The organism is Streptomyces sp. NPDC001401, from assembly GCF_042895385.1.
Taxonomy (GTDB): Bacteria; Actinomycetota; Actinomycetes; order Streptomycetales; family Streptomycetaceae; genus Streptomyces.
This window is the reverse complement of sequence record NZ_JBIAWI010000019.1, coordinates 113,868-168,939: the sequence shown is the minus strand read 5'-3', so window position 1 is coordinate 168,939 and position 55,072 is coordinate 113,868. Positions and strand designations below refer to the sequence as shown.

The following is a 55,072-nucleotide window of genomic DNA, read 5'->3' as shown; positions in this document are numbered from 1 at the left end:
CGACCCCGCGATTGGTGGTGCGGGGAGTCTGTGAGGGGGTTACGCGACCTTGCCGACGTCGGCCGTCGCAGGCTCCTCGGGCTTGAGCAGGCGGAGCCTGGGCGCCGCGCCGGAGTGCCCGCCGCGCCGGTGCAGGGAGCGGGCCGCGTAGTCGCCGGCGAACTGGATGACCGAGATGACGACGGCCAGGATCGCCACGGTGATCCACATGAGCTCGGTCTCGAAGCGCTGGTAGCCGTAGCGGATGGCGATGTCGCCGAGGCCGCCGGCGCCGACCGTGCCGGCCATCGCGGAGTAGCCGATGAGGGCGACGATCGTGGTGGTGGTGCTGGAGATCAGCGAGGGCAGCGACTCGGGTACGAGGACCTTGCGCACGACGGTCCAGGTGTTGCCGCCCATCGACTGCACCGCCTCGACGAGCCCGCCGTCCACTTCGCGGACAGCCGTCTCGACAAGGCGCGCGAAGAACGGGATCGCCCCGATGGCGAGCGGCACGATGGCGGCCTCGCGGCCGATGGTCGTGCCGGTGATCCAGCGGGTGAAGGTCATCAGGGCGACCATGAGGATGATGAACGGCATCGAGCGGGCGACGTTCACGATCTGCCCGATGACCTTGTTGGCGAAGACGTTCTGCAGCAGTCCGCCCCGGTCCGTGAGGACGAGCAGGATGCCGAGCGGAAGCCCGCCGACGACGGCGATCAGCGTGGACCAGCCGACCATGTAGAGGGTGTCCCAACACGCCTGGGACAGCAGGGGCTGCATTTCGGACCAGGTCACAGCTCGGCGCCTTCCGTCAGCAGTACGGGCTCCTGGCCCAACACGTCGATCTGCAGGCCCTGTTCGCGCAGGAAGCCGATCGGCACGACGTTGTCCTCGTAGCGGCCGGGCAGTTCGAGGCGCATCCGGCCGACCTGGAGTCCGCCGACGGTGTCGATGGCGGCGCCCAGGATCGAGATGTCGATGTTGTAGGTGCGCGAGAGCTGCGAGATGACGGGCTGGGTGGCGGCCTCGCCCTGGAAGGTCACGTCGACGACGGTGCGGTCGGCGTCGGTGGCCTCGCCGGCCACCGGGAAGAGAGCGGAGGCCAGCTCGGAGCCCGGCGTCGCGAGCAGTTCGCTCACCGTCCCGGACTCGACGATGCGCCCCTTCTCCATCAGCGCCGCCGAGTCGCAGATCGACTTCACGACGTCCATCTCGTGGGTGATGAGCAGGACGGTCAGACCCAGCTGCCGGTTCAGGTCGCGCAGCAGCTGAAGGATGGAGCGGGTGGTCTCCGGGTCGAGGGCGCTGGTCGCCTCGTCGGACAGCAGGACCTTGGGGTCGCCGGCCAGGGCGCGGGCGATGCCGACGCGCTGCTTCTGGCCGCCTGAGAGCTGGGCGGGGTAGGCCTTGGCCTTGTCCGCAAGGCCCACCAGGTCCAGCAGCTCGAGTGCCTTGCGGGAGCGCTCCTTGCCGGACTTGCCGAGGATCTCGAGCGGCAGCTCGACGTTGTCCTGGACCGTCCGCGAGGACAGCAGGTTGAAGTGCTGGAAGACCATGCCGATACGGCTGCGGGCCTGGCGCAGCTCCCGGCCGGCGCGGGGGCCGCGCCCCGCCAGGGCGGTGAGGTCCTGACCGGCGACGGTCACCGTCCCGGCGGTGGGCCGTTCCAGCAGGTTGACGCAGCGGATGAGCGAGGACTTGCCGGCGCCGGACTGGCCGATGACGCCGTACACCTCGCCCTCGCGGACGTGCAGGTCGACGCCGTCCAGGGCGGTGACCTCACGGCCGCGCGAGCGGTCGGCCCCATATATTTTCGTCAGGCCTGAAGTCGTGATCACTGGGTTTCCGTCACTGTCGAGTACGCGGGCGTGGGTGTGCCCTGGTACGGAAGGGAAAGTCATGCGCGGGCAGCTCGGTCACGTACGGGATTCATGGCGTACGGACATGCCGCGGCAGCTCGCTTCGGGGCGCGAGGCTCAGGGGTGGTGCAGGGGCCCTCTAGAAGGCGCGCATTCGACACATACAACGAGCACCGGGCGTCATGGTCGCCTCGGTCGCAAGGGTGCGGCAGCTCGTCGTGGTCATGAGATCAGTAAAGCAGACGTATCGGAGCGGCCAAGAACCGCTGTCCACATGACGGACAGTGGTGGACAGGTGCCGGCCGCGCACCGGGATCTCCGCTCCTGGGTCGGTGACCAGTGCCGACAAGGCCGGGAGGTCCTTGACCACCAGGACGCCGGCCGGCTCATGAGCCTCGTACGTTGTGGTCAAGGCCACGGTGGCCATGGACTGCCCGGGCCGGGCGCAGCAGGTCTTTTGGTCCGTATTAAGGTCGCTGCATGCTTGATGCCCTGACGCTGGCGACCGGCGTCGCCGCGCTGCTGCTCGCCGCCTGGTGCGGGTGGGCCGCCTATCGCGACCAGCCGACGAAGGACTGGCACTTCATCGGCATGGGCGTGGTGTCGCTGCTGGCCGTGGTGCAGCTGGTGATCGGGATCGTGCAGCTGGCGCGGGGCGAGAAGCCGGAGCAGGGCACGACGATCTTCGTGGCGTATCTGCTGGGCGCGTTCGCGTGTGTGCCGGCGGCGGGCTTCATGTCACTGGCGGAGCGCACCCGTTGGGGTTCGGTGACGGTGGCCGCCGGCGGTATCGTCCTGGCCGTTCTCGAAGTGCGGCTCTACGACATCTGGGGAGGCTGAGGTGACCTCGGTGCAGGAGAAGCCCACGAGGACGCGGCTGATCAGCGGGCCGGGCATGCTGCTCGTGTGGTTCTACGGCGTCATGGTCGTCGGGGCCGTTTCACGCTCCGTGTTCCAGATCGCGACCGAGTTCGACCGGGCGCCGCTCGCCTACTCGCTGTCCGCCGTCGCGGGTGTCGTCTATGGCTTCATCACCTACTCGCTGGTCCGCGGCGGCGAGCGGGCCCGCAAGGCGGCACAGTGGTGCTGCGCCGCCGAACTCGCGGGTGTGCTGATCGTCGGTACGTGGACGCTGGTCGAGCCGTCCGCCTTCCCCGACGCGACGGTCTGGTCGGACTACGGCATGGGGTACGTCTTCATCCCCGTACTGCTGCCGCTGTCCGCGCTGTACTGGCTGCGCAGGAACCGCACCGTCACGCAGTAGCCACGTACGCCTCGGCCGGCTTCTCCAGGACGATCATCGGTACCCCGTCGTTGCCCTGCGACGTGCCCACGGCCTGGTAGCCCACCCGGCGGTACAGGCGCAGGTTGCCCTCGCTGCGGTGGCCGGTGTGGAGGCGGAACACCTTTGCGCCACGCTCCCCGGCCAGCGCCGACTCGGCCGCGCGCAGCAGCCGCGCGCCGATGCCGTGCCCCTGGAGGCGGGGGTGGACGCAGAGCTTGCCGATGGAGGCGGAGCCGTCCTCGGTGACGCGGCCGCGGACCGAGCCGACGACCTCCTCGCCGAGCCGCGCCACGAAGACGCAGTCGGCGGCCACCTCCTGGCGGACCGAGTCCAGGCTCTGGACGAGCGGGTCGATGCGGTAGTTGCCGTACAGCGCCGCCTCGCTCTGGAAGCACAGGTACTGGAGCCTGAAGATCTGCTCTGCATCCTGCTCGGTCGCCACCGAGATGGTCACGCTCATGCCCATGTGCGCACGCCTCCCGCTCACCTGATCGCCACGTTGTCCCTCACTCCTATCCCCGCGGTTCGCGGGCCGCAACCTCCGGCGAGAGCAAACGACGGAGACATCCCAGGCATCTGGAACGTTCCGGACCGAGACTCCCCTGTGAGATACCCAACTCCCCCGCGATTTCCCGGTATGTCAGGTCCTTCGGGGACAGCAGGGCCTCCATCAGGCTGGGGCAGCGGCCGGGCAGGCGGCGGACGGCGTCCCGCAGGGCCCGGCGGCGGGCCGCCGCGAGGGCCAGCTGTTCGGGGTCGCGGTCGATGTCGTCGGCCGGCTCGATGTCGTACGGCCGTTCGTGGCGGGTCGTACGGCGGGTGCGGCGCGCCTCGGAGCGGACGGCGCTGCGCAGCCAGCGCTGGGGGTCGGGGGGCGGGCCGTCCGCCTCGAGATGTTCCAGGAGGCGGAGCCAGACCGCCTGTTCCAGGTCACCCGGCTCGGTTCCGGAGGCATGGGCCTCCGCGGAGGCCTCGGCGGTGAGCAGCGGGCGCAGAGCGGCAACCAGGTCGTGCGTCATATGCGGTTCGACGCGGCCGTCCGGGCCCGAGTTGCCCGGACGGCCGACTGTTCACCCCAACCGGGGCCAGGGGCTCAGCCGTTGACGAAGTCCTCGCGGGCCAGCAGTCCGGTGTCGGCGTTGTCCGTGAAGACGCCGTCGATGCCGGTGGCGAAGTAGGTCTTGAAGGCACCGAAGGGGTCGCCGTACGCGTCCACGGCCGTGCCCTTGCGGTACTCCGCCGGCAGGAAGGGGTTCTCGTTGCGCATGGTGTACGGGTGCAGGATCAGGCCGACCTTGTGCGCGTCGGAGACGAGGGTGGTCGGCTTGTCGAGGCTGCCGTCCGCCTTCTTCGTGATGATCAGGTCGAGGGTCGGGCCGAGGCCCTGCGCGTAACCGGCTATCTCCCTGAGGCCCTTCGGGGTGATCAGGTCGGCAACGGTGCGCGGGTCGCCCGCCTCGACGAAGTCCCAGGGGCGGCTGGTCGCGGCGGACAGGAGCACCACCAGCGGGTTGTCGACCAGCTTGTTCAGGCGCTGGATGCTGCTCGGCTCGAAGGACTGCAGGATGACCGGCGAGTTCCGCTTGTCCTTGCCGTACTTGTGCAGCAGCTTGGCGACCCTCTCCTCCAGGCCCAGGCCCAGCTTGCGGAAGTAGGTGGGGTGCTTGGTCTCCGGGTAGATCCAGACCTGCTTGCCGCGCTTGCGGGTCTGCTCGTCCTGCCACTTCAGGACCTCTTCGAAGGTGGGGATCTCCCAGCGGCCGTTGTAGAGGGTGTTGTGCGGGCGGTTGGCCGGAATGCGCTCGATCGCGCGCAGCGTCTTCAGCTCCGCAAGGGTGAAGTCCTCGGTGAACCAGCCGGTGGTGGACACACCGTCCAGCACCTTGGTGGTCTTGCGGTCGGCGAACTCGGGATGGTCGGCGACGTTGGTCGTGCCGCCGATCTCCGGCTCGTGCCGGCAGACCAGATGGCCGTCCTTGGTGGGCACCAGGTCGCCGGCCTCGACGACGTCGGCGCCCAGGTCGAGGGCCAGGTTGTACGAGCCGAAGGTGTGCTCCGGCCGGTAGCCGCTGGCTCCGCGGTGGCCGATGATCGTCGGCTTGGGCAGGCTCTTCAGCCCGCCGTTCCCGTAGCCGGCGCCCGCGGCTCTCGCCGTACCGGACAGGCCGAGTACGGCTCCGCCCGCCCCCAGTACCGCCGCGCCGAGGAGCGCCCGTCGTCCGGTGCCGCCTGTCTGCTCGTTCTCCTGCGTTCCCATGAGCGCCTCCCCTGACGTCGGCTCGATCTGTTCTCTCAGCGGGCCGATCGTAGGTGCGTGGACATGACGCGAGGGAGGCGTTGGCCGGAACATGCGGGTGACTCGGGATGTCACATGAGGTCGTACGGGAAAGGAGGTCCGACGAGCCGTCCGGCGGCCCCTGCGGCTCGCCCGTTCGGCGGCGCGACCTCCGTCACATAGTTCCGGGCTGTTACCGGCAGGCAACGTCGCGTCACCGCAGGTAAACCCGCGTCAACACTGCGTAAGACCTCGGTGAACCCGATGTGCAAGACCCCGGGAACCGCGAGTATCGTCCTCACCTGCACAGACTCATACCGAATCCCTTGACACCGGAGGGCCCGTTGTCCCGCTTCGCGCTCATCAAGGCAGTGCTCGGACCGATCATGCGCCTGATGTTCCGCCCACAGGTGGAGGGCGCGGAGCACATCCCGGGTGACGGTCCGGTCATCCTGGCCGGCAACCACCTGACCTTCATCGACTCGATGATCCTGCCGCTCGTGTGCGACCGGCAGGTGTTCTTCATCGGCAAGGACGAGTACGTCACCGGCAAGAGCCTCAAGGGCCGGCTCATGGCCTGGTTCTTCACCGGCGTCGGCATGATCCCGGTGGACCGCGACGGCGGCCGGGGCGGCGTCGCCGCGCTGATGACCGGGCGGCGGGTGCTGGAGGAGGGGAAGGTCTTCGGGATCTACCCCGAGGGCACGCGGTCGCCCGACGGGCGGCTGTACCGGGGGCGTACCGGTATCGCGCGGCTGACGCTGATGACGGGGGCGCCTGTTGTTCCCTTCGCGATGATCGGGACGGACAAGTTGCAGCCGGGCGGTGCGGGTATCCCCCGTCCCGGGAAGGTCACTGTTCGGTTCGGTGAGGCCATGGAGTTCTCGCGATACGACGGTATGGACCGGGACCGGTATGTGCTGCGGGCCGTTACCGACTCCGTGATGGCTGAGGTCATGCGGCTGTCCGGGCAGGAGTACGTGGACATGTATGCGACCAAGGCCAAGGCTGCATAAGGGTTCGTTGTCGGGCGCGGGCTTGTGGGGGTTGCTCGCGCAGTTCCCCGCGCCCCTTAGGGGGCGGTGTCCAGCCGTTGGCCTCGCAGCATGAACCATGCCGCAACTGCCGTCGCAAGAAGTACGGCTGCCCCTGCCCCCGCCGCGATCCCGAGGCCGTCGACGAAAGCCCCTTGCGCCGACGACAGCAGCTCCCGCGCAGGTTCCGCCGGCATTCCACGCGCCGCCTCCACCGCGCCGCCCAGTGATTCGTGCGCCCCCTCCGGCGTACCGGACGGAGCGGCGAAGCCGCGGTATACGCCCGTCACGATCGAGCCGAGTACGGCGATTCCCAGGGCCGCGCCCAGTTCGTATGCCGTTTCCGATACGGCTGAGGCGGCGCCCGCCTGTTCCTTCGGTACGGAGGAGAGGATGACGTCGGCCGTCACCGTGAAGGAGAAGCCGGCGCCCACTCCGACGACCAGGAGCACGGTGCCGAGGAGCGGGTAGCCGGTCGACTGGTCGATCACGGTCAGGGCCGCCAGGGCGAGGCCCACCGCTGCCAGACCGCCCGCTACGACCGCCCGCACGGAGAAACGGCGGGCCGCGCGTCCGGCGACGAGGCCCGCGGCCACCGCGCCCACCGCGGCGGGCAGTTCGGCCAGGCCGGCCTCGAACGGGCGCCTGCCCTGCACGAGTTGCAGGTACTGGGAGAGGAAGAAGACCAGGCCGGACAGTCCGAGGATGGTCAGCAGGTCGGCCAGGACCGCGGCGCTGAAGCCGCGGTTGCGGAACAGACGCATGTCCAACAAGGGGCTGGGGAGCGTGAGTTGGCGGCGGATGAACCAGTACAGGGCCGCCGCGCCCAGTGCGCCCGTGGCGAGCGTGGGCCACTGGAAGCCGTGTGTCGCGGCCTCCTTGACCGCGTAGACGATGCCGATCACACCGACCAGGGACAGGGCGACGCTGGTCAGGTCCCACGGGCCCGGGTTCGGGTTGCGGGACTCGGGCAGCGTGCGGATGCCGACGAGGACCAGGACCACCATCACCGGCAGGTTGATCAGGAAGACCGAGCCCCACCAGAAGTGTTCGAGGAGGAAGCCTCCTGCGATCGGGCCTATTGCCGTGCCCGCGGACGCGGTTGCGCCCCAGATTCCGACGGCCAGGCTGCGTTCGCGCGGGTCGTGGAAGAGGTTGCGGATCAGGGCGAGGGTGGCGGGCATGAGGGTGGCGCCCGCGACGCCGAGCAGGGCGCGGGCGAGGATCATCAACTCCGGTGTCGTTGCGTAGGCGTTGAGGATCGATATCGCGCCGAACGCCGTGGCGCCGACCAGGAGGATCCGCTTGCGGCCGATGCGGTCGCCGAGGCTGCCCATCGACACCAGCAGGCCCGCGATGACGAAGGAGTAGACGTCTCCGATCCAGAGGAGCTGGGTGCCGGACGGCTTCAGGTCCTCGCTGATATAGGGGGTCGCGAGACCGAGGACGGTCGCGTCGACGGCCACCAGCAGCACGGCGAGCACCAGGACGGAGAGCGCGAGCCAGCGGCCCGGGCGCTTCACCGCCTCGGTCGTGGTCGCCGGCTGCAGGGTGCTGGTCATGGTTCCTCTCTCCGTAGCGCGCCGCCGAGCAGCAGCTCGGCGACCATGTGGGTGAAGTCCTTGGGGGCGACGCGGCCGTCCTGCATGGCCCAGGCGCACGAGGCGATCAGGCCGTAGAGCGCCTCCGTGAGCCAGACAGGGCTGAGATCGATACGGAACTCGCCTGCTTGCTGACCGCGCACGAACACCGCGCCGATGCGGGTGTCGAGCCGCAACCAGCCGGCGTGCTGGTCGGATTCCCAGAGCTGGTGCTCGCCGTACAGGAAGGCGAGCAGGCCGGCGGCGGGCTGGATCTCGCCCACCAGCCTGCGCACGGCCTCGCTCGCGGATCCCTCGTCCAGCCGGGCCGCGTCGAGGGCCGCCTCGCACTCCGCGATGCCGAGCGACTCGAGCGCCCGTACCAGCGCGTCACGGCCCGCGAAGTGGCGGTGCAGCGTGGCGCGGCTGATCCCGGCGGCCTTGGCGACCTCGTCCATCGTCGCAGTGGATTTGCGGGTCAGCAGGGCTGCGGCGGTGCGCAGTACGTGGTCACGATCAACGGCCATGAGACAACAGTAGCGCATGTGAGACATTGATGTCTCATTGTGGGCGCGTACGTCTCACAGGGGTGAGGGGTTCCTGCCGGTTGTTCAGTGCCAGGGCAGCTGTCCGCGCCGCGCCCAGTAGGCCTGCGGCTCCTCGACCAGTTCGGCCAGGCGGGCCAGCTGGTCCTCGTCCAGGTCCACGACCGCCGCGTGCAGGTTGGAGGCGAGCTGGGTGACGGTCGCCGCGCCGGAGAGGACGACTCCGGCCCAAGGCTGCCGCAGGATCAGGGCGAGGGCGACCGCGTCGCAGCCGAGAGACGTTTCTGCGGCTACGGCCTTCAGCGCGTCCGGTGCGTACGGGTCCGCGAGACGGCCGTTGGCCATGCCCTCCTTGACGATCACCGTGAGTCCGGCGTCGTGCGCCTCGGCGAGGGCGGGGGCGGCCGAGGTCTCCAGGGCGTTGTAGGTGGACTGGACGGTACGGAAGAGGGGCTCGCCGTCGACCGTCACGGCGAGGGCGGCGCGGATCGCGTCGGCCTGGGCCGGGCCGCTGGTGGAGAAGCCGATGCTGGTGCCCTGGGCGGCCGCCTCCGCCAGTTTGGCGTGGAGTTCCTTGTCGGTGAGGGCCGGGCTGTCCGGGGTCACCGAGTGGATCTGGTAGAGGTCGAGGCGGTCGCCGAGCAGTTCGGCGGTCTCGGCGCGCTGGCGCTCGTAGGTCCGGAGGCTGTGGTCCTTGACCTCGTGCGTCTCGGCGTCCGCCGACCAGCCGGCGGTGTAGGTGTAGCCCCACTTGCTGCCGATGACCACGTCGTCGATGTCCGGGCGGGCGTTCAGCCAGTCGGCGAGGAACTCCTCGGAGCGGCCGTAGGAGCGGGCCACGTCGAAGTAGCGGACGCCCTGGGCGTGGGCGGCGTCGAGGAGTTCGTGGGTACGGGTGCGCATCGCTTCGGCGCTGCGGTTCTCTCCGAGGTCGTGGTCCCGGCCGAGATTGATGTAGCCCGGACGGCCGACGGCGGCGAGACCCAGTCCGATGTGAGCGGTGGGCGTGGTCGCGTGGGCCAGGCGGCTGAAGGGCATCGAGGCTCCCTGCACGATCGGCGGAGGAGATCCCGCACCACAAGGAGGGGATCTCGCACCAATCTACCCAGCCTCGTGCGCTTCAGCCCGCCCTAAATGCAGCGCGGTACGAAGGCGGGGTCGGCCGGCCCGTCGTGCTCCAGGGCGTTGAACACCCACTGCTCGACCAGGGGCGACTTGGGCGCCTGGTCGTGCTCGGTGGTGTCGAGCGGGCAGCGGTCCTGGAGGAGGACGTTGGTCACGTACGAGTCCGGTCCCTTGAGGAAGGCGCTGGTGTACGGCACCACGACCTCGTCGTACTTGGTGGCGATCGCCGTGTAGTCGGGGCCCACCGGGGTCTCCGGGGCGGAGTTGAGCTTCTGCAGGAAGTCCGAACCGGCGGTCTGGTCGACGCAGGACGGGCAGACGGTGGCGCCGGCCGCGAGGGCGAGCGGGTTGGTGGTGCCGTGGTTGGAGGGCACGATGCCGACGAGGTCGTCGACCTTGGTCGCGCCGCCGAGGAACTTCACGTAGTAGCGGGGCATCATGCCGCCCTGGCTGTGCCCGACGATGTCGACCTTCTTGGCGCCGGTCGCGCCGAGCACGGCGTTCACGAAGTCCCGCAGCTCGGCCGCCGAGTCGGGGATCGGAGCGGTCTCCAGGCCGCCGTACTCGAAGGAGAAGACGCAGTAACCGGCCTGCGCCAGCGCAGGCGAGAGGGTCAGCCAGTTCTCGTACGAGGTCTTGAAGGTGCCGTTCACCAGGACCACCGGCTGCGGATGGGCCGAGTCCGGCTTGCAGGACCAGTCGTTCGCGCCGGGCGGCGGAGTGTCGGCGGCGCCTGCGGGGGCCGTGAGCCCGAAGGCGCACAGCGCCGCTATGGCGGTGACGGCGAGAAGGCGGATTGTTCGTCTTGTACGTCGTGCGCGCATGACGTCCCTTTCATGCTCGGCTCCGGTCGACCGGTGTTCGGCATTGTCGACCGAGTAACCGGAATGCTTACCTCCAAGCAAGGGCGAGTCAAGGTTTCGGCCACTGGCCGAATCTCATCTGTTACCAAGCGGTCCGGACAGCGCGAAGGGCCCGGACGGGATGTCCGGGCCCTGCTGCTCGCTGCGGTGCGGCCGTCAGGCCTGCTTGGCCGTGGCCCACGCGTGCTGTGCCGCCACGTCCGTCTTGACCTCGGCGAGCTGGACGGCGACCGCGCTGGGCGCCGTGCCGCCGCGGCCGTTGCGGGAGGCCAGGGCGCCCGGCACGTTCAGGACCGTCCGTACCTCGGGGGTCAGGTGGGCGGAGATCTTGGCGAACTGGTCGTCCGTCAGCTCGTCCAGTTCCTTGCCCTCGGCCTCGGCCGCCTTCACGCACTCGCCGGCTACCTCGTGCGCCACCCGGAAGGGGACGCCCTGCTTGACCAGCCACTCGGCGATGTCGGTGGCGAGGGAGAAGCCGGCCGGGGCCAGTTCCTCCATGCGCTCCCGGTGCACGGTGAGCGTCGCCATCATGCCGGTGAAGGCCGGGAGCAGGAGCTCCAGCTGGTCGATGGAGTCGAACACCGGCTCCTTGTCCTCCTGGAGGTCGCGGTTGTACGCGAGCGGGAGGGCCTTGAGCGTGGCCATCAGGCCGGTCAGGTTGCCGATCAGGCGGCCGGACTTGCCTCGCGCAAGCTCCGCGATGTCCGGGTTCTTCTTCTGCGGCATGATCGACGAGCCCGTGGAGAACGCGTCGTGCAGGGTCACGAAGGAGAACTCCTTCGTGTTCCAGATGATGATCTCCTCGGCGATCCGGGAGATGTTGACCCCGATCATCGCCGTGATGAAGACGAACTCCGCCACGAAGTCGCGGGACGCCGTGCCGTCGATGGAGTTGCCGACGCTGCCGTGCTCGAAGCCGAGGTCCTTCGCCACCGCCTCGGGGTCCAGACCGAGGCTGCTGCCCGCGAGGGCGCCCGAGCCGTACGGCGAGACCGCCGTCCGCTCGTCCCACTGGCGCAGGCGCTCCGCGTCCCGGGACAGGGACTGGACGTGCGCGAGGACATGGTGGGCGAACAGGACCGGCTGGGCGTGCTGGAGGTGGGTACGGCCGGGCATCGCCACGTCCGGGTGCGCCTCCGCCAGGCCGATCAGGGCGTCCTGGAGGTCGGCGATCAGGCCGCCGATGGTGCGGGCGTGGTCGCGCAGACACATGCGAAAGAGGGTCGCGACCTGGTCGTTGCGGGAGCGGCCGGCGCGGAGCTTGCCGCCGAGGTCCGGGCCGAGGCGCTCCAGGAGGCCGCGCTCCAGGGCGGTGTGGACGTCCTCGTCGGCGATCGTGCCGACGAACTCGCCCGACGCCACGTCCGCCTCGAGCTGGTCCAGGCCCTCGATCATCCGGGTCAGCTCGTCGTCCGTGAGCAGGCCCGCCTTGTTCAGCACGCGCGCGTGGGCACGCGATCCCGCGATGTCGTACGGCGCCAGCCGCCAGTCGAAGTGGACGGACGCGGACAGCTTCGCCAGGGCCTCGGAGGGGCCGTCGGCGAACCGGGCGCCCCAGAGCCGGACGTCACCGCTGTTGCTGCTCACTTGCGTTGCTCCTAGGGAGGTCGGTCGGTGTTATGCCAGGTCCCGCTTGGCAGCGATCTTCGACGACAGACTGTAGATGTCGATGAAGCCCTTGGCCGCGGCCTGGTCGAAGGTGTCACCAGTGTCGTACGTCGCGAGGTTGAAGTCGTAGAGCGACGTGTCGGAGCGGCGGCCCGTCACGACCGCGCGGCCGCCGTGCAGGGTCATCCGGATGTCGCCGTTGACGTGCTGGTTCGCCTCGTCGATGAAGCCGTCCAGGGCGCGCTTGAGCGGGGAGAACCACTGGCCGTCGTAGACGAGTTCGCCCCAGCGCTGCTCCACCTGCCGCTTGTAGCGGGCGAGTTCGCGCTCGACGGTGACGTTCTCCAGCTCCTGGTGGGCCGTGATGAGGGCGATCGCGCCCGGGGCCTCGTACACCTCGCGGGACTTGATGCCGACGAGGCGGTCCTCGACCATGTCGATGCGGCCGATGCCCTGGGCGCCGGCGCGCTCGTTGAGCTGCTGGATGGCCTGCAGGACGGTGACGGGCCTGCCGTCGACGGCGACCGGGACGCCCTGTTCGAAGGTGATGATCACCTCGTCGGCGTCGCGCGGGGCCGCCGGGTTCGAGGTGTACTCGTAGATGTCCTCGATCGGGGCGTTCCAGATGTCCTCCAGGAAGCCCGTCTCGACCGCGCGCCCGAAGACGTTCTGGTCGATGGAGTACGGGGACTTCTTGGTGGTCGCGATCGGGAGCTGCTTCTCCTCGCAGAAGGCGATCGCCTTGTCGCGGGTCATCGCGTAGTCGCGGACCGGGGCGATGCACTTGAGGCCGGGGGCGAGGGCGACGATGCCGGCCTCGAAGCGGACCTGGTCGTTGCCCTTGCCGGTGCAGCCGTGGGCGACCGTGGTGGCGCCGTGCTTCTGGGCGGCGGCGACGAGGTGCTTGACGATCGTCGGCCGGGAGAGGGCGGAGACCAGCGGGTAGCGGTCCATGTAGAGGGCGTTGGCCTTGATCGCCGGGAGGCAGTACTCCTCGGCGAACTCGTCCTTGGCGTCGGCCACTTCGGCTTCCACGGCGCCGCAGGCGAGGGCGCGCTTGCGGATGACGTCCAGGTCCTCGCCGCCCTGGCCGACGTCGACCGCGACGGCGATGACCTCTGCGCCCGTCTCCTCGGCGATCCAGCCGATGGCGACGGAGGTGTCCAGACCGCCTGAGTAGGCGAGTACGACGCGCTCGGTCACGGGGTTCTCCTCACACCGCATTCACTGACATGCATGAGTATGCAGCCCTTTGCATGATTCGTCAATCAGGGTCGGGCGTGGAGAAGTTTTGAAGGGCGCTTGAACGGATGAAACCGCTTACCCGTACTTCCCCCCGAACGCCGGCGCCGCGTTTGTAAACCCACTCCTGACCCAAGTGAGGCATCCGCATGTCCAGGGCTCTTCCGAAGTACAACAAGCGTCGCGTCGCGATCATCGGCGGCGCTGCCGCCGTGGCGCTGTCCGGCGCGGTGATCGCCGGTTCCGCCCTCGCCGGTACGCCGTCCAAGAGCAGCGGGAACAACGCCCGGACCCTGGCCGCGTCCCCCGGCACCATCACCTGCGCGGACGTCGCCTCGAAGCTCCCGGCGATCCCGGCCTCCGCCCAGGCCGAGGTCACCCGCAACCTGACCCTCCTGCAGACCCAGATCGACGAGGCCAACAAGCGGCTGGTCGACATGGTGGGCCAGGGCGGACCGAACTTCGTGAACAACGCCATCCTGGGCCCGCTCAAGGACAAGCGCGTGGCCACGATCAACCGCATCGCGACCGCCATCGGCCGTACGGCGGCCAAGCCGACCGGCCTGGATACCCTGGCACCGTGCACGCTGAACGCCGGCGGCGCGGGCTCTGGCAGTGCGAACACGGGCAACGCGAACACGGGCGGCAACGCCGCGAGCTCCGCCACGCCCGGCGCGGCCGCCTCCGCCGCGGCGAGCGGGCAGTCCGGCACGGGCTCCGGCTCCTCCGCCGCCGCCGCCGGCACCATCACCTGCCCGGACGTCGCCTCGAAGCTCCCCGCGATCCCCGCCTCCGCCCAGGCCGAGGTCACCCGCAACCTGACCCTCCTGCAGACCCAGATCGACGAGGCCAACAAGCGGCTGCAGTCGACGGTCGGCCAGGGCGGCCCGAACTTCGTGCAGAACGCGATCCTCGGCCCGCTGGCCGACAAGCGGAAGTCGACCGTCGACCGCATCGCGATCGCCATCGGCCGCACCTCGGCCAAGCCGACCGGCCTGGACTCCCTGGCCGCCTGCACGCTCACCAAGTAAGGGGCGTGACAGGCGCTGTGGCCGCCCCGATTCAGCGCCGGCCGGGGCGGCCACGGCCGGAGTCCGACGAGACGAACGGAGGCCGGCAAGCGGAGGTCGCAATTCCTTAGACAGGCGAAAGGTTTGCGTCCATAATCGTCTGACGTGGGAAAGACTCATGAACGCATAGACGGCAGGCTGCGCACCTTCATCGAGGCGCAGCCGATCTTCTTCACCGCGACCGCGCCCCTCTCCGGCGACGGCACGGTCAACCTCTCCCCCAAGGGCCTCAAGGGCTCCTTCGCGGTGCTCGACGAACTCACCGTGGCCTACCTGGACTTCGCCGGATCCAACGCGGAGACGATCGCGCATCTGCGGGAGAACGGGCGGATCACGCTGATGTGGTGCGCCTTCCAGGGCCCGCCGAACATCGTGCGGGTGCACGGGCGCGGGGAGGCCGTCTTCCGGGACGACCCCCGCTTCAAGGAGCTGCTCACCCGTTTCCCGGACATCGATCCCACCCCTCACGGCCTGCGCGCGATCATCGTGGTGACGGCCGAACTCGTCCGCGACTCCTGTGGATACGCGGTTCCCTTCATGACGTACGACGAGGACCGCGACCTGCACGGCAAGCGGTTCACGCGCGAGGACGACGCGTCGCTCAGCGAGTACTTCGCCAAGAAGGAGCACATCGCCACGAGCCTGGATGGCCTACCCGGGCTGCCGTTGCCGCTGCCCCCGTCTACGGTCTGAGCCATGCGATCAGCTCTCGCCGCCGGCGCCCTGGTGTCCGCTTCACTACTGGTCCTCGGTGCCGTGCCGGCCGCGTCGGCCGCCGGGGCGCCCCTTCCCGCCCGGATGGCCGACACGGGTGGCGGTACGCAGCTGATCACCGCCGTGGCCTCGAGGGCGAGCGCGACGACCGGCACGGTCACCTGGTGGGACCTGCGCGGCGGCCATTGGGTGAAGGCCGGTTCGGCGTCCGCGCGGTTCGGGGCGAAGGGGCTCGTGGAGGGTGCGTCCCGCAAGCAGAACACGAACACGACTCCGACCGGGCTGTACGACCTGCCGTACGCCTTCGGCATCAAGGCCGCGCCGAGCGGGACCCGGTACAAGTACCGTGCCGTGAAGCAGAGTTCGTGGTGGTGCGAGGACAACGCGTCGAGTTCCTACAACCGTTGGACCGATCCGCGTCCGGCCGACTGCCGTGCCTCCGAGTCCGAGCATCTTGCCTCCTACGGCACGCAGTACGCGTATGCGCTCGTCATCGGGTTCAACTACCACCGGCGCGTGCGCGGGCGCGGCGCCGGCATTTTCCTGCATGTCAACGGGCGTGGGGCCACTGCGGGTTGTGTGTCCGTGCCCAGGGACGCGATGCGGGCGATTCTCAAGTGGGCGGTTCCCGGGAAGGAGCCGCACATCGCCGTCGGGACGACGAGCGGGAGTACGGCGATCACGCGGTACTGAGCCGTACGGAGAAGGTGGTCGACCCCGCTCTGCTCTCCAGGCTCACGCTCCCCCCGTGTGCCTCGGCGACCGCCGCCACGATCGACAGACCCAGGCCCGCGCCCCCGCCGGGGGCGTCCTTGCGGCGGCGGTGTTCGGCCCGGGTGAAGCGTTCGAATACGCCCGGCTGGATGTCCTCGGGGACGCCCGGGCCGTCGTCGTGGACCTTGAGGACGGCCGAGGGGCCGTCGGTCTCCAACGACACCGTCACCTTGGTGCCGACGGGCGTGTGCAGACGCGCGTTGGCCAGCAGGTTGGCCAGTACCTGGTGGAGGCGGTGCTCGTCGCCGGTGACCGTGACGGGTTCCTCGGGCAGCTCCAGGGTCCAGCGGTGGTCGGGGCCGGCGGCGCGGGCGTCGGTGACGGCGTCCAGGACCAGGCGGGTCAGGTCGACGGGGAGGCGTTCGAGGGGGCGGCCCGCGTCCAGGCGGGCCAGGAGCAGGAGGTCGTCCACCATCGCGCCCATGCGGCCCGATTCTGCGGCGATGCGTTCCAGGGCGCGGGTGACCTCCGGCGGCACCGGCCCGGGGTGGAGCAGGGCCAGTTCCGCGTGGCCGCGGACCGAGGCGACCGGGGTGCGCAGTTCGTGGCTGGCGTCGGCGGCGAAGCTGCGCAGCCGTTCCTCGCTGGCGTGCCGTTTGGTGAGGGCGTCCTCGACATGGCCCAGCATGCGGTTGAAGGCGCCGGCGACCCGGCCCACCTCGCTGCGCGGGTCGGTCTCGGGGGCGCGCGGCGGCAGGGCCACTTCGCCGCTCGCAAGGGAGAGTTCGCTGACCCGGGTGGCGGTGGCGGCGACCCGGCTCAGCGGCCTGAGCGACCAGCGCACCCAGAGGGCGCCGGCGACGCCGGTGAGGGTGAGGGCGGCGCCGAAGACGATCCCGGCGACCAGTTCGAGACGGTGGACGGTGGCTTCCACGGGCTCCAGCGGCAGGCCGGTGATCAGGACGTCGCCGTCGAGGCCTTTGGACGCCGTCACCCGGTAGCCGTCCAGGGCGGAGAGCCGGACGCTGTGGCCCTTGCCGTCTACCTGGACCGCGGCGAGCTGCCTGTTGTCCCTGGCCGTGAGCGTGACGTCGACGACTCCGGCGGTCCGGACGACCGCTGCGTTGGTGACCGAGCCGTCGACCAGGCGGGCGCCGAAGGTGCCGGCGGCCTGTCTGCGGTCGTCGCCGTGTTCGTCGCCGTCGTGGTCGTCGGGGAGCCTGCCGCCGTGTTCCAGGCTGGCGGCGAACCGGGGGCCGACCTGGCCGAGCTGCTCGTCGAGGCGGCTCGTGAGGAAGCCGTTCAGCTCGATGACCGCGGCGATGCCGACCGCGGCACAGCTGACGGCCAGGAGCACCACCAGGCCGACGGTGAGGCGGGCCCGGAGCGTCCGCGGCCGGGGCAGCCGCCTCCACTGCACCCTCATGACGCCACCGGCTTGAGGACGTACCCGGCCCCCCGCACGGTGTGGATCATCGGCTCGCGGCCCGCGTCCACCTTCTTACGCAGGTAGGAGATGTACAGCTCGACGACGTGGGCGCGGCCGCCGAAGTCGTAGGACCAGACCCGGTCGAGGATCTGCGTCTTGCTGAGCACGCGGCGCGGGTTGCGCATCAGGAAGCGGAGCAGCTCGAACTCGGTCGGGGACAGCTCGATCAGCTCGCCTGCCCGGGTGACCTCGCGTGCTTCCTCGTCCATGACCAGGTCGCCGACGGTCAGCCGCGGGCCCTCGTCCAGCTGGCGTGCCATGCCGGCGCGGCGCAGCAGTCCGCGGACCCGGGCGACGACCTCCTCCAGGCTGAAGGGCTTGGTGACGTAGTCGTCGCCGCCGGCCGTGATCCCGGCGATGCGGTCCTCCACCGCGTCCCGTGCCGTGAGGAAGAGGACGCACACGTCGGGCTTCACGGTGTGCAGGGAGCGCAGCACGGCGAAGCCGTCGGTGTCGGGCAGCATCACGTCCAGCACGACCGCGTCCGGCATCAGCTCCCGTGCCTCGGCCAGCGCGGAGGCGCCGTCCCCGGCCGAGCGGACCTGCCAGCCCTCGTAGCGCAGGGCACCGGAGAGCACCTCGGCGAGGTCGGGGTCGTCGTCGACGACCAGGACGCGCAGCGGGGTGCCGTCGGGTCGGGTGAGGGCGGGGCGGCCGGAGCGGGTCGTGTTCATCGCCCTACCAGGATCACCCCTCACGGGGCCGGCGGGCGCCGTCCGATGCTCTGAGTTTCCTCTGAGCGGGCTCGGAGCGGGCCCGTTCAGAGCGTGCTGAGAGGTTGCGGCGGCACAGTTGCGTCCGGAACAGGCGAAAGGACGCACACATGACCACCGTGTACGAGCGGCGGACGGCACCGGCCGTGGCGCCGGCCGCGCGGCGCTCCCCCGCGGGCCCCGTGCTCACCCTGCTGTGGGCCGGGGCGGCGGCCGTGGTCGCCCTGTGGTGGACGGACACCGGTTCGGTGGTCGGCACCGCCGGCTGGCTGACCGGGGCCGGGCGGATCGCCGGGCTGCTGTGCGGGTACGCCTGCGCGGTGCTCGTCGGCCTGATGGCGCGGGTGCCGCTGCTGGAGCGGCGGATCGGCTCGGACCGGGTGGCCCGCTGGCATGCGATGGCCGGCCGCTACACGGTGTGCCTCCTGGTCGCGCACATCGTGCTGATCCTCCTCGGGTACGCCGCCCAGGACCGTGCCACGATCTGGCACGAGACGCTCACCGTGGTCCTGGACTACCCGGACATGCTCAAGGCCACCTTCGGCACGGTCATCCTGTTCGCGGTCGGCATCACCTCGGCGCGTGCGGTGCGCCGCCGTACCAGCTACGAGTTCTGGTACTACGTCCATCTGCTCACCTACGTCGCCGTCTTCCTCGCCTTCTTCCACCAGCTGACCCTGGGCAACGAGTTCAACGGCCACACCGCGGCCACGGCCGCCTGGTACGTGCTGTACCTCGGTGTCGCGGCCCTGGTGCTGTGGTTCCGGGTCCTGGTCCCGGTGCGGCTCAATCTGCGGCATCGGCTGCGGGTGGAGTCGGTGCACAAGGAGGCGCCGGGCGTGTACTCCGTCGTCGTACGGGGCGAGCGGCTGGGCGAACTGGGCGCGCGGGCCGGGCAGTTCTTCCGCTGGCGGTTCCTCGGCGAGGGCATGGGCTGGACGTCGACGCCGTACTCCCTGTCGGCGACGCCACGCCAGGACCTGATGCGGATCACGGTCAAGGCGCTCGGCGACCACAGCGCGGCGGTCTCCCTGCTGCGACCGGGCACCCGGGTGTGGGCGGAGGGCCCCTACGGGTCGCTGACGCAGGACCGGCAGACCGCGCAGAAGTCCCTGCTGATCGCGGGCGGTGTCGGCATCACACCGCTGCGGGCGCTGTTCGAGACGCTGCCCGGCGACGTCACCCTTCTCTACCGGGCGCGCACCGCCGAAGACCTCGCCCTGGGCGGGGAGTTGGAGGCCGTCGCACGCTGGCGCGGGGCCAAGGTGCTGTACGCGCTCAACGGGCCGGACGGGCGGCGGCCCAGCCTCACCGCCCAGTCCCTGCGCGCGACCTTCCCCGACCTGGCCGGCCACGACGTATACATATGCGGCCCGCACGGCTTCGCCCGCGACCTGTACGAGGCGCTGGGCACCGCCGGTGTGCCGGACCGCCGTATCCACCACGAGTCGTTCGAGCTGTGAGGCGGTAGAAGTGCACGCGTTGAAGAAGAACCGCCCGCTGCGCCGGATCGTGCTGGCGAGCGCCGCGACCGTCTCCGGGATGGTGCTGCTGCTCTCCCTGAAGCCGCACTCGACACCGGACGTGGCGCTGGCCGTGCCCGCGCCGTCCGGCAGTGCGAGTGCCGGCGTGTCCACCGGTACCAAGACCGTCACCGGCGACACGGTCCAGACCCGCTGGGGTCCCGTCCAGGTCCGTATCACCGTCAAGAGCGGCAAGCTCACCGACGTGACGGCCGTCACCTACCCCACGGACAACCCGCGGGACCAGGAGATCAACAGTTACGCCCTCCCCCGCCTGCGCAGCGAGGCCCTCCAGGCCCAGAGCGCCAACATCGACACGGTTTCCGGGGCCACGTACACAAGTGACGGTTACCGCCAGTCACTCCAGTCCGCACTGGACTCGGCACGCGGCTGAACACACCGGCGTCGCGGCACGTACCTCTGGGCCAAGGGACCACGCCCACCCCCCTTGCCCCCGCCCCGGAGGAACAGTGACCACCACGCTCGCAGGCGGCCGCGCCGCCCGCCGCCAGACGATGCGCCGCATCCGCCCGCGCCGCTCCCCGGCGACCGTCCTGCTGCTCGCCGTATGGGCGGGCGCGGTCGGCGTGCTGTGGCTGTGGTGGCACAACACGCCGTCCATCGCCGACCAGAACGGCAAGATCCTCAACGCGGGCCGGATCACCGGCCTGTTGGCCGGATATCTGATGGCGCTGGTCGTGCTGCAGATGGCCCGCGTGCCCGCACTCGAACGGCGCGTCGGCTCCGACCGGGTGGCGCGCTGGCACGCGATGAGCGGCCGCTACACGCTCTGTCTGGTCTTCGCGCACATCTTCCTCATCATGTGGGGCTATGCGCTGCAGGCGGGCAAGTCGCTCGGCGACATCGTCCAGCAGACGATCGACTCCATCAACCAGCTGCCGGACATGGGCAAGGCGGCGATCGGCGCCGGTCTGTTCGTGCTGATCGGGCTGACGTCGATCGGCCCGGTCCGCCGCCGGATCCCGTACGACACCTGGTACCACGTCCACCTGCTGACGTACGGGGCCGTGTTCCTGACGTTCTGGCACCAGATCACCACCGGCAACGACTTCGCCGTCGAGCCGGCCGCCAAGACCTTCTGGTACGTGCTGTACGGGTCGGTCACCGCGCTGGTCGTCTGGTACCGCATCCTCACCCCGATCCGGCTGAACATGCGGCACCGCATGCGCGTCGAGGCCGTGATCGAGGAGACCCCGGGCATCGTGTCGGTGCTCATCGGCGGGCGGAAGCTGCACCGGATGGGCGCGGAGGCCGGGCAGTTCTTCCGGTGGCGGTTCCTCGCGCCGGGCATGCGGTTCTCCTCGCACCCGTACTCGCTGTCGGCGGCGCCCCGCCCCGACATGCTGCGGATCACCGTCAAGGCGATCGGCGACCACAGCGCCCGGCTGCGCGAGCTGACGCCCGGCACCAAGGTGTGGGCCGAGGGTCCGTACGGTGCGATGACCGCTCAGCGGCGCAGCCGCGGCAAGGTGCTGCTGGTGGCGGGAGGCGTCGGCATCACGCCGATGCGGGCGCTGTTCGAGACGCTGCCCGGCGCCTCCGGCGACATCACGCTCCTGTACCGGGCCAACACCACGCAGGACCTGGCCCTTTGGGACGAGCTCGCGGCCATCGCCGACGACCGCGGCGCCCGGCTGATGTACGCGGTCAACAGCCCGGACGGGGAGCGCCCGGACATCTCGGCGGACCGGCTGCGGCAGAAGCTGCCGGACATCGAACAGCACGACGTCTTCATGTGCGGCCCGGCCGGGTTCGCGCAGGGCGTGTACGAAGCACTGCGCGGCGCGGGAGTGCCCGCCCGCCGCATCCATCACGAGTCGTTCGAGATGTGAGCGACGGGACTTCAGGAGTCTGGGAAAGCGATGAAGAAGAGTCACCCCATCCGGCGTGTCGTGCTGGCCACCGCCGCCACCGTGTCGGGCGTCGTACTGCTGCTGTCGCTGAAACCGGCGTCCGACCCGAACGCCCAGGCGGCCGGCGCGGCCCCGCAGCAGACCGCGGGCGCGCAGGAATCGCCGCAGGGCGGTGCCTCGGCGACCGGTGCCGGGAACGGCACGGTCGACGGCAACGTCGCCCAGACCCAGTACGGCAACGTCCAGGTACGGCTGACTGTCGCCAACGGCAAAATCACCAAGGCCGAGGCGATCCAGGCGCCCAAGGGCGGCACCAGCGACCAGAAGACCGCACTGTCCGTCCCCAAGCTCACCCAGGAGACGGTCGCCGCACAGAGCGCGAAGATCGACTCGGTGTCCGGGGCGACGTACACGAGCAACGGCTACAAGCAGTCGCTGCAGTCGGCGATCGACAAGATGAAGGCGAGCGCCGGCTCTTCGCAGGGCACCACCAGTCCCTCCCAGGGCAGCAGCGCGGGCTCGGGCTCCGGTGCTGCCCAGACCAAGACAGTGACGGGCAGTGTGGCCCAGACCCAGTACGGGCCCGTCCAGGTCCGTATCACCGTCGCCAACGGCAAGATCACCAAGGCCGATGCGGTGCAGGCGCCCAAGGGCGGGCTCAGCGACCAGAAGACCGCGATGGCGGTCCCGAAGCTCAACCAGGAGGCCGTGGCGGCCGGCAGCGCGAAGATCGACTCGGTGTCGGGTGCCACGTACACCAGCAGCGGCTACAAGCAGTCGCTGCAGTCGGCGCTGGACCAGGCCGGTGGCTGAGTCGGTGGCGGAATCGGCAGAAGCTCCCGCCGCGGTGCGTCATGCGGAGGAGGTCATGGGGACCGTCTTCTCCTTCGACGTCCGCGGCGGGGAGCCCGGTGCGGTGCAGGCGGCGCTGGAGGAGGCTGTCGCCGGACTGCACCGGGTGAACGAGGTGTTCAGCACATACCGCGACGACAGCCAGGTCTCCCGGCTCGCGCGGGGTGAACTGACCGTGGAGCAGTGCGCTCCCGAGGTCGCCGAGGTGCTCGCACTGGGCGCCGAGGCGGAGCGGGTGAGCGACGGCTGGTTCAGCATGCGCTACGAGGGACCGCTGGATCCGACCGGGATCGTCAAGGGCTGGGCCGCCGAGCGCGCGGCACGGCTCCTGATGGCCACCCCCGGAGTGAGCGGCGTGAGCATGAACGGCGGCGGTGACGTCCAGCTGCTCGGGGCGCCCGAACCGCACCGGCCCTGGCGGGTCGGGGTGGCGGACCCGCTGCGTCCGGGCGGGCTCGCGGCGGTCGTCTCCGCGGCGGGCGCGGACGAGCTGGCGGTGGCCACGTCCGGCACCGCCGAGCGCGGCGCGCACATCGTCGACCCGCGCACGGGCCGCTCCGCGGTGACCGACCTGGTAGCGGTCACGGTCGTGGCGCCCAAGCTGACCTGGGCGGACTGCTGGGCCACGGCGGCCTTCGCGATGGGGTCGAACCAGGGGCTGCGCTGGCTGGAGTCCCTGCCGGACGTGGAGGCGCTGCTGATCACGGCGGGCGACGAGGTGAGATGCACAGGGGGCCTCGCATCTCGCCTCGGGTAACCGGAGCGCCCTGAAGGGGCGCGGGGAACTGCGCGACCAGCCACGACGAAGTCGCAGTCGGCGGACAACAGCAAGCCCCCCGCTCAGTGCCCGTTCTGAGCCAACCTCAGCAAATGCTCGGCCAGCGCATTCCCCCCACTGGGATCCCGACTGATCAGCAACAACGTGTCGTCACCGGCAATCGTGCCGAGGATGTCGTGCAGTTCGGCCTGGTCGATCGCCGAGGCCAGGAACTGCGCGGCCCCCGGAGGCGTCCGCAGAACAACGAGATTCGCCGACGCCTCCGCGGAGATCAGCAGCTCCTGCGACAACCGCCGCATCCGCTCTTCCTTCGCCGACTCCCCCAGCGGCGCCCGAGGCGTCCGGAAACCCCCCTCGCTCGGCACCGCATAGATCAGGTCGCCGTCGTTGTTGCGGATCTTCACCGCGTTCAGCTCGTCGAGATCCCGGCTCAGCGTCGCCTGCGTGACGTTCAGCCCGTCGTCGGCCAGCAACTTCGCCAACTGGCTCTGCGACCGCACCGGTTGCCGGTTGAGGATGTCCACGATCCGGCGGTGGCGTGCGGTGCGGGTCTGCGGCACGGCAGGCCCGGCGTGCTGTGCGTCGTCCTGCGCGTGACTCATCGTCGTCTCATTCTCCGGATCCGTCCCCGTTGGCCTGGTCCAGGATGCCGGGGAGCGCCTGGACAAGCGCATCCACCTCGTCGTCGCCGAGCGTCAGCGGCGGCATCAGCCGTACGACGTCGGGGGCGGGTGCGTTCACCAGGAATCCGGCCTCCTGAGCCGCCTGGCGCGCCTGGGGCGCGAGCGGCTCGGTGAGCACGATACCCAGGAGGAGGCCCGCGCCCCGGACATGGGCGATCAACGGATGGCCCAGTGACTCGATTCCGTCCCGCAGCTTCTCGCTCTGCTGCTTGACGTTCTCCAGCAACCCCTCGTTCGCGATCGTGTCCAGGACGGCGAGTCCGGCGGCGCAGGCGACCGGGTTGCCGCCGAAGGTCGTGCCGTGGTGCCCGGGCTGCAGCAGCTCGGCGGCCCGGCCGAAGGCGACGGTCGCGCCGAGCGGCAGTCCCCCGCCGAGCCCCTTGGCAAGAGTGACGACGTCCGGCAGGACGCCCTCGTGGGCCTGGTACTCGAACCAGTGACCGGTACGGCCGATTCCGGTCTGCACCTCGTCCAGGACCAGCAGCGCACCGGTCGCGGCGGTGATCGCGCGGGCGGCCTTGAGATAGCCGGCGGGCGGCACGACGACGCCGATCTCGCCCTGGATCGGCTCCAGGACGACCAGCGCGGTCTCCTCGGTGACCGCGGCCGCCAGGGCCTGCGCGTCGCCGAACGGCACATGCGTGACCTCGCCGGGCAACGGCAGGAACGGCTCCCGCTTGCCCTGCTGGCCCGTCATCGCGAGGGCGCCCATCGTACGGCCGTGGAAGGCACCTTCGGTGGCGACGACGTGGGTCCGCCCGGTCAGCCGGCCGATCTTGAACGCGGCCTCGTTGGCCTCGGCGCCCGAGTTGCAGAAGAAGACCCTGCCGTCCCGCCCGAACAGCTGCAGCAGCCGTTCGGCGAGCGTCACGGTGGGCTCGGACATGAAGAAGTTGGAGATGTGGCCGAGGGAACCGATCTGCCTGCTGACGGCCTCGACGACCGCCGGGTGGGCGTGGCCGAGCGCGTTGACCGCGATACCGCCGACGAAGTCCAGGTACTCCTTGCCGTCGGCGTCCCACACCTTGGCGCCCTCGCCGCGCACGAGGGGCAGCAGCGGGGTGCCGTAGTTGTTCATGAGCGCGCCCTGCCACCGCGCGGTCAGTTCCTGGTTGCTCACGACTCCCCCTGTACGTGCGGATTCTCGTCCGGCACGACCATCGTGCCGATTCCCTCGTCGGTGAAGATCTCCAGCAGGATCGAGTGCTGGACCCGGCCGTCGATGACGCGGGCAGTGGTCACGCCGTTGCGCACGGCGTGCAGACAGCCCTCCATCTTCGGCACCATGCCGGAGCTCAACTCCGGCAGCAGCTTCTCCAGTTGGGCAGCGGTCAGGCGGCTGATCACCTCGTCGCTGTTCGGCCAGTCCTCATAGAGACCCTCGACGTCCGTGAGGACCATGAGAGTCTCCGCTCCAAGAGCAGCAGCGAGTGCCGCAGCCGCCGTATCAGCATTGACGTTGTAGACATGTCCGTCGTCCTGGCTACGGGCGATCGACGAGACGACCGGGATGCGGCCGTCGGCGAGCAGTGCCTCGATCGCGCCCGTGTCGATCGCGGTGATCTCGCCCACCCGCCCGATGTCGACCAACTCGCCGTCGATCTCGGGCTGGTGCTTGGTGGCGGTGATGGTGTGCGCGTCCTCGCCGGTGAGGCCTACGGCCAGGGGGCCGTGCTGGTTGAGCAGCCCGACCAGCTCGCGCTGGACCTGCCCGGCGAGAACCATCCGTACGACGTCCATGGCGTCCTCGGTGGTGACGCGCAGGCCGGCCTTGAACTCGCTGACGATGCCGTGCTGGTCGAGGGCGGCGCTGATCTGCGGGCCGCCGCCGTGCACGACGACCGGCTTGAGGCCGGCGTGGTGCAGGAAGACGACGTCCTGGGCGAAAGCGGCCTTCAGGTCCTCGTCGATCATGGCGTTGCCGCCGAACTTGATGACGACCGTCTTGCCGTTGTGCTTGACCAGCCAGGGCAGCGCCTCGATGAGGATCTGGGCCTTGGGCAGTGCGGTGTGTTTGCGAGTAGTGCTCATGAGGAGTACGCGCTGTTCTCGTGGACGTAGTCGGCGGTGAGGTCGTTGGTCCAGATCGTGGCGGTCTCGGACCCGGCGGCGAGGTCGGCGACGATGTGCACCTCGCGGTAGCGCATGTCGACCTTCTCGCGGTCCTCGCCGACGCCGCCGTTCTTGCAGACCCAGACGCCGTTGATGGCGACATTGAGCTGGTCGGGCTCGAAGGCGGCCTTGGTGGTGCCGATCGCGGAGAGCACGCGGCCCCAGTTGGGGTCCTCGCCGTGGATGGCGCACTTGAGGAGGTTGTTGCGGGCGATGGAGCGGCCCACCTCGACGGCGTCGTCCTCGGTGGCCGCGTTGACCACCTCGACCTTGATGTCCTTGCTGGCGCCCTCGGCGTCCCGGATCAGCTGCTGGCCGAGGTCGTCGCAGACCTGCCGTACGGCCTCCGCGAACTCCTCGTATTCCGGGGTGACTTCGGAGGCGCCGGATGCGAGCAGCAGAACCGTGTCGTTGGTCGACATGCAGCCGTCGGAGTCCACGCGGTCGAAGGTCGTGCGCGTCGCCGCCCGGAGCGCCTTGTCCAGTGCGTCGTTGTCGAGCGCGGCGTCGGTGGTGAGGACGACCAGCATGGTGGCGAGGCCGGGGGCGAGCATGCCCGCGCCCTTCGCCATGCCGCCCACGGTCCAGCCGTCCTTGGTGACGACGGACGTCTTGTGGACGGTGTCGGTGGTCTTGATGGCGATGGCGGCCTTCTCGCCGCCGTGCTCGGAGAGTTGGGCGGCGGCGGTCTCAACGCCCGGGAGCAGTTTGTCCATCGGGAGCAGGACGCCGATGAGGCCGGTGGAGCACACGGCCACCTCGATGGCACCGCGACCCAGCACCTCGGCGACCTTCTCGGCGGTCGCGTGCGTGTCCTGGAAGCCCTTGGGGCCCGTACAGGCGTTCGCGCCACCGGAGTTGAGAACAACGGCCGACACCTGGCCGCCCTTGAGCACCTGCTCGGACCACAGCACCGGCGCGGCCTTCACACGGTTGGACGTGAAGACACCGGCGGCGGCGCGGCGCGGACCGTCGTTGACCACGAGGGCCAGGTCCGGGTTGCCGTTCTGCTTGATCCCGGCGGCGATGCCGGCCGCCGTGAATCCCTTGGCTGCCGTGACGCTCACGGTGCGACTCCGATCGTGGAAAGCCCCGTGGACTCGTCGAGTCCGAGGGCGAGGTTCATGCTCTGGACGGCACCGCCCGCGGTGCCCTTGGTCAGGTTGTCGATGGCGCTGATCGCGATGATGCGGCCCGCGGCCTCGTCGTACGCGACCTGCACCTGAACGGCGTTGGAACCGTAGACGGACGCCGTGGCGGGCCACTGGCCCTCGGGCAGCAGGTGGACGAAGGGCTCGTCGGCGAAGGCCTTCTCGTAGGCGGCGCGCACGGACTCGGCGGTGACGCCGTCCTTCGCCTTCGCACTGCAGGTGGCGAGGATGCCGCGGGGCATCGGCGCGAGCGTCGGCGTGAAGGAGACGCTCACGGTCTCACCGGCGGCCGCGCTGAGGTTCTGGATCATCTCGGGGGTGTGCCGGTGGCCGCCGCCGACGCCGTAAGGGGTCATGGACCCCATGACCTCGGAGCCGAGCAGGTGCGGCTTGGGCGCCTTGCCCGCACCGGACGTCCCGGACGCGGCGACGATCACGGCCTCGTTCTCGGCGAGCCCTGCGGCGTAGGCCGGGAAGAGCGCCAGCGAGGCGGCGGTCGGGTAGCAACCGGGCACCGCGATGCGCTTGGACCCCTCCAGCGCGGCGCGGGCACCCGGCAGTTCGGGGAGGCCGTACGGCCAGGTCCCGGCGTGTGCGGAGCCGTAGAACTTCTCCCAGTCGGCCGCGTCCTTCAGCCGGAAGTCGGCGCCCATGTCGACGACCAGGACGTCCGGGCCGAGCTGCTCGGCGACGGCGGCCGACTGGCCGTGGGGCAGGGCGAGGAAGACGACGTCATGGCCGGCGAGGACCTCGGGGGTGGTCTCCTGGAGTATCCGGTCGGCCAGCGGCAGCAGGTGCGGCTGGAGCGCGCCGAGCCTCTGGCCCGCGTTGGAGTTGCCGGTCAGGGCCCCGATCTCGATCTCGGGGTGCGCCAGGAGCAGACGCAGGAGCTCTCCGCCCGCGTATCCGCTCGCTCCGGCCACTGCCGCACGTACCGCCATGTCATCCTCCTCCTGGATGGCATGACTATACGTATCGATGCACGTTTATGCAATCGGAGCGGGGTCCGCCTTCGGGAGCATGATCCGGCGGGAGACCACGAAGGTCACCGGGATGGCCGCCAGGGACGCGAGCAGCGGGGCGAACCGGCTGCTGAAGTGCAGGAGGTCGACGAGCACATAGACGCCCGCTGTCGTGCTGAGGAAATTCGCGGCGTTCGTCAGGGGGAACAACAGGAATTTCCGCAGGGTGGGACGTGTCCGGTAGGTGAAGCGCGCATTGAGGAAAAAGGATCCGGTCATGCTGATGGCGGTCGCGAGAATATGGGCTACGAGATAGGGGAAACGGGTGAGGAACACCAGGTACGGACCGTAGTACGTGCCCGTGTTGACGACCCCGATCACGGCGAAGGTGAGCATCTGCCTCGGCACCAGGGAACTGCGCATCAGGGAATGAGGTCCTTCGCCCGGTCCACATTGCTCGCCTTCACCAGGAAGTGCGGGCGCCGTTTGACCTCGTAGTAGATGCGGCCGGTGTACTCCCCGATGACCCCGAGCATGACCATCTGCACTCCGGCGACGCCGGTGACGGCGGTGATGATCGTGACATAGCCGGGCGTCTGCACGCCGTTGACGAGGGCGGCGGCCACGATCCACGCGGTGTACAGGCCGGCGCACAACAGCAGGCCCATGCCCAGGTAGAGGGCGAGGCGCAGTGGCCTGTTGTTGAAGGAGAGGAGCCCGTCGATCCCGTAGTTGAGCAGGCTGCGCAGGCTCCAGGAGCTGCGGCCGGCCTCGCGTACGGCGTTCTCGTACTCGAAAGTGGTGCTCGGGAACCCCACCCATGCGAACAGGCCCTTGGAGAAGCGGTTGTACTCGGTGAGGTCCAGGACCGCGTCCACCACGCGGCGGGACATCAGCCGGAAGTCGCCGACGCCGTCGACGAGTTCGACGTCCACGAGACGGTTGATGAGCCGGTAGTAGAGGCGGGCGGTGACGGTGCGGGTCATCCGGTCGCCGGTCCTGGTGCGTTTGGCGATGACCTGGTCGTAGCCCTCCTTGCGCAGGTCCACCATGCGTTTGATCAGTTCCGGTGGATGCTGGAGGTCCGCGTCCATGACGATCACGGAGTCTCCCGAGGCGTGGCGCAGGCCGGCCAGCAGCGCCGCCTCCTTGCCGAAGTTGCGGCTGAAGGAGACGTAGCGCACGCGCGCGTCGCGGTCGGCCAGCCGCTCCAGCGCAGCGAGCGTACGGTCGCGGCTGCCGTCGTCGACGTACACGAACTCCATGTCGTGACCGAGCGGAAGGAGCTCCTCCGCGACCTTCTGGACCTGGTCGTGGAAGCGCTCGATGACGTCTTCTTCGTTGTAGCAGGGTGCGACGATCGATATCAGCACGGGATCCTCCCCCTGGGCGGGGTCAGTGAGCGCTGGGCACGCGCTCGAGCGGTCGAGTGGTCGTGGGTGCGGGCGGTTCGGTGACCCGCCGTCGGCGTACGGCGGTGAGGGCGCCGAGCAGGGTCAGGGTCAGCAGCGAGACGGCGCCGACGGTCGTGCCGAGCCGCAGCCCGGGCGGGTGGAAGGTGCAGGTGACGGTGGTCGCGGAGCCGTCGAGGGGGACGGCGATCAGGCCGTGGTAGTCCTTGGCGGGTACGGGGGTGGCGTCGCCCGCGGCGCAGCGCCAGCCCGCGATGCGGGGAGCGGCCACGACGGCGGTTCCCTTGCTGCCCGCGGGGAGTTCGGCCCGGACGGTGGCGTCGGAGACGGTGACGTGGGTGGCGCCGGTGGCCTTGAGGTGCTCGACGGCGGTGTGCAGCCGGGCGGTGTCCAGGCAGCCGACCGCGCCTTGCGGGACATGGCCGGGGCGGTCGGGGGTCAGTGCGATGCGCAGCCGCCCGGATGCCGGGGCCGGGCCCAGCGGCTCCATGGCGGCGCGGTTGCGCGGGTGGCCGAACCGGAAGTATGCGGAGGTCTTTCCCAGGTGTGCGGTGCCGGAGAAGTGCGGGGCCCACAGGTAGACCTGGCTTCCGGCCGGGCAGCCGGTCGTGATCGTCGGGCGGGCCAGGGCGTTCCCGGTGCCGACCCGGCCGCCTCGGGCCGGGTTGCCGATGTCGTCGTGCACGGCGATGTGCGGCACGGTGTAGACGCGGCTGCCGAGCAGCAGTTCCTGATTGCGGTACGGCGACGGACCGAAGGACGCCCGGTCGGGCGTGGTCCGCACGGTCACCAGGGGCGGCACGCCCTGCCGGGTGACGGTCAACGGGCCGCCGATCTGCGGCAGTTGCGCCTGGTGCGGGTCCGTCGGCGAGTGCGCCCGGGCTCCGACGGAGAAGATCGCGTCGGTGACGGGGTTGTCGAGGCTCTGCACGCTGCGTCCGCGCGAGGTCCAGCCGTCCCCCAGGGCCGTGAGCGTTCGGCTGAGAACGTCCGAGGTGAGGCTGCTGTAGTACTGGGCACCCTGACCGCCGACCAGCAGCGGATCGTTGCCGACGGTCTGCTCGCGGCCCGGGTCGGTGCGGTACCGGGGCCAGTCGTCGGCCCGCGCGATCGCCTCCGACTGCTCCCGCTGGCGGTCTCCCCAGGGGGCGTAGTCGTCCATGTGGCCGAGCCGCCACCGGGTGGCCACGGCGGAGGTGGCCATGGCCTCGCCGAACTGCCCGCCGAACAGCAGGAACACGGCGAGCGCGGCAATGGCGGTACGCCTGCGGCCGTTCGTGTACCGCAGCAGGGCAAGCCCGCCCAGCGCCCCGACGAGGGCGAGGACCAGCACCGGCCAGGCGACGGGGTGCACGAGGTGGCTCCGGCTCGCCACGGTGGTGATCAGTGCGAGCAGCGCGCCCGCCGCGCCCAGGGCGCGCAGGTCGGGCACGCCGTACGACAGGGCGTGCCAGGCGGCGATCACCAGCAGGGCGCACAGGACGAAGGCCTGGCGGTAGGCGCTGCCCTGCGGGGTGGCGAAGGCATGCCAGACCAGATGGGTCGGCCCCCACTGCAACGACAGGGCCACCCCGGCGACCAGCAGCGTCCACCCGGCACGCACCCGCCGCGGCACCGCCCGGTGGAACGGCAGGGCGAGCGCGAGCAGCAGCGCCGTGGTGCCCACGTAGAGGGCCGGGCTGGAGAAGCTGTACGTCGTCGGCAGCAGCCGGGCCAGCAGGTCCCGCGTCGGCACGGGCTGGAACTGCACGACTCGGCCCGGGTAGGCGTGCTTGGTGCCGAAGTACACGACGGTCAGCAGCGGGGCGGCCAGGCCCACACCCAGCACGACGGTGCCGGCGGCCCGCCCCGCCACCTTCAGCCGCTCCCGATTGGCGAGACCGGCCAGCCACAGGCGCAACAGCAGCACCAGACCAGCACCGATGGTGGCCATGTACGCGGTGTAGAAGTTGGCGATCCAGGCGAGCGCCACGATCAGCACGCCGAGCAGCGGGCGCCGTTTGTGCAGCGTCCACTCCCCCACCAGGCACAGCAGCGGCAGGGCGATCAGGCCGTCGAGCCACATGGGGTTGTAGGAGGCGACCGCGACGCTCCACCCGCACAGCGCGTACGAGGCGCCGAGCAGTCCGGCCGTCCACCAGCGGCCGGGGCGCAGGCACAGCAGCAGCCAGGCCATGGCGGCGCCCGCGGACGCCGTCTTCAGCACGGTGATCACATACACCGCGAGGTCGATCTCGTCCCGCGGGAACACCCCGACGAGCAGGGCGAACGGGCTGCTGAGGTAGGTGCCGAGGTCGGGCAGGAAGCTCGAGCCGTAGCCGGACTGCCAGTTGACGAAGAGGCCACCATCGGCCCTGCCGTGCAGCAGGTCCCACAGGTGGGCGTGGAACGGCACGTACTGGTTTCCCAGGTCGTTGACGTTGCGCGTGCGGGGCCCGAAGGGATAGCTGCGGGCGAGGGCATCGGCGGCGCAGAACACGGTGACGGTGATGACGGCGGCAAGCAGCGCCGCGGCCTTCTTCGGTGAGAAATGGCCACTCGAAACGGCTGTGGACAAGGTCGAGCGATCCATTCCCTCTTACTCCCCGCGGGTAATTGATTCGCCGACTAAGACGGCCCGAGTTTCGGATCGGTTGTGCCGTCCGCGGAAAGTGGCAAAGCCTGCTCCGAATGCAGCCGCAGACTTATACGAATGGGATGATGAACTCCCGGGAAACAGAAATTTCCCGGCACGTAATCAATTGGTGAACTCGACATCCTTTGCGCGCCACATACGCCGGCGCCGCCCGCGCACTGGAGTCGCTCCGGGGGATCCCTCTGATGGAGGGCGTTCGGGCAGCTCAGGAGTACTTCGGGGGCTGATCGGAAGCGGGCTTGCCTTAGAGCACACTCCAGCTCCTACGGTTCTAGTCACCAACGGGTCGGTCCGCGTCCCTTAGGGGCGCGGGGCTGTGACATGAGCGGCTCCGCCGCGGGGCGCGACCAGCCACAACGGACCCGCAGCCGAAGTCGTCCCACCGGCAGAGCACGTCGCTGCGGCTGCGCGAGACCGGCATGTCGATCGCCGACATGCAGCGGTTCGCACAGCTGCGGGCGGAGGGGAACGTCTCGGTCGCCGACCGGCTGGCGATGTTGCGCGAGCACCGCGCCGAACTGGCGGACCGGATCCGGGCGTTGCGACGCAACGCCCGTGCGCTGGACGACAAGATCGACCTCCCCCACGCCAAAAGGGCGCGGGGGGACCCCCATCGAACGGCTGCTGAGCGAATCGCCCGAGCAGCCGGGATCGGAAGACCCGAAATGAGCGAGAGCACCACCCGTGAAGAGCGTTTCGCCCGCGGCCTGAAGGTCCTGCAGAGGGTCGACGGCGAGGCCGGCCGGCGGGTCGTCGACTCCCTCGCCGACATCAACCCCGAACTCGGCCACCAGGTCGTGGCCTGGGCCTTCGGCGAGATCTACGACCGTCCCGGACTCGCCCCGCGCGACCGCCAGCTGGTGACGCTGGGCATGCTCACCGCGCTCGGCGGCTGCGAGGCCCAGCTCGACGTGCATGTCAACGCGGCCCTGAACGTGGGCCTCACGCCCGAGCAGATCATCGAGGCCCTGACCCACTCGGCGGTGTACTGCGGTATGCCGAAGGCGCTGAACGCGACCTTCGCCGCGAAGAAGGTCTTCGCCGAGCGCGGGCTGCTGCCGCTCGGACAGCAGCCCGCGGACCCTGCGCCCTCGGCTACCTCTGCCTGATCCGCAGGAAGGTGATCGAGTTCGCCGGGAAGGTGTACGAGAACTTGTCGGCGACCCCCTCGAAGGTGGACGTCACGGGCGCGACCGCCGTGGACGTCTCGGTGTTCACCGCGTCCGGCGCGGCGGCCAGCGTGGTCACCCGCGCCTTGGACGCGACCTTCGCGCCACCCAGGTCGATCGCCGTACGGGCTGCCGAGGACTGGGCGTTGACGACCTTCACGATCAGGTCGCCGGTCTTCTTGTCCTTGGTGACGACCTGACGGAACGGCTCGGCCGGCTTGTCGTCGGTGAAGCTGCCCCACTCCTGGCCGTCGAGGTACAGGGTCACCTGACGGCCGCGCACCTTGACGTCGATGCCGTAGGTACGGCCGGTCTCGACCGACCCCGCCTTGGCGATCAGCGTCGACTTACCACCGTCCACGGCCTGTTCGACGGCGGACTGGGTGTTGCCCCAGCCGCCCAGGTTCCACCAGTAGTAGTTGCCGGTGTCCTTGACGCCGAAGGCGACGAGGAAGCCCTCCTTGCCGGACTTCTTGGTTGCCTTCACCTGCAGGTCGTAGTCGTGCCAGGACGTGTCACCGGCCTGGACCATGGTGTTCTCGGCGGTGTCGGAGCTCTGGACGTACTGCCCGTCCTGCACCGACCAGCTTCCGCTGCCCGTGTGCGTCCACTTCGCGGCGTCACCGGAGAAGTCGTCGCTGAGCAGCGTCTTCCCGTCGGCGTCGGTCACCTTCACATCGTCGTACGCGGCACTGGTGGCCCACGTCGACAGGCCGACGGCGCCGGAGATCGGGGCGAGCAGCGAGGGCGTGCCGGTGGCGGTCGAGGGCACCACCCGGTCGCCGACGTTGGTCATGAACAGCTTCTGGACCTCGTAGTCGGCCGAGCCCCAGGAGGCGTGGTTGTTGAACCACACCATGTCCGGGCGCCACTGGACGTAGTCCTCGTTCGCGAACAGCGGGGCGTACGAGGCGAGTTCGACGATGTCCGCGTTGCGCTCCAGGCCCGTCATGTACGCCGCCTCGGCGAGCCCGTTCTTGAAGGCGTTGCCCCCGGAGGCGTACTCACCCAGGAAGACCTTGGGCCCGCTGCGGTCGTAGGAGTCGTAGCGATCGTTGTTCTGCAGGAACCACTGCGGGCTGTTGTAGTAGTGCTCGTCGACCATGTCGACCTTGGCGTCCTTGTTGAGCTGCCAGGCCGTGTCGAAGGTCGAACCGGAGTCGTCCGGACCGGAGTTGGAGATCACCTGCACATACGGGTACTCGGCCTGGATGGCGGCGCGGAACTGCTTGAAGCGGGCGAAGAACTCGTTCGGGAGGTTCTCCTCGTTGCCGACCTCGATGTGCGTGAGGTGGAAGGGCTCGGGGTGCCCCATCCGGGCCCGCTTCTTGCCCCACTCGCTGGTCACCGGCCCGTTGGCGAACTCGATCAGATCGAGGGTGTCCTGGATGTGCCGCCTGAGCAGCGCGTCGTCGTCGACGGCCTTGTTCTGGCCGCAGCCGGTCACCAGGGCCGGGACCACGGGAAGGGGCATGGCGCCGATGTCCTCGGCGAAGCGGAAGTATTCGTAGTAGCCGAGGCCGTAACTCTGGTTGTAGCCCCAGAAGTTGGAGTTGGTGGCCCGCGTCTCGACCGGGCCGATGGTGTCCTTCCACTGGTACGAGCGCTTGCGCTGGTAGCCGGAGGCCTCGCTGTAGTCCTGCATGGAACCGGTGTTGACCAGGCAGCCGCCGGGAAAGCGCACGAAGCCCGGGTGCAGGGCGGCGATCTTGTCGGCGAGGTCCTTGCGCAGGCCGTTCGGCTCGTGCTTGTAGGTGTCGCGCGGGAAGAGGGAGACCATGTCGAGCGCGGCCGCGGCCGAAGAGGCCACGGTGAGACGGCCGTTGGAGCTCGTACGGGTGGCGGTGAAGGTCGCCCTGTACTGGGCCCAGCCGTTCTTCTTCACGGCGACCTGGCGCGCGGTCGCGAGCGCGCCGCCGGAGTCCCGCAGGCTTACGGTGAGGTTGGTGGCGCCCTCCACCCGGGCCCAGACCGAGAAGTCGTACTTCTTGCCGTCCTCGACCCGGATGCCGGTGTTGTAGCCGGCGTTCGTGACGGACGAACCGGCGCCCAGGGAGAGGTAGTTGCGGTTACGGGCGTCGAGGCGGCCGTCGTCGTTCACGACCTGCGCCGTGCCGTCGACCGTCCAGGCGGTCAGCGGCGTGTACGACTTGTTGTCGTCGGTGGAGTACTCGAAGGACCGATTCTGCACGAGCTCGGCGTACAGGCCGCCGTCGGCGGCGCGGTTGATGTCCTCGAAGAAGACGCCGTACATCGTGTCGTCGATCTTCGCGCCCTTGGCGGCGGGGTCGACGCTGATCGAGTAGTCGGTGACGTCATCGGCGTGGGCGGGGGCCGGGACAAGGCCGGCAGCCAGGAGGAAAGCGCTTGCTCCTAGGCCAAGTCTCAGCCGGTTGCGGGTGGTGCGTGACATGGATACTCCGCGGCTCTGGGAATTGTTGCGACGGCTCGCATTGTTCGAAATATCAGACAGCGGTCAGCACTTCGAACGGCAAGATAGGGAAGGGGTGTGGGCACGTCAATGGGGCAGGCGTGGGCGACGTAGGGTCGAGGGCATGGATGCACGGCCGGAGAGGGCGACGACGGGCGAGTTGTGGCCCGTGCCCGACGCGCTGGCCCATCTGGCCGGGCGCTGGCGCGTGGAGCGCACGGTGCGCGATCTGGTGAGCGGCGACCAGGGGCACTTCGAGGGCACCACGGCCTTCAGTCCACTGCCGGAAGGCGGCCTGCTGCACCAGGAGTCCGGCACGTTCACATGGCTGGGCGTCGCCCGCCCCGCCGAGCGGACGCTGCGCTTCCTGCCGGGGAGTTCACCGGGAACGGCGGACGTCCGCTTCGCCGACGGACGCCCCTTTCACACCCTCGACCTGACCACCGGGCACCATGTCGCCGACCACCCCTGCGCGGCGGACCTCTACCGCGGCGAGTTCACCGTCCGGGACGCGGACCACTGGCGGACTGTCTGGCGTGTCGGCGGCCCCGCCAAGGACCTGGTCCTGACCACCGACTACGCCCGCGAGGGCTGAGCGGGAGCCCCGTCGAAACGCAGGTTCCAGCGCCCCGCGCGGCCCGTGACGGTGGTCGTCGACAGGGGGCGCACGTCGATGTTCCAGTACGTCGACGGCGGCGCCTTCAGCGCGTACACCAGCGCCGCGCGGATGACGGACGGCTCGGCGACGGCGACGATGCGGCCGCCGTCCTCGAACGGCCGGGTGTCGAGCCAGCCCCCGACCCGGGAGATGAAGGTGAGCAGCGACTCACCGCCGTGCGGGGTGGCCCTCGGATCGGCGAGCCAGGCGTCCACCGCCTCCGGCTCGCGTGCCATCGCCTCGCCGAGCGTCAGCCCGCGCCAGCGGCCCATGTCGCAGTCTCGCAGGGCGAGTTGAACCAGCGGTGCATAGCCGAGGGCGTCGCCCGTGGCGCGGCTGCGCGGCGTGGGCGAGCAGTAGCGCAGCTCCGCCGCCGCAAGCGGCACCAGATCGCGGGCGACGCGCTGCACCTCGTCCCAGCCGGCCTGATCCAGCGGACGGTCGTCCTCGAAGCGTTCGGCGAGCAGCGGGGAGCTGCGCGCGGCGGCGACGAATGTGACCCGAAGTTGCATGCGGCGATGGTGTGTCGCGAAAGTGCGCAGGTCAAGGGGTGTTGGTGAGGAGTCACCGACGGTGGCCAAAACCTTACTTCAGGGTCAGGACCTGCCGGACAAGTCACTCGAAAACGAGGGCCATCCAGATGTCCGGCGGGTCCAGCGGCGCGAAGCCGAGCTTCGCGTAGACACCGTGCGCATCGGCGGTGGCGAGCAGGATGCGCCGCAGTCCGTACGGCTCCAGGTGGTCGCGTACGGCGCCCACCATGGCCGTACCGATGTTCTTGCCGCGCACGGACCGGTCGACGTAGACGTCGCACAACCAGGCGAAGGTCGCCCGATCGGTGATGACCCGCGCATACGCTACCTGCTCCCCCGAAACCGTCTCATATACCCCGAAGTTGAGCGACCCGGCGATCGCCCGCTCCTGCTTCTCGCGCGGCCGGCCCTTTGCCCAGTAGGCGTCGGTGGACAGCCAGCGGTGGACGCGTTCGACGTCGATGCGGGCCGGGTCGGTCGAGATCTCGTAGCCCTCGGGGAGGCTCGGGGTGTCGTTCATGGCGGGAGACTCGCAAGCGGGGACGAAGACGTCGAGCGGTTTTTAACGGGACCGGGCGCTGTCGGTGCCCCTGCCAATGGTGCGGCAACGGCCTTTGGGGGCGCGGGGCTGTATCGATGTGCGGCTCCGCCGCGTGGGCGCGACCAGCCACGACGGAGCCGCAGACGATCAACGGCGCACCCCGCGGAGCGCCTCGTCGCAGGCCGCACGCAGCCGCCGCACCCCCTCCGCGATCTCCCCCGTCCCCGCGACCGCAGCAAAGCTCAACCGGGCGTGCGGGGCCGGGGACTCCGCGCTGAAGTACGGGCGGCCGGGGGTGATGGCAACGCCCGCGCGCAGAGCCGCTGCCGTCAGGGCGGCTTCGTCCGCGCCGTCGGGCAGGCGCAGCCACAGGTGGTAGCCGCCCGACGGGATGTGCGGGAGGGAGAGTTCGGGGAGTTCCAGCCGCAGTGCCGCGGTCATGGTGTCGCGGCGCGTCTTCAACTCCGCCGAGATCGCGCGCAGATGGCGCGGCCAGGCGGGCGAGCCGACGAGTTCGAGGGCAGCTTCCTGGAGCGGGCGGGGGACGAAGAAGGTGTCGACGACCTGGATGGCGCGCAGCCGTTCCAGGACCGGGCCGTGGGCGGCCAGGGCACTCACCCGGAAGCTCGGCGAGGTTGCCTTGGTGAGCGAGCAGACGTGGACGACGACTCCGTCGGGGTCGTCGGCGGCGAGGGGGCTCGGCAGCGGTCCGGCGTCCTCGTGCACGAGCCGTCGTACGAAGTCGTCCTCGACGACGAACGCGCCGGCCTCGCGGGCGATCCGTAGCACCTCCCCGCGCCGTTCCGGGGCGAGCACGGCGCCGGTCGGGTTCTGGAACAGCGGCTGGCAGACGAACACCCGCGCGCCGGTCGCCCGGAACGCATCGGCGAGGAGAGACGGTTTGACGCCGTCCGCGTCCACCGGGACCGGCACCGGCCGCAGGCCCGCCGCCCGCGCGATCGCCAGCATGCCCGGATACGTGGGCGATTCGACGAGCACCGGCGCTCCGGGCGGGGCGAGCGCGCGCAGGGCGGTGGTCAGCGCGGACTGGCCGCCCGCCGCGATCAGCACCCCGGCGGCGGTGACCCCGCCGCCGATGCTGCGCGCGAACCACTCGCGCAGCTCCGCCAGCCCCTCCATCGGCGGCCGCCCCCAGGCGCCGGGGCGACGGCCCGCCCGGGACAGGGCCGCCGCCATCGCCCGCTCGGGCTGCAACGACGGGTGCAGATAGCCGCCGTTGAACTCGACGACTCCGGGCGGCGGGGCGGCGAGGGAGACCGTGACCCCGGAGGCGTCCACGGAGCGCGGTACGAGGTCGGCGGCGCCGTCCGCACTGAGGGCGACCTCCTGCCAGGAGGTGTCACCTGCGGGAGCGGTCGCGCCGCGCGGCTCGGCACGGAAGGCACCGGCTCCCGGCCGGGTCACCACCAGGCCCTCGGCGGCCAGCTGCCCCAGGGCACGCGAGACGGTCACCGGACTGACCCGGAACCGCTCGACGAGGGACCGGCTCGAGGGGAGCTTTCCACCCGGGGAGTAGCGGTTGAGTTCCCGCCGCAGCTGATTCGCCAGTTCACCGACACTGCTACTCTCGTACATGAGAGAACAGAGTAGCGCTACTGCTTCCAGCCGGATAGCGGTCGACACCGAGGCCGGGTCGGCAGACACCGGCGTCCACCGACCGGAGGTCCCGGGAGCCGCGGCTCCGGCGAGCGCGCCGGATGCCGCCCGACAGCCGACCGCGGCCGACGGCAGCGGGCATCCGGGCGCCCGCACCACCCCGGACGGCGCCGCGCGTCCACCCGCCCCGATGACCCCCGCGGGCCGCCGCACCGGCACCCTCCTGGCCGCCCTCGGCGTAGTCGCCTTCTCCCTCACCTTCCCCGCCACCGCCTGGGGACTGGAGGGCTTCGGGCCCTGGTCCCTGGTGGCCGTGCGCAGCGTTCTCGCGGCCCTGATCGCGGGGACCTGTCTGCTGGCACTGCGCGTGCCGCTGCCCGGCCGCCGCCACTGGGCCGGTCTCGCGGTCGTCGCCGCCGGAGTGGTCCTCGGCTTCCCCCTGCTCACCACACTCGCCCTGCAGACGTCGACCACCGCGCACGCCGCCGTCGTGGTGGGCCTGCTCCCGCTCACGACCGCCCTGTTCTCCGCCCTGCGCATGGGCACCCGCCCGTCCCGCACCTTCTGGACGGCGGCCCTCGCGGGCGCGGCCGCGGTCGTCGCCTTCACGGTGCAGCAGAGCGGCGGTGCGCTGACCACCGCGGACCTGTATCTGTTCGGCGCGCTGCTGGTGTGCGCGGCCGGCTACACCGAGGGCGGCCGGCTGGCCCGGGTCATGCCGGGCTGGCAGGTCATCGGCTGGGCGCTGGTGCTGTGCCTGCCGCTGAGCGGGCCGGCCGCCGCACTGGCGCTGTCGTACGAGCCCGTGCGGCTGACCGCGCACAGTGTGGCGGGGCTGCTGTGGGTCGCGGCGGGCTCGCAGTTCCTCGGCCTGGTCGTCTGGTACCGCGGGATGGCGGCGATCGGCATCCCCAAGGCCAGCCAGTTGCAGTTGGCCCAACCCCTGCTCACACTGGTGTGGTCGGTGCTGCTGCTGGGCGAGCACCTGACGGTGGCCGCCCCGCTGACGGCCGCGGCGGTGCTGGTCTGCATCGCCGTCACGCAGCGGACGCGGAGCTGAGCGGCGCGTACGCGCCGGTTCCAACCGTGGCCCTGCGCCGTAGACTCAAGGCCACGGACCGCTGCTCCCGCACCTGGTGAGGAGGCCCTACAGATGCGTGCAACCGTGGGCGACCAGCTTGTCCAGCACGGCAGGGTGGTCGGCCAACACGACAAGGTCGGCGAGATCGTCGAAATACTGGGCCAGGAGGGCACCCCCCCGTACCGCGTCCGCTTCGAGGACGGGCACACGGGCATCTGCTCCCCCGGCCCCGACACCGAGATCCGGCACAAGGAACCGCAACGCTAGCGCGCTCCGGTCAGCGCGGGGGTTTCGCCGGCCGCTGGTAGTGGTCGGCGACCACCCGCGCCATCGCGCCGATCCGGTCGGTCGCCACGTCCTTGGCGGCGAAGAAGATGTGCCCGCGCACCTGCGGGTGGTCCTTGGCCAGGGTGAGATGGCGGGAGAGTTCGGCGACGTCCTGCCAGGCCGCGGACTGCGCCGGGTCGCCGGCCTTGTACAGCGCCTCCCCCACGTACACCTGCGTCCCGGTGCCGCGCGCGACCTCCGACCACCACGGCAGCAGCTTGGCGTAGTCGGCGGCGGCGAAGCCGATGTTCCAGTAGACCTGCGGGGCGATGTAGTCGATCCAGTTCTCCCGCACCCATTTGCGGGTGTCCGCGTGCAGATCGTCGTACGTCTGCACGCCCGCCCGGGTGTCCGAGCCGCGCGAGTCGGTGGCGGCGTTGCGCCACACCGCGAACGGGCTGATCCCGAAGCGCGTGCCCGGCCGGGTCTGCTTGATCCGCGCGGCCATTTCGGACACCAGCTTGTCGATGTTGTTGCGGCGCCAGGCATCCCGGTCCGGGAAGGCCTTGCCGTGGCGGGCGTAGGCCGCGTCGTCGTCGAAGGTCTGGCCGGTCACGGGGTACGGGTAGAAGTAGTCGTCGAAGTGGACGGCGTCCACGGGGTACTTCCGCACCGCGTCGAGCATCGCGTTCTGCACGAAGGCACGGACCTTCGGCAGCCCCGGGTTGTAGTAGAGCTTCCCGCCGTAGGTCACCACCCAGTCCGGGTGCCTGCGCGCGGGGTGGGAGGCGACCAGTTTCGTCACGTCGGTGTGGTTGGCGATGCGGTACGGGTTGAACCAGGCGTGCAGTTCCAGACCGCGGGCGTGGGCCTCCTTCACCGCCGTGCCCAGCGGGTCCCAGCCCGGGTCCTGGCCCTGGGTGCCGGTGAGGACCTGCGACCAGGGCTCGTACGGCGAGGGCCACAAGGCGTCGGCCGTCGGGCGCACCTGGAACATCACGGCGTTGAGGCGGCTGTGCACGGCACGGTCCAGGATCGCGATCAGCTCGGCCCGCTGCTCGGCGACGGTCAGCCCCGGCTTGGAGGGCCAGTCCCGGTTGGCCACGCTCGCCACCCAGACGCCCCGCATCTCACGCAGGGACCGGCGCTCGGAATCGCCGCCCGCCATCGCCGCACTCGCCGCCACTGCACCGCCCCCCGCCACGAGAGCCGACAGGGCCGTCGCTGCGAACGCCCGCCGCGACAGCCGAGACCTACGGTGCAGCATTCCCCTACCTCCATGCGCTGATGTGCGTGGCCGGGGGAGATTCTCGACCCGGGCCACCTCCCGCGTCAGACTGCCACGCGGTACCCGAACGATCGATCAACGATCGCCGGAGGTAACGTGCAGGTTTGGAGCAGGCACCGAACCACGGGGGACCTGCCGCACTCGTAGATCAGCGAAGGGGACGATGTGACCGGCATCCCATCAGGAGACATCGCGCGCGTCGGAGTGGTCGGCTGCGGCCAGATGGGAGCCGGCATCGCCGAGGTGTGCGCCCGTTCCGGTCTGGACGTGAAGGTTGCCGAGACCACCGGCGAGGCCCTGGAGATCGGCCGGACCCGGCTGTTCAACTCCCTTTCCAAGGCGGCCGAGCGCGGCAAGATCACCGCGGAGGAGCTGGCGGCGACACAGGAGCGGCTCACCTTCACGACCGACCTGGGCGAGTTCGCCGACCGCGACCTGGTGATCGAGGCCGTCGTCGAGAACGAGCAGGTCAAGACCGAGATCTTCCAGGTGCTCGACCAGGTCGTGACCCGGCCTGACGCGATCCTCGCCTCCAACACCTCCTCCATTCCGCTGGTGAGGCTGGCGGTCGCCACCTCGCGGCCCGACCAGGTCGTCGGCATCCACTTCTTCAACCCGGCCCCGGTGCAGCAGCTCGTCGAGCTGATCCCGGCGCTCACCACCTCCGAGGGCACGCTCGGCCGGGCCCAGCTGTTCGCGGAGAAGGTCCTCGGCAAGCACGCCATCCGCGCCCAGGACCGCTCCGGCTTCGTGGTCAACGCGCTGCTGATCCCCTACCTGCTCTCCGCGATCCGGATGTTCGAGTCGGGCATCGCCAGCCGCGAGGACATCGACAACGGCATGGAGATGGGCTGCGCCCACCCGATGGGCCCGCTGAAGCTGTCCGACCTGATCGGCCTGGACACGGTCGCGTCCGTCGCCTTTTCGATGTACGAGGAGTACAAGGAGCCGCTGTACGCCGCTCCCCCGCTGCTGCAGCGCATGGTCGACGCGGGACGGCTCGGCCGGAAGTCCGGGTCGGGCTTCTACACCTACGGCTGACCTCGACGGCCTTTTGCACAGTGCCCGTTCCAGGGTGCTGATTACACAGTGCGACCGACACGGGCCCGGCACTCTTCGGAGCGCCGGGCCCGTGTCATTCACACACCGTGTGCGCGCCGGGCACGCATATGCCCCTCGCACACGCTCCCCACGTGTCCACCAGGCGAGTTGACTCTTCATGCGCATGCAACGGATGTGACGACTACGGAAAGGAGCGGACCCGTGACCGCCGACCCGGAGCATCCCGTGGTCCAAGGAGAACTCGCAGAGTTACGCCGCCGCCTCGACGTCGCCTACGCGCGCGTCGAGGGAGGGCTGGCCCTGCTCAACCATCGCACCGAGGAGACGGACAAGGACCTCGACGACCTGAGCGCACGGATCATCGCCCTGGAGCACGCCCGCTGGCCACTGCCCGCGATAGCGACACTGACCGCGGTGGGCGCGCTCGTGGCGACGATATGGCAGGCCCTGGGCCACTGACTCAGGACCAGGACGCGGTGGGGGGATCAGGGCCAGGCGTCCTACCCGAGCCTGAGGTGGTGCAGGAGCAGTAACGCGGCCGCCATGTTGGCGGCCGGGACCTCGCCGCGGGCGACCATGTCGGGGACGAGCTTGAGGGGGACCCATTCCCGGCGGTCCGACTCGAAGTCGTCCACGGGGTGTCCGACGTACTCGCCCTCGTCGGCCCAGTAGATGTGGTGCCGGGCGTCGGTGAGGCCGTTGGACGGCTCGACGCTCATGAGGTGCTGCAGCGGTCCCGGTCGCCAGCCGGTCTCTTCCTCGAGTTCCCTGGCGGCCGCGACGGCGATGTCCTCGCCGTCCTCGACCACGCCCGCAGCGAGTTCCCACCCCCAGCTGTCGGTGATGAAACGGTGGCGCCACAGGAGGAGGACTTCATTGGCCTCGTTCACCACCGTGGCCACGGCGACGGGCCGCAGCCGTATCAGAAAGTGGTCCAGGTGCCGCCCGTCCGGCAGTTCCACATCTGCCAGGTTGACGGTGAACCAGCGGTTTTCATACACAGTTCGTTCGTTCTGTTTCGTCCACTGCACGGTTCTGCCACCTTCCGTCGAGTAAGTGGCAATATCGCAGCAGGGACTGTGGGTGTCGGTGCTCAGGAACCTGCCTACAGCGGTACGCGCAGTGCCCCGTCGATGAGTTCGGCGGCTTCGGCGGTGCCCGCACAGCCGCTGCGCACCAGGTACTCGCGTACCGCCCGGAGTCTGTCGCGCAGCCGCTGGGACTCCATTCCGCGGGCCTGTTCGGCCATCTGCACCGCGGTGGCCACGGCCTTGTCGGCGTTGCCCTGGCGCAGTTCGATCGTGCTGAGCATGGCGAGCCGGTGCACCCGGCCGCGGTCGTGCGCGGGATTGTCGACGGCCGCCGCGGCGTGCTCCCCCGCGGCCACGAGTTCGCCGAGGCTGAGCAGTGCCTCCGCCACCTGGACGTTGACCAGCCCCGGCTGGACATAGCCGGTTTCGTCGGGTTCGTATCCGCGCCGGATGCGTTCGGCGGCCTGCTCGGCACGCCGGATGCAGGACAGCGCGGTCGTGCCGTCGCCGAGGTGTGCGTACGCCTTGGCCTGCATCGCGTAGAGATCGCAGGCGAGCGCCGGGGTGATGTGCTTCCCGGCGGCGCGCAGCGCGGCCTCCGCGAAGGCGACCGCCTGCCGGTACTCCCGCATGAACAGGGCCTGGTTGACCAGCAGCGCGATCACATAGGCGCCAAGGCCCCGGTCCCCGCTGGCCTTTGCCAGCCGCAGCGCCTGGTGGAAGTAGCGCTGGGCCAGTCCGTGGGCGTCGGAGTCGTACGCGCAGATGCCCGCAATGGCCACTAACCCGCCCGTGGCCCGGTGCAGTTGGCGGCCGGTGGCGTCGGTGTAGCTGCCGCGCAGCAGCGGCGCGGCCTCCGCATTGAGGAAGCCGACGATCCGGGTGCGGGTCGCTATGCCACCCGCCTTCCGGTACATCTGCTCGTAGTGGGTGCGGGCGGCGCGCAGCATCTCGATGTCCGAGGCGGTGACCCGGTGCCGGCCGCCGCGCGAGACGTCCACGTCCTCGGGCGGGTTCTCCCACTCCCACACGGGCATGACGGCGGGCGTGCCGGTGACCGCGGGCGCACCCAGGATGTGCGGGCGCTGCTGCTCGTCGGAGCGCCACAGCGCGGTGGCGCGCTCCACGAAGCCGGACAGCGAGGTGCCGTGCGGTGTGGACGGCTCACCGGGCACACCGAGGCCGATGTCGTCGAGCGTGACCGGACGGTGCAGCCGTCCCGCGAGCACCTCGCAGATCAGGTCGGGCACCTGGCCTCGGGGCCGCTGCCCCTTCAACCACCGTGCCACGGCGGTGTGTTCGTACCGGAGCGCGAGGCCGCGCGCCCGCCCCGCCTGATTGACGTGTGCCGCCAGCCCCGCATGCGAGATCCCGGCCTCGTCCAGGATCGCGTCGAGCAGAGTGTTGGGCTGCATGGGTGCCCCCCGGATCGCTCGGTGCCGTCAGCGTAGTGCGAACGCCTTCACACGGGGTGTGAACGGAGTGCCCGAATCCGCAGCGTACGCGCACTGTCGCGGAGAGTTTCCAGCCGGTTGACTGAAATGCCTCGCAAGAGGCCGGCCGGGCCGCCGGCTCCCCCTCGTACAGTGCGGCGGCCCGCTTCCGCGCCGTCCGCCCAGCTGCCTGCCCGACACTCCGTGGCGGGGCGGACGGCGTGCCGCGCAGACACATCACGAGGGGACCCGCCCAGACCACGCGGGAGCGCCGGGCGCACCGCGGGGGAGCGTGGCGATTCGCGGCCTCGACGTCACGTGAGGCGGTGCGCCCGGTGTCCGACCGGCTCGCCAGGAGGTCGTACGACACGGCAGCGGTCGTTGCGCAGGACGAGCAGCGCGACGTCATCGGCAGGTCTTCCCCCGGAGTGGCGCAGCAGCCCGGCGAAGACGGCGCGCAGTACCGACTGCGGGGAGACCGGCCCGGCACCGACGGCCTCGGCGAGCGCGGCCGGCAGCGGAAAGAACCGGCCACGTCCGTCACGGGCGTCCTCGACACCGTCCGTGTGCAGGAACAGCGCATCGCCGGGCAGGAGCCTGCCGCAGTGGTGGGCGGGCAGCTCGGCGGGCAACGGGAACGGCCCGAGGGGAGGCAGCGGTTCGGCCCGGGTCAGCAGTTCGGCCCGGGCCGGCCCCAGCAGATACGGCCAGGGGTGCCCGCAGTTGAGGATGCTCACCTCGCCGTCCGGCCGGATCTCCAGCAGCAGTACGGTGACGAACTCCTCGGCGACCGGGTTGTCCGGCTCGGGTCCGGCCGAGGGGTGCTCGGCGCGGGCCCGCTCCCGCAGATGCCGAGCCAGTGCCCGCTCCAGCCGCCGCAGGACACTGCCGAGTTCGGCCTCGTCGTGCACGGCCTCGCGGAAGCTGCCGAGCACGGCGGCGACCGTGCTGATGGCGGCGAGCCCGTGCCCGCGCACATCGCCCATCACGACCCGCACTCCGTGCTCGGTGGCGATGACCTCGTACAGATCTCCGCCGATGGCCGCACCGCGGTCCGCGGACAGCTGGGCCGCGGCGATGTTCAGCCCGTCGATCCGTGGCGGCAGCGGCCGCAGCAGCACACTCTGCGCGGCGCCCGCGACCTGCCGGGCTTCCCTGAGCTCACGCAGCAGCGCGTGCCGGACGTGGAATATCAGCCCGGTCCCCACGGCGAAGAAGACGGCACTGGTACCGATGCGCGCCCCCAGCCCGTTCTGCTGGGCGAGCGGACAGGCCAGTTTGTAGGTGATCGCCACGGCGCCCCACACAGTGGGCAGCCCCAGCGCGAGCACCCGCCGCAACGGGTGCCGCCCCGCCCTGCGGGGAACCCCAGCCTTGATGCGAATCATGCCGATTGGCCCCCCATTAGGCCCTGACAGCACAGACGGACCGACCCCGAAAGGCCGGTCCGATTCTGTCGACCGCATGGCCGGATAGGGCCAGATCACCGGAGGTTGCCACCCAAATGAGTGACAACTTCCAGGCCACCCGCATTTATGCAGCTAGGGGGGACTGATGCGCCCCAAAGGGGCGCGGGGAACTGCGCGACAAGCCACAGAAGACCCGCAGCCGCCAACCGACAACAGCTCCCCGCCCCTTGGGCGAACTAGCCCCGAAGAACTGCTCCCGCACGCTCGCCCGCGAGGGCAACCGCCGCATCCCGAGCCGCAGACGCCTCGTCAACGGTCAGGGTGCGGTCGGGGGCCCGGAACCGCAGCGCATAAGCCAGCGACTTCTTGCCCTCACCCAACTGCTCGGCGTTCTCATAGACGTCGAACAGCCGGATGCCCTCCAACAGTTCACCCGCCCCGTCCCGCAGCGCAGCTTCGACGTCGGCATGCGGCACGAACTTGTCGACGACCAGCGCGACATCCTGCGTGGCCACGGGGAACGTGGAGATGCCCGGCGCCTGCGGGGTGTCGTTGCCGACCTCCTCCAGCACATCCAGGTCGATCTCCATCGCGCTGGTGCGCTCGGGCAGCCCCAGGGCCTTCACCACGCGCGGGTGCAGCTCACCCGCGTGGCCGATCACCGTCTCCGTGCCGTCGACGACGACCACGAACTCGGCGCAGCGGCCGGGGTGCCAAGGACCGTACTGGCCCTTGCGGACCATCAGTTCGGCACCGGCTTCCCGCGCGGCGGCGCGCCCCGCCTCGACCGCGTCGGCCCAGTCCGCCGGACGGCCCTTGCCCCACCAGCCGGCCTGCTCGCGGGCGCCCGCGAGGACGACGGCGACGTGGCGCGGCTGCTCGGGCAGCGCGGCGTTCAGCTCAGCGATCTCCTCGTCGGTGGGACGCCGGTCGACGGGCAGGGCGACGGCGGCCTTCTGCTCCTCACGCGGGAGGAAGACCAGGCCGGTCTCGAACAGCGCCAGGTCGTGCGAGCCCCGGCCGTTGTTGCGCCGCAGCGCGGCGAGCAGCCCCGGCAGCAGCGACGTGCGCAGCGCGGGCTCCTCGTCGTTGAGCGGGTTGGTCAGGCGCACCACACGGCGGGCCGGGTCGTCGGCCTCAAGCAGCAGCTGGTCGAAGACCTGCTCGCCGATGAACGGGTAGTTCGGCGCCTCGACGTACCCGGCACCGGCCAGCGCCCGCCCCACCCGGCGGTGCAGCCGCTGCCGGTGGGTCAGCCCGCGGCCGGAGGGCAGCTTGGGCAGCGTGGAGGGCAGGTTCTCGTAGCCCTCGAGGCGGATGACCTCTTCGGCCAGGTCGTTCACATCGTCGAGATCGGGCCGCCAGGACGGGACGGTGACGATCAGCTCGTCCTGCCCGTACACGTCGCAGCCGACCTCCTGGAGGCGCCGTACGACGATCTCGCGGCCGTAGTCGACACCCGCCACCTTGTCCGGGTGGTTGGCCGGAACGGTGATGGTGTGCGGCGCGGACGGCGCGATGACCTCGGTGACGCCGGCCTCGGCGGTGCCGCCCGCGAGCAGCACCAGCAGGTCGACGGTGCGCTGGGCGGCGGCGGACGCGGCCTGCGGGTCGACGCCGCGCTCGAAGCGACGGGACGCCTCGGAGGACAGCTTGTGCCGGCGGGCCGTGCGCGCGATGGAGACCTGGTCGAAGTGCGCGGCCTCGATGACCACGTCCGTCGACGCGTTCTCCACGTCGTCATGGTCGGCGATCTCCGTGTTCGCGCCGCCCATGACGCCCGCGAGGCCGATCGGGCCGCGGTCGTCCGTGATCACCAGGTCCTCGGCGTGCAGCTTCCGCTCGACGCCGTCGAGGGTGACGATCTTCTCGCCCTCGGCCGCGCGGCGGACGCCGATCGTGCCCTGGACCAGGTTGCGGTCGTAGGCGTGCAGCGGCTGGCCGAGCTCCATCATCACGTAGTTGGTGACGTCGACCGCGAGCGAGATCGGGCGCATGCCGACCTTCTGCAGGCGGCGCTGCAGCCAGATCGGGGAGCGCGCCTCGGGGCTCAGACCGGTGACCGTGCGCGCGGTGAAGCGGTCGCAGCCGAGCGGGTCGGAGACCTGGACCGGGTAGCCGTACGCGTTCGGGCCGGGGACGTCGAGGAGTGCCGGGTCGCGCAGCGGCAGGCCGTAGGCGATGGCGGTCTCGCGGGCGACACCGCGGATGGACAGGCAGTCGCCGCGGTTGGCGGTGACGGCGATGTCGAGGACCTCGTCGACCAGTTCGAGCAGCTCGATGGCGTCCTTGCCGATCTCGGCCTCCGGCGGCAGCACGATGATGCCCTTGGTGCCGTCGTCGCCCATGCCCAGCTCGTCGCTGGAGCAGATCATGCCGTGGGACGTCTTGCCGTACGTCTTGCGCGCGGAGATCGAGAAGCCGCCCGGCAGCGTGGCGCCCGGCAGGACCACGACGACCTTGTCGCCGACGGCGAAGTTGCGGGCGCCGCAGACGATCTCCTGCGGCTCACCCGTGCCGTTGGCCTGGCCGACGTCGACGGTGCAGAAGCGGATCGGCTTCTTGAACTCCGTCAGCTCCTCGATCGTCAGCACCTGGCCGACGACGAGCGGGCCCTTGAGGTCGGCACCGAGGTGCTCGACGGTCTCGACCTCGAGGCCCGCCGAGATGAGCTTGGCCTGGACGTCACGCCCGGTCTGAGTGGCCGGCAGGTCGACGTACTCCCGCAGCCAGGAAAGCGGGACCCGCATCAGATCTCCATCCCGAACGGCCGGGTGAACCGGATGTCACCCTCGACCATGTCTCGCATGTCTTCGACGTTGTGGCGGAACATCAGCATCCGTTCGATGCCGAACCCGAAGGCGAATCCGCTGTACTTCTCCGGGTCGACGCCGCAGGCGGTGAGCACGCGCGGGTTGACCATGCCGCAGCCGCCGAGCTCGATCCAGCCCTCGGAGGAGCAGGTGCGGCAGGGGCGGTCGGGGTTGCCGACGGACTCGCCGCGGCAGACGTAGCAGACCATGTCCATCTCGGCGGACGGCTCGGTGAACGGGAAGAAGTTCGGCCTGAGCCGCGTCTTCATGTCCTCGCCGAACAGCGACTGGACCATGTGGTCGAGGGTGCCCTTGAGGTCGGCCATGGTCAGGCCCTCGTCGACGGCGAGCAGCTCGACCTGGCGGAAGACGGGCGTGTGCGTCGCGTCCAGCTCGTCGGTGCGGTACACGACGCCGGGACAGATCACGTACACCGGCAGTTCGCGGCTGAGCAGCGAGCGGATCTGCACGGGCGAGGTGTGGGTGCGCAGCACGACGCCGGACTCGGTGCCGCCGTCCGGGCCTTCGATGAAGAAGGTGTCGGCCTCGCCGCGGGCCGGGTGGTCCGGGCCGATGTTCAGGGCGTCGAAGTTGAACCACTCGGCCTCGACCTGCGGGCCCTCGGCGACCTCGTAGCCCATGGCCACGAAGACGTCCTCGATGCGCTCCGACAGGGTCGTCAGCGGGTGGCGGGCGCCGGCCGGTACGCGGTCGTACGGCAGCGTGACGTCCACCGACTCCTCGACCAGCACGCGCGCGTCCCGCTCGGCCTCGAGCTCGGCCTGGCGACCGGCGAGGGCCTTGTTCACGGCGCCACGGGCCTGGCCGACGAGCTTTCCGGCGGCTGCCTTGGCGTGCGGGGGCAGGGCGCCGATCTCGCGGTTGGCGAGGGCCAGCGGGGAGGTGCCCCCGGTGTGGGCGACCTTGGCCTCCTGGAGCGCGTCGAGGGAGCTCGCTGCGGCAAAGGCGGCGAGCGCCTCGTCCCGCATGCGCTCGATCTCTTCCGGTTTCAACGCCTCGACCTCTACAGGGTCGTACGACTTATTCGGTGCCGACATCTCTTCCCGTGCTTCCGATTGGCTGGCTGAAGGTCCCCGTCACCGACTCACACAGAGGTCAGAGGGCCGTCCATGGGACACAAAGGTGCCAAAGGCCGAGTCTAACGGGGTGGAGGTGTACGAATGCGCCCGTGGGCCGTCAGGCGAGATACGCCGGCGCCGCCACGGGCAACGTAAATCGGAACTCGGCGCCGCCCTGGGGGGCGCGGCCGACCGTGATGGTGCCGCCGTGGGCCTCGACGATGCCCTTGACGATGTAGAGCCCGAGGCCCGTGCCGCCGCGCTTGCTGCCCCGCCAGAAGCGGGTGAAGACGCGGTTCATGGACTCCTCCGGGATGCCGGGCCCCTCGTCGCTCACCGTGACCGACGTGCCGGTGTCCTCGTCCTCTCGGGGGGACGCCGTGGCCGTGATGTCAATCGTGACGGTTCCCTCGCCGTGCCGCACGGCATTTTCCAGCAGGTTGCTGAGCACCTGGTCGATCTTGTCGGGGTCGGCCCACAGATCGGGCAGCGGCTGTTCGAGGCGCAGCAGGAACCGGTCGGCGGGCTGCCCGGCGGCGACGTACGCCTGGATGTGCCGCCCCACGGCCGCGCCGATGTCGACGGGCTGGCGGCGTACCTCCAGCCGCCCGCTGTCGATCCGCGAGATGTCCAGCAGCTCGGCGATGAGCCGGGTGACCCGGTCGGCGTCCGCGTCGACGGTCTCCAGCATCAGCCGCTTCTGGTCGTCGGTGAACCGTTCCCACTTGGCGAGGAGCGTGGCGGTGAAGCCCTTCACCGAGGTGAGCGGCGAGCGCAGCTCGTGGGCCACGGTCGCTATCAGCTCGGCATGGCTGCGCTCGGTGCGGCGGCGGGCCTCCGTGTCGCGGAGTGACACGACGACACGGCGGACGGGCCCCGTGGACTCGCTGCGCACGTATCGCGCGGACACGAGAACCTCCCGGCCGCCGGGCAGCAGGAGGTTCCGCTCGGGCTGACGCACGCGAATGGCCAGCCCTCCGTACGGGTCGGTCAGCTGCCACCAGCGCCGCCCCTCCAGGTCCTCTAACGGCAGCGCCTTCTCCAGCCGCTGCCCGAGGGCGTCCTGGGCGGGAAGGGCGGTGATGCGCTCAGCGGCGGCGTTGAAGCAGATGACGTGCCCGTGCTCGTCGGCGATCACGAGACCGTCGGGCAGCTCGTCGGGGTCGATGCCGAGCTCGGCAAGGTCGCCGTACCGGGGCGTGGGCATACGCCGCACGTCCCGTGCTCCCCTTGCCCTGCTCGTGCCGACAGTCATCCCCGTACCCCACCTCTCAGACGGCGCAGGTGGCCCCCGAGCTGGTCACCCTACTAGCTCTCGGTGACGGAACGGCACCCTCCGGAGGCGCGCTGTGCACGGGCCGACGCATACAGACATACGGCGGCCGCGGTGGCGAGGTTCAGGCTCTCGGCCTTCCCGTGGATCGGAACGCGCACCACGGCGTCCGCGAGTGCGCGGGTCTCCTCCGGGAGCCCCCACGCCTCGTTCCCGAACACCCAGGCGGTCGGCCCGCCCATGGTGCCGTTGTCGAGCTCGTCGTCCAGGTCGTCGGTCCCGGCCCCGTCGGCGGCGAGAATCCGTACACCGACGCCCTTGAGCCCCTCGACCGCGTCCTCGACGGCAACGCCGACGGCGACCGGCAGGTGGAACAGCGAGCCCACGGAGGCCCGTACGGCCTTGGGGTTGTAGAGATCGACGGACGCATCGGTCAGTACGACGGCCTCGGCGCCGGCGGCATCGGCGCACCGGAGCACGGTCCCGGCGTTCCCGGGGTCGCGCACATTCGCGAGTACGGCGACGAGCTTGGGCCGGGCTGCGAGGATTTCCTCGAAGGGCGTGTCCAGGAACCGGCAGATCCCGACGAGCCCCTGCGGGGTGACGGTCGTCGAGATGTCGGCGATCACGTCATCGGCCGCGAGATGAATACGGACCCCGGCGTCCCGGGCCTCCCCCACGATGTCGGCGTACCGCTCCGCGGCCTCGACGGTGGCGAACAGCTCGACGAGCGTGTCCCCGTAGGCCGCCGCCTCCCGCACGGCCTGCGGCCCCTCGGCGAGGAACAGCCGCTCCTTGCCCCGGAAGTTCCGCCTGGCGAGCCGGCGCGCGGCCGACACTCGGGGAGAACGGGGGGAGATCAGCTCGGGGCTGGCAGCAGGCATGGGGTTGGGGCTCACTTTCGGAAACTACACAACAGGACCCGCAAGCCCGAAAGCCTGCGGGTCCCTCATGTCACGTCGGCTCTGAGCCAGGCGTCAGGCTGCCTTGGGGGCGTTGACGTCCGCCGGAAGGGCCTTCTGCGCAACCTCGACCAGCGCGGCGAACGCGGTGGCGTCGTTGACGGCCAGCTCGGCGAGGATCTTGCGGTCGACCTCGACGTTGGCGGCCTTCAGGCCCTGGATGAAGCGGTTGTACGTGATGCCGTTGGCGCGGGCAGCGGCGTTGATGCGCTGGATCCACAGCTGGCGGAAGTCACCCTTGCGCTTCTTGCGGTCGTTGTAGTTGTAGACCAGCGAGTGGGTGACCTGCTCCTTGGCCTTGCGGTACAGGCGCGAACGCTGACCGCGGTAGCCGGAGGCCTGCTCGAGGATCGCCCGGCGCTTCTTGTGGGCGTTGACTGCCCGCTTGACGCGTGCCACTTGTTAACTCCTTGTAGCGGGGCCGTGGTTGGACTCACACGGCCCGGAAACGATTGGGTCCCGGTCCAGACGTACGGCGCTCGGTGGGGCGCCGCTCACGTCACTTGCCGAGAAGCTTCTTGATCTTCGCGGCGTCGCCCGGGGCCATCTCGGCGTTGCCGGTCAGGCGGCGCGTCACGCGGGACGACTTGTGCTCGAGCAGGTGGCGCTTGCCGGCGCGCTCACGGAGCACCTTGCCGGAGCCGGTGACCTTGAAGCGCTTGCTGGCACCGCTGTGCGACTTGTTCTTCGGCATAGCGCCGTTCTCTCCTCGTCGGTGGCGTTCCGGTGCCCGGTCGTGAAACCGGGCACGGTGGAACGTCGCTGTTGTATCGGTTACGTCCTGGGGACTTGCGTCCCCCGGGATCACGCCTCGGCGGAAGCCTCGGCAGGTGCCTCGGCGTCGTCCACGACCTCGTGGTCGACCTCCGCGGCGTTCTGCGACTTGCCGGGGTTGGCCTTCGCTTCTGCCTTGCGGGCTTCCTGCGCCTGGCGGGCCTCGGCCATCGCCTCGGTCTTCTTCTTGTGCGGACCGAGAACCATGATCATGTTTCGGCCGTCCTGCTTCGGGTTCGACTCCACGAAGCCGAGGTCCTGGACGTCCTCCGCGAGACGCTGCAGCAGTCGGTAGCCCAGCTCGGGCCGGGACTGCTCGCGACCACGGAACATGATCGTGATCTTGACCTTGTCGCCCTGCTTGAGGAACCGGACGACGTGACCCTTCTTGGTGTCATAGTCGTGCGGGTCGATCTTCGGCCGGAGCTTCATCTCCTTGATGACCGTGTGCGCCTGGTTCTTGCGCGCCTCACGGGCCTTCATGGCCGACTCGTACTTGAACTTCCCGTAGTCCATGAGCTTGCACACGGGCGGACGGGCGTTCGCCGCGACCTCGACCAGGTCCAGGTCGTACTCCTGCGCAAGCTCCAGTGCCTTGGCCAGCGGGACAATGCCCACCTGCTCGCCACTGGGACCGACAAGTCGCACCTCGGGAACGCGAATCCGGTCGTTGATGCGGGGCTCGGCGCTGATGGATCCTCCTCGGTTAGCACCACACGGCGGTCTGGCGGACAGCCGCGTATGTCTCTTTCGTTAGACCTAACCGCGCCGAAGCATGAAAAATGCCCCGGACGATCACAGGCGGGGCTCCAAAGCACTACCGGAGCACCGCCGCGATGACGCGGGGCGCGCTTTCGGGCGACTCCATCGTCCGTACGGAACGATGGTGGCCGCCTGACCGGGGTGACCCGCCGTCCCGGAGGACGGTCAGGTGGGAGATCGGAGCCTCCACTTGTGGGCCGGACACGCGAGCATCCAGCCGGTCGTCACACAAGGTTAGCAGCTACCCGGGGGTGGTGCTAACCGGCGTGCACCGGGCCCTATCGTGTGGGGCATGAGTGACACCCCTCCTGAGTCCCCCGAGTCCCCGGCCGACTTCGACGCCATGACCCGCGACATCGCCGAGGTCCCCGCCGTCGAGGTGATCGTGACGGTCGCCGTCAACCTGATGAGCGCCGCCGCGGTGAAGCTCGGTCTGACCGAGGAGGGCGACAAGTACAAGGACCTGGACGAGGCCCGCAAGCTGATCCACGCTCTGGCCGGCCTGCTGGACGGCAGCGCGACCGAGATCAGCTCCTTCCACGCGGCACCGCTGCGCGACGGCCTGAAGTCGCTGCAGCTGGCGTTCCGCGAGGCGTCCGTCGTCCCGGACGAGCCGGGCCAGGGGCCGGGCGAGAAGTACACGGGGCCCGTCTACGGCTAGTCGATCAGCGTACGTACAAGGGCTCGCCCGGTGGCGTCGCCCCGGCCGGCAGCAGTGCCAGGTCGAGGCCGCGCACCAGGCGGGCCCTCAGTGTTTCGTCGGCGGCCAGGCGCTCGGCAACCGCTCGGGCAGCCTCGGCGGGTGGGGC

General features: G+C 70.2%; 54 protein-coding genes and 2 pseudogenes (1 of these 56 running past the window's edge). 19 read left to right on the top strand and 37 right to left on the bottom strand.

Annotated features, from left to right (window positions below; translation table 11 throughout):
• Nucleotides 1-39: 39 nt before the first annotated feature.
• Nucleotides 40-777: a methionine ABC transporter permease gene (locus ACFY10_RS43425; RefSeq protein ID WP_390670864.1), complete on the bottom strand. Its 738-nt coding sequence runs from the start codon at nucleotides 775-777 to the stop codon at nucleotides 40-42.
• Nucleotides 774-1,820, bottom strand: a complete 1,047-nt coding sequence (locus ACFY10_RS43420) for a methionine ABC transporter ATP-binding protein (protein WP_390670863.1) — start codon at nucleotides 1,818-1,820, stop codon at nucleotides 774-776. The genes ACFY10_RS43425 and ACFY10_RS43420 overlap by 4 nt, the downstream gene beginning before the upstream one ends.
• Before the next feature lie 501 nt (nucleotides 1,821-2,321).
• Here ACFY10_RS43420 and ACFY10_RS43415 point away from each other — a divergent pair.
• Nucleotides 2,322-2,681, top strand: coding sequence for a hypothetical protein (locus tag ACFY10_RS43415; protein WP_390670862.1), 360 nt, complete (start codon nucleotides 2,322-2,324; stop codon nucleotides 2,679-2,681).
• A 1-nt stretch (nucleotide 2,682) separates the two neighbouring features.
• On the top strand, nucleotides 2,683-3,105 hold the full coding sequence (locus ACFY10_RS43410) for a hypothetical protein (RefSeq protein WP_390670861.1): 423 nt from the start codon (nucleotides 2,683-2,685) through the stop codon (nucleotides 3,103-3,105).
• On the opposite strand, the gene ACFY10_RS43405 is transcribed toward ACFY10_RS43410, so the two are convergent.
• From ACFY10_RS43405 to ACFY10_RS43395, 3 genes are all read right to left on the bottom strand, one after another.
• Complete coding sequence (locus ACFY10_RS43405; RefSeq protein WP_390670860.1) at nucleotides 3,095-3,592, bottom strand: GNAT family N-acetyltransferase; 498 nt, start codon at nucleotides 3,590-3,592, stop codon at nucleotides 3,095-3,097. The two genes, ACFY10_RS43410 and ACFY10_RS43405, sit on opposite strands and share 11 nt — an antisense overlap.
• Before the next feature lie 46 nt (nucleotides 3,593-3,638).
• Nucleotides 3,639-4,145, bottom strand: coding sequence for a sigma-70 family RNA polymerase sigma factor (locus ACFY10_RS43400; protein WP_390670859.1), 507 nt, complete (start codon nucleotides 4,143-4,145; stop codon nucleotides 3,639-3,641).
• 74 nt (nucleotides 4,146-4,219) lie between these two features.
• Nucleotides 4,220-5,383 carry a glycerophosphodiester phosphodiesterase gene (locus ACFY10_RS43395; protein ID WP_390670857.1) on the bottom strand — a complete coding sequence of 388 codons (1,164 nt, stop codon included), beginning with the start codon at nucleotides 5,381-5,383 and terminating at the stop codon, nucleotides 4,220-4,222.
• Nucleotides 5,384-5,745: 362 nt separating this feature from the next.
• Here ACFY10_RS43395 and ACFY10_RS43390 point away from each other — a divergent pair, with 362 nt between their 5' ends.
• Complete coding sequence (locus ACFY10_RS43390; RefSeq protein WP_390670856.1) at nucleotides 5,746-6,417, top strand: lysophospholipid acyltransferase family protein; 672 nt, start codon at nucleotides 5,746-5,748, stop codon at nucleotides 6,415-6,417.
• Nucleotides 6,418-6,473: 56 nt separating this feature from the next.
• Here ACFY10_RS43390 and ACFY10_RS43385 read toward each other — a convergent pair whose 3' ends face one another.
• The 6 genes from ACFY10_RS43385 to ACFY10_RS43360 all read right to left on the bottom strand — a co-directional run bounded on the left by ACFY10_RS43385 (nucleotide 6,474) and on the right by ACFY10_RS43360 (nucleotide 13,359).
• Nucleotides 6,474-7,997: an MFS transporter gene (locus tag ACFY10_RS43385; protein ID WP_390670855.1), complete on the bottom strand. Its 1,524-nt coding sequence runs from the start codon at nucleotides 7,995-7,997 to the stop codon at nucleotides 6,474-6,476.
• The gene (locus ACFY10_RS43380) at nucleotides 7,994-8,542 is read right to left on the bottom strand and encodes a TetR/AcrR family transcriptional regulator (RefSeq protein WP_390670854.1); all 549 of its coding nucleotides are present in this window, start codon (nucleotides 8,540-8,542) and stop codon (nucleotides 7,994-7,996) included. Before ACFY10_RS43380 ends, ACFY10_RS43385 begins: the two co-directional genes overlap by 4 nt.
• 84 nt (nucleotides 8,543-8,626) lie before the next feature.
• Nucleotides 8,627-9,598, bottom strand: coding sequence for an aldo/keto reductase (locus ACFY10_RS43375; RefSeq protein ID WP_390670853.1), 972 nt, complete (start codon nucleotides 9,596-9,598; stop codon nucleotides 8,627-8,629).
• A 92-nt stretch (nucleotides 9,599-9,690) separates the two neighbouring features.
• Entirely contained in the window at nucleotides 9,691-10,509 is an 819-nt protein-coding gene (locus ACFY10_RS43370) for an alpha/beta fold hydrolase (protein WP_390670852.1), read from the bottom strand.
• Nucleotides 10,510-10,704: 195 nt separating this feature from the next.
• Complete coding sequence (gene argH, locus ACFY10_RS43365; RefSeq protein WP_390670851.1) at nucleotides 10,705-12,135, bottom strand: argininosuccinate lyase; 1,431 nt, start codon at nucleotides 12,133-12,135, stop codon at nucleotides 10,705-10,707.
• A 30-nt stretch (nucleotides 12,136-12,165) separates the two neighbouring features.
• A complete protein-coding gene (locus ACFY10_RS43360; RefSeq protein WP_390670850.1) occupies nucleotides 12,166-13,359 on the bottom strand; it encodes an argininosuccinate synthase in 1,194 nt (397 codons plus the stop codon).
• 188 nt (nucleotides 13,360-13,547) lie between these two features.
• On the opposite strand from ACFY10_RS43360, the gene ACFY10_RS43355 reads away from it, so the two are divergent.
• The 3 genes from ACFY10_RS43355 (at nucleotide 13,548) to ACFY10_RS43345 (ending at nucleotide 15,875) form a co-directional block, all read left to right on the top strand.
• A complete protein-coding gene (locus ACFY10_RS43355; RefSeq protein WP_390670849.1) occupies nucleotides 13,548-14,429 on the top strand; it encodes a hypothetical protein in 882 nt (293 codons plus the stop codon).
• 144 nt (nucleotides 14,430-14,573) lie between these two features.
• Entirely contained in the window at nucleotides 14,574-15,161 is a 588-nt protein-coding gene (locus tag ACFY10_RS43350) for a pyridoxamine 5'-phosphate oxidase family protein (protein ID WP_390670848.1), read from the top strand.
• 3 nt (nucleotides 15,162-15,164) lie between these two features.
• Entirely contained in the window at nucleotides 15,165-15,875 is a 711-nt protein-coding gene (locus tag ACFY10_RS43345; RefSeq protein WP_390670847.1) for a L,D-transpeptidase, read from the top strand.
• Here ACFY10_RS43345 and ACFY10_RS43340 read toward each other — a convergent pair.
• On the bottom strand, nucleotides 15,862-17,322 hold the full coding sequence (locus ACFY10_RS43340; protein ID WP_390670846.1) for a sensor histidine kinase: 1,461 nt from the start codon (nucleotides 17,320-17,322) through the stop codon (nucleotides 15,862-15,864). The genes ACFY10_RS43345 and ACFY10_RS43340 overlap by 14 nt on opposite strands.
• A complete protein-coding gene (locus ACFY10_RS43335) occupies nucleotides 17,319-18,059 on the bottom strand; it encodes a response regulator transcription factor (protein ID WP_390670845.1) in 741 nt (246 codons plus the stop codon). Before ACFY10_RS43335 ends, ACFY10_RS43340 begins: the two co-directional genes overlap by 4 nt.
• Nucleotides 18,060-18,208: 149 nt before the next feature.
• Between ACFY10_RS43335 and ACFY10_RS43330 the strand changes: the two genes are divergently transcribed.
• The 5 genes from ACFY10_RS43330 (at nucleotide 18,209) to ACFY10_RS43310 (ending at nucleotide 23,104) form a co-directional block, all read left to right on the top strand.
• On the top strand, nucleotides 18,209-19,561 hold the full coding sequence (locus ACFY10_RS43330) for a ferric reductase-like transmembrane domain-containing protein (RefSeq protein ID WP_390670844.1): 1,353 nt from the start codon (nucleotides 18,209-18,211) through the stop codon (nucleotides 19,559-19,561).
• A 10-nt stretch (nucleotides 19,562-19,571) separates the two neighbouring features.
• Nucleotides 19,572-20,015, top strand: a complete 444-nt coding sequence (locus tag ACFY10_RS43325) for an FMN-binding protein (protein ID WP_275774228.1) — start codon at nucleotides 19,572-19,574, stop codon at nucleotides 20,013-20,015.
• A 76-nt stretch (nucleotides 20,016-20,091) separates the two neighbouring features.
• Nucleotides 20,092-21,474 (top strand): ferric reductase-like transmembrane domain-containing protein, encoded by a 1,383-nt coding sequence (locus tag ACFY10_RS43320; protein WP_390670843.1) that lies wholly within the window; start codon nucleotides 20,092-20,094, stop codon nucleotides 21,472-21,474.
• 30 nt (nucleotides 21,475-21,504) lie between these two features.
• On the top strand, nucleotides 21,505-22,308 hold the full coding sequence (locus ACFY10_RS43315) for an FMN-binding protein (RefSeq protein ID WP_390670842.1): 804 nt from the start codon (nucleotides 21,505-21,507) through the stop codon (nucleotides 22,306-22,308).
• A 55-nt stretch (nucleotides 22,309-22,363) separates the two neighbouring features.
• Entirely contained in the window at nucleotides 22,364-23,104 is a 741-nt protein-coding gene (locus ACFY10_RS43310; protein ID WP_390670841.1) for an FAD:protein FMN transferase, read from the top strand.
• Nucleotides 23,105-23,187: 83 nt separating this feature from the next.
• Here ACFY10_RS43310 and ACFY10_RS43305 read toward each other — a convergent pair whose 3' ends face one another.
• From ACFY10_RS43305 to ACFY10_RS43270, 8 genes are read right to left on the bottom strand one after another with little or no spacing between them, the layout of a single operon-like run.
• Nucleotides 23,188-23,727 (bottom strand): arginine repressor, encoded by a 540-nt coding sequence (locus tag ACFY10_RS43305; protein WP_115909266.1) that lies wholly within the window; start codon nucleotides 23,725-23,727, stop codon nucleotides 23,188-23,190.
• Between the two features lie 7 nt (nucleotides 23,728-23,734).
• Nucleotides 23,735-24,928 (bottom strand): acetylornithine transaminase, encoded by a 1,194-nt coding sequence (locus tag ACFY10_RS43300; RefSeq protein ID WP_390670840.1) that lies wholly within the window; start codon nucleotides 24,926-24,928, stop codon nucleotides 23,735-23,737.
• Nucleotides 24,925-25,839 (bottom strand): acetylglutamate kinase, encoded by a 915-nt coding sequence (gene argB / locus ACFY10_RS43295; protein ID WP_390670839.1) that lies wholly within the window; start codon nucleotides 25,837-25,839, stop codon nucleotides 24,925-24,927. The genes ACFY10_RS43300 and argB overlap by 4 nt, the downstream gene beginning before the upstream one ends.
• Entirely contained in the window at nucleotides 25,836-26,987 is a 1,152-nt protein-coding gene (gene argJ / locus ACFY10_RS43290; protein WP_390670838.1) for a bifunctional glutamate N-acetyltransferase/amino-acid acetyltransferase ArgJ, read from the bottom strand. The genes argB and argJ overlap by 4 nt, the downstream gene beginning before the upstream one ends.
• Nucleotides 26,984-28,012, bottom strand: coding sequence for an N-acetyl-gamma-glutamyl-phosphate reductase (gene argC / locus ACFY10_RS43285; protein ID WP_390670837.1), 1,029 nt, complete (start codon nucleotides 28,010-28,012; stop codon nucleotides 26,984-26,986). The genes argJ and argC overlap by 4 nt, the downstream gene beginning before the upstream one ends.
• Nucleotides 28,013-28,057: 45 nt before the next feature.
• On the bottom strand, nucleotides 28,058-28,456 hold the full coding sequence (locus ACFY10_RS43280; protein ID WP_390670836.1) for a GtrA family protein: 399 nt from the start codon (nucleotides 28,454-28,456) through the stop codon (nucleotides 28,058-28,060).
• The gene (locus tag ACFY10_RS43275; RefSeq protein WP_390670835.1) at nucleotides 28,456-29,406 is read right to left on the bottom strand and encodes a glycosyltransferase family 2 protein; all 951 of its coding nucleotides are present in this window, start codon (nucleotides 29,404-29,406) and stop codon (nucleotides 28,456-28,458) included. The genes ACFY10_RS43280 and ACFY10_RS43275 overlap by 1 nt, the downstream gene beginning before the upstream one ends.
• Before the next feature lie 22 nt (nucleotides 29,407-29,428).
• Complete coding sequence (locus tag ACFY10_RS43270) at nucleotides 29,429-32,017, bottom strand: YfhO family protein (protein ID WP_390670834.1); 2,589 nt, start codon at nucleotides 32,015-32,017, stop codon at nucleotides 29,429-29,431.
• A 482-nt stretch (nucleotides 32,018-32,499) separates the two neighbouring features.
• Between ACFY10_RS43270 and ACFY10_RS43265 the strand changes: the two are divergent.
• Nucleotides 32,500-32,589: pseudogene (locus ACFY10_RS43265) on the top strand (MerR family transcriptional regulator); the annotation flags it as partial.
• A 156-nt stretch (nucleotides 32,590-32,745) separates the two neighbouring features.
• Complete coding sequence (locus tag ACFY10_RS43260; protein WP_390670936.1) at nucleotides 32,746-33,189, top strand: carboxymuconolactone decarboxylase family protein; 444 nt, start codon at nucleotides 32,746-32,748, stop codon at nucleotides 33,187-33,189.
• Here the strand turns inward: ACFY10_RS43260 and ACFY10_RS43255 are convergent.
• Nucleotides 33,176-35,662 carry an alpha-L-arabinofuranosidase C-terminal domain-containing protein gene (locus ACFY10_RS43255; protein WP_390670833.1) on the bottom strand — a complete coding sequence of 829 codons (2,487 nt, stop codon included), beginning with the start codon at nucleotides 35,660-35,662 and terminating at the stop codon, nucleotides 33,176-33,178. The genes ACFY10_RS43260 and ACFY10_RS43255 overlap by 14 nt on opposite strands.
• A 142-nt stretch (nucleotides 35,663-35,804) precedes the next feature.
• Between ACFY10_RS43255 and ACFY10_RS43250 the strand changes: the two genes are divergently transcribed.
• The gene (locus ACFY10_RS43250; protein ID WP_390670832.1) at nucleotides 35,805-36,275 is read left to right on the top strand and encodes a DUF6314 family protein; all 471 of its coding nucleotides are present in this window, start codon (nucleotides 35,805-35,807) and stop codon (nucleotides 36,273-36,275) included.
• Here ACFY10_RS43250 and ACFY10_RS43245 read toward each other — a convergent pair.
• From ACFY10_RS43245 to ACFY10_RS43235, 3 genes are all read right to left on the bottom strand, one after another.
• Nucleotides 36,257-36,850, bottom strand: coding sequence for a histidine phosphatase family protein (locus ACFY10_RS43245; RefSeq protein WP_390670831.1), 594 nt, complete (start codon nucleotides 36,848-36,850; stop codon nucleotides 36,257-36,259). The two genes, ACFY10_RS43250 and ACFY10_RS43245, sit on opposite strands and share 19 nt — an antisense overlap.
• A gap of 103 nt (nucleotides 36,851-36,953) precedes the next feature.
• Nucleotides 36,954-37,391: a GNAT family N-acetyltransferase gene (locus ACFY10_RS43240; protein WP_390670830.1), complete on the bottom strand. Its 438-nt coding sequence runs from the start codon at nucleotides 37,389-37,391 to the stop codon at nucleotides 36,954-36,956.
• Nucleotides 37,392-37,559: 168 nt separating this feature from the next.
• On the bottom strand, nucleotides 37,560-39,008 hold the full coding sequence (locus tag ACFY10_RS43235) for a PLP-dependent aminotransferase family protein (RefSeq protein WP_390670829.1): 1,449 nt from the start codon (nucleotides 39,006-39,008) through the stop codon (nucleotides 37,560-37,562).
• On the opposite strand from ACFY10_RS43235, the gene ACFY10_RS43230 reads away from it, so the two are divergent.
• Together ACFY10_RS43230 and ACFY10_RS43225 are read left to right on the top strand one after the other, a co-directional pair.
• Nucleotides 39,007-40,089: a DMT family transporter gene (locus tag ACFY10_RS43230; protein ID WP_390670828.1), complete on the top strand. Its 1,083-nt coding sequence runs from the start codon at nucleotides 39,007-39,009 to the stop codon at nucleotides 40,087-40,089. The two genes, ACFY10_RS43235 and ACFY10_RS43230, sit on opposite strands and share 2 nt — an antisense overlap.
• 93 nt (nucleotides 40,090-40,182) lie before the next feature.
• Nucleotides 40,183-40,377 carry a DUF1918 domain-containing protein gene (locus ACFY10_RS43225; protein WP_390670827.1) on the top strand — a complete coding sequence of 65 codons (195 nt, stop codon included), beginning with the start codon at nucleotides 40,183-40,185 and terminating at the stop codon, nucleotides 40,375-40,377.
• A 10-nt stretch (nucleotides 40,378-40,387) separates the two neighbouring features.
• On the opposite strand, the gene ACFY10_RS43220 is transcribed toward ACFY10_RS43225, so the two are convergent.
• The gene (locus ACFY10_RS43220) at nucleotides 40,388-41,644 is read right to left on the bottom strand and encodes a glycoside hydrolase family 10 protein (RefSeq protein WP_390670826.1); all 1,257 of its coding nucleotides are present in this window, start codon (nucleotides 41,642-41,644) and stop codon (nucleotides 40,388-40,390) included.
• 186 nt (nucleotides 41,645-41,830) lie between these two features.
• On the opposite strand from ACFY10_RS43220, the gene ACFY10_RS43215 reads away from it, so the two are divergent.
• Both ACFY10_RS43215 and ACFY10_RS43210 read left to right on the top strand, forming a co-directional pair.
• Nucleotides 41,831-42,706: a 3-hydroxybutyryl-CoA dehydrogenase gene (locus ACFY10_RS43215; protein WP_390670825.1), complete on the top strand. Its 876-nt coding sequence runs from the start codon at nucleotides 41,831-41,833 to the stop codon at nucleotides 42,704-42,706.
• 222 nt (nucleotides 42,707-42,928) lie between these two features.
• Nucleotides 42,929-43,186: a hypothetical protein gene (locus ACFY10_RS43210; protein ID WP_390670824.1), complete on the top strand. Its 258-nt coding sequence runs from the start codon at nucleotides 42,929-42,931 to the stop codon at nucleotides 43,184-43,186.
• A 41-nt stretch (nucleotides 43,187-43,227) separates the two neighbouring features.
• Here the strand turns inward: ACFY10_RS43210 and ACFY10_RS43205 are convergent, their stop codons facing one another.
• The 10 genes and pseudogenes from ACFY10_RS43205 to infC all read right to left on the bottom strand — a co-directional run bounded on the left by ACFY10_RS43205 (nucleotide 43,228) and on the right by infC (nucleotide 54,219).
• Complete coding sequence (locus ACFY10_RS43205; RefSeq protein ID WP_390670823.1) at nucleotides 43,228-43,758, bottom strand: NUDIX hydrolase; 531 nt, start codon at nucleotides 43,756-43,758, stop codon at nucleotides 43,228-43,230.
• 74 nt (nucleotides 43,759-43,832) lie between these two features.
• Entirely contained in the window at nucleotides 43,833-45,173 is a 1,341-nt protein-coding gene (locus ACFY10_RS43200) for a transcriptional regulator (protein WP_390670821.1), read from the bottom strand.
• 332 nt (nucleotides 45,174-45,505) lie between these two features.
• Entirely contained in the window at nucleotides 45,506-46,579 is a 1,074-nt protein-coding gene (locus tag ACFY10_RS43195; RefSeq protein WP_390670820.1) for a PP2C family protein-serine/threonine phosphatase, read from the bottom strand.
• A 257-nt stretch (nucleotides 46,580-46,836) separates the two neighbouring features.
• Complete coding sequence (gene pheT / locus ACFY10_RS43190) at nucleotides 46,837-49,350, bottom strand: phenylalanine--tRNA ligase subunit beta (protein ID WP_390670819.1); 2,514 nt, start codon at nucleotides 49,348-49,350, stop codon at nucleotides 46,837-46,839.
• The gene (gene pheS, locus ACFY10_RS43185) at nucleotides 49,350-50,471 is read right to left on the bottom strand and encodes a phenylalanine--tRNA ligase subunit alpha (RefSeq protein WP_390670818.1); all 1,122 of its coding nucleotides are present in this window, start codon (nucleotides 50,469-50,471) and stop codon (nucleotides 49,350-49,352) included. The genes pheT and pheS overlap by 1 nt, the downstream gene beginning before the upstream one ends.
• Before the next feature lie 139 nt (nucleotides 50,472-50,610).
• On the bottom strand, nucleotides 50,611-51,747 hold the full coding sequence (locus tag ACFY10_RS43180) for an ATP-binding protein (protein WP_390670817.1): 1,137 nt from the start codon (nucleotides 51,745-51,747) through the stop codon (nucleotides 50,611-50,613).
• Between the two features lie 53 nt (nucleotides 51,748-51,800).
• Nucleotides 51,801-52,649 (bottom strand): TrmH family RNA methyltransferase, encoded by an 849-nt coding sequence (locus ACFY10_RS43175; RefSeq protein ID WP_390670816.1) that lies wholly within the window; start codon nucleotides 52,647-52,649, stop codon nucleotides 51,801-51,803.
• 93 nt (nucleotides 52,650-52,742) lie between these two features.
• Complete coding sequence (gene rplT / locus ACFY10_RS43170; RefSeq protein ID WP_004933571.1) at nucleotides 52,743-53,126, bottom strand: 50S ribosomal protein L20; 384 nt, start codon at nucleotides 53,124-53,126, stop codon at nucleotides 52,743-52,745.
• Nucleotides 53,127-53,226: 100 nt separating this feature from the next.
• Complete coding sequence (gene rpmI / locus ACFY10_RS43165) at nucleotides 53,227-53,421, bottom strand: 50S ribosomal protein L35 (RefSeq protein WP_004933563.1); 195 nt, start codon at nucleotides 53,419-53,421, stop codon at nucleotides 53,227-53,229.
• A gap of 110 nt (nucleotides 53,422-53,531) precedes the next feature.
• Nucleotides 53,532-54,219 (bottom strand): annotated as a pseudogene (gene infC, locus ACFY10_RS43160) (translation initiation factor IF-3).
• A 336-nt stretch (nucleotides 54,220-54,555) separates the two neighbouring features.
• On the opposite strand from infC, the gene ACFY10_RS43155 reads away from it, so the two are divergent.
• Nucleotides 54,556-54,924 (top strand): DUF1844 domain-containing protein, encoded by a 369-nt coding sequence (locus ACFY10_RS43155; protein WP_390670815.1) that lies wholly within the window; start codon nucleotides 54,556-54,558, stop codon nucleotides 54,922-54,924.
• Nucleotides 54,925-54,928: 4 nt separating this feature from the next.
• On the opposite strand, the gene ACFY10_RS43150 is transcribed toward ACFY10_RS43155, so the two are convergent.
• A protein-coding gene (locus ACFY10_RS43150) for an SseB family protein (RefSeq protein ID WP_390670814.1) crosses the window boundary here: on the bottom strand, nucleotides 54,929-55,072 show its 3' end. Its footprint extends 585 nt past the window's final position; the window shows 144 of its 729 coding nt (coding positions 586-729); the start codon falls outside the window, past its right edge — the gene reads right to left on this strand; its stop codon occupies nucleotides 54,929-54,931.

Coding starts and splice junctions, on each gene's coding strand:
- ACFY10_RS43415 (WP_390670862.1), top strand. CDS start 2,322: ATGCTTGATGCCCTGACGCTGGCGACCGGCGTCGCCGCGCTGCTGCTC.
- ACFY10_RS43405 (WP_390670860.1), bottom strand. CDS start 3,592: ATGGGCATGAGCGTGACCATCTCGGTGGCGACCGAGCAGGATGCAGAG.
- ACFY10_RS43400 (WP_390670859.1), bottom strand. CDS start 4,145: ATGACGCACGACCTGGTTGCCGCTCTGCGCCCGCTGCTCACCGCCGAG.
- ACFY10_RS43395 (WP_390670857.1), bottom strand. CDS start 5,383: ATGGGAACGCAGGAGAACGAGCAGACAGGCGGCACCGGACGACGGGCG.
- ACFY10_RS43385 (WP_390670855.1), bottom strand. CDS start 7,997: ATGACCAGCACCCTGCAGCCGGCGACCACGACCGAGGCGGTGAAGCGC.
- ACFY10_RS43380 (WP_390670854.1), bottom strand. CDS start 8,542: ATGGCCGTTGATCGTGACCACGTACTGCGCACCGCCGCAGCCCTGCTG.
- ACFY10_RS43375 (WP_390670853.1), bottom strand. CDS start 9,598: ATGCCCTTCAGCCGCCTGGCCCACGCGACCACGCCCACCGCTCACATC.
- ACFY10_RS43370 (WP_390670852.1), bottom strand. CDS start 10,509: ATGCGCGCACGACGTACAAGACGAACAATCCGCCTTCTCGCCGTCACC.
- ACFY10_RS43355 (WP_390670849.1), top strand. CDS start 13,548: ATGTCCAGGGCTCTTCCGAAGTACAACAAGCGTCGCGTCGCGATCATC.
- ACFY10_RS43345 (WP_390670847.1), top strand. CDS start 15,165: ATGCGATCAGCTCTCGCCGCCGGCGCCCTGGTGTCCGCTTCACTACTG.
- ACFY10_RS43340 (WP_390670846.1), bottom strand. CDS start 17,322: ATGAGGGTGCAGTGGAGGCGGCTGCCCCGGCCGCGGACGCTCCGGGCC.
- ACFY10_RS43335 (WP_390670845.1), bottom strand. CDS start 18,059: ATGAACACGACCCGCTCCGGCCGCCCCGCCCTCACCCGACCCGACGGC.
- ACFY10_RS43330 (WP_390670844.1), top strand. CDS start 18,209: ATGACCACCGTGTACGAGCGGCGGACGGCACCGGCCGTGGCGCCGGCC.
- ACFY10_RS43315 (WP_390670842.1), top strand. CDS start 21,505: ATGAAGAAGAGTCACCCCATCCGGCGTGTCGTGCTGGCCACCGCCGCC.
- ACFY10_RS43310 (WP_390670841.1), top strand. CDS start 22,364: ATGGGGACCGTCTTCTCCTTCGACGTCCGCGGCGGGGAGCCCGGTGCG.
- ACFY10_RS43305 (WP_115909266.1), bottom strand. CDS start 23,727: ATGAGTCACGCGCAGGACGACGCACAGCACGCCGGGCCTGCCGTGCCG.
- argB (WP_390670839.1), bottom strand. CDS start 25,839: ATGAGCACTACTCGCAAACACACCGCACTGCCCAAGGCCCAGATCCTC.
- argC (WP_390670837.1), bottom strand. CDS start 28,012: ATGGCGGTACGTGCGGCAGTGGCCGGAGCGAGCGGATACGCGGGCGGA.
- ACFY10_RS43280 (WP_390670836.1), bottom strand. CDS start 28,456: ATGCGCAGTTCCCTGGTGCCGAGGCAGATGCTCACCTTCGCCGTGATC.
- ACFY10_RS43270 (WP_390670834.1), bottom strand. CDS start 32,017: ATGGATCGCTCGACCTTGTCCACAGCCGTTTCGAGTGGCCATTTCTCA.
- ACFY10_RS43260 (WP_390670936.1), top strand. CDS start 32,746: ATGAGCGAGAGCACCACCCGTGAAGAGCGTTTCGCCCGCGGCCTGAAG.
- ACFY10_RS43255 (WP_390670833.1), bottom strand. CDS start 35,662: ATGTCACGCACCACCCGCAACCGGCTGAGACTTGGCCTAGGAGCAAGC.
- ACFY10_RS43250 (WP_390670832.1), top strand. CDS start 35,805: ATGGATGCACGGCCGGAGAGGGCGACGACGGGCGAGTTGTGGCCCGTG.
- ACFY10_RS43245 (WP_390670831.1), bottom strand. CDS start 36,850: ATGCAACTTCGGGTCACATTCGTCGCCGCCGCGCGCAGCTCCCCGCTG.
- ACFY10_RS43240 (WP_390670830.1), bottom strand. CDS start 37,391: ATGAACGACACCCCGAGCCTCCCCGAGGGCTACGAGATCTCGACCGAC.
- ACFY10_RS43230 (WP_390670828.1), top strand. CDS start 39,007: ATGAGAGAACAGAGTAGCGCTACTGCTTCCAGCCGGATAGCGGTCGAC.
- ACFY10_RS43235 (WP_390670829.1), bottom strand. CDS start 39,008: ATGTACGAGAGTAGCAGTGTCGGTGAACTGGCGAATCAGCTGCGGCGG.
- ACFY10_RS43225 (WP_390670827.1), top strand. CDS start 40,183: ATGCGTGCAACCGTGGGCGACCAGCTTGTCCAGCACGGCAGGGTGGTC.
- ACFY10_RS43220 (WP_390670826.1), bottom strand. CDS start 41,644: ATGCTGCACCGTAGGTCTCGGCTGTCGCGGCGGGCGTTCGCAGCGACG.
- ACFY10_RS43200 (WP_390670821.1), bottom strand. CDS start 45,173: ATGCAGCCCAACACTCTGCTCGACGCGATCCTGGACGAGGCCGGGATC.
- ACFY10_RS43195 (WP_390670820.1), bottom strand. CDS start 46,579: ATGATTCGCATCAAGGCTGGGGTTCCCCGCAGGGCGGGGCGGCACCCG.
- pheT (WP_390670819.1), bottom strand. CDS start 49,350: ATGCGGGTCCCGCTTTCCTGGCTGCGGGAGTACGTCGACCTGCCGGCC.
- pheS (WP_390670818.1), bottom strand. CDS start 50,471: ATGTCGGCACCGAATAAGTCGTACGACCCTGTAGAGGTCGAGGCGTTG.
- ACFY10_RS43180 (WP_390670817.1), bottom strand. CDS start 51,747: ATGACTGTCGGCACGAGCAGGGCAAGGGGAGCACGGGACGTGCGGCGT.
- ACFY10_RS43175 (WP_390670816.1), bottom strand. CDS start 52,649: ATGCCTGCTGCCAGCCCCGAGCTGATCTCCCCCCGTTCTCCCCGAGTG.
- rpmI (WP_004933563.1), bottom strand. CDS start 53,421: ATGCCGAAGAACAAGTCGCACAGCGGTGCCAGCAAGCGCTTCAAGGTC.
- ACFY10_RS43155 (WP_390670815.1), top strand. CDS start 54,556: ATGAGTGACACCCCTCCTGAGTCCCCCGAGTCCCCGGCCGACTTCGAC.